Below are 53461 nucleotides of genomic sequence, written 5' to 3' on the forward strand. Positions count from 1 at the left end.
GTCCTAGCGGATCGATCCACTCGACGGGCAGGCTCTCGCTGTTATAGCGTGCCCTCGATACCGAGCCATCAGGGCGCGTAACCGCGCTCAGCAGACCACGCGGATTTGCCGAGCCATCAGCATAGTCGTAACGCGTCACATGCCCGTCGGGCGACATCTCCTCCAACAGCCGGCCCAGCACGTCTATCTTGCGACGAAAGCGTGCACCCGTTGGCAACTCGATGTCAGTCAGCCGCAACCGGGCATCGTAGTCCAGGCGCGTCTCGCGATCACCTTGAACCACTCGCAGCAGTTCGCCATGGGGCCCATAGCGATAGGTCGTTTTGTTGCCGTCCGGCTCGGTACGTGCAATCAACCGATACAGATGGTCGTACTCGAGCTTGATCGTGCCGCCGTTCGGCAAGCGTGCCCCGGTTAGGCGCTGCTCGTCGTCATAGTCGAAGTCAACCGTCCTCCCCGAGCTTTCGACGACCGAAGTCAGTTGGCCTCGATCGTCGTATCGATAGTCCGTCCGTCGGCCAAGCGGATCAATCCGGGCCATCAAACGACCAAGCTCCCATTCGGAGTAAGTGCAATGGCCGAGCGGATCAGTTTCGGCCGTTACAAGACCTTCGTCGTTATAGGCGTAGGTCCATTCGCCGTCGACGTCAATCACGCGTGTACAGTCGGCTTCGTAGATGAATCGGCCCGTGTGATAGCCCTGCCGTGTACCTGTCTCGACTACACGGCCAGCTGTGTCGTACCGATATCGAACATCGGTCTGGTCTGTATCCCGCCATTGGGTCATCCAGCCGTGTTCATCGTACGCGTAGTGGAACTGCCCAAACTGGAAGCTCGCCACATGGGTAAGCATGCCGTTCTGGTAGTCGTAGTCCACAAGCGTTCTGGAACCACCGTCCGCATCATGGAGGACGATCCGTTGCAGCCGCCGGTCGTGCCCGGGATAGGCAACCTCAAGCCGATAGCCGTCGCTATGGGCCATGCCGCTCAAACGGCCCGCAGTATCGTAGGAAAGAACGATCGCGTTGCCGTCGAGGTCCTCGATCCGTTCGAGGCGAGACGAACGCCCGTCGACGAGCGGCGTGAAAATACGCAGTTGCCGCGTATCGCGATCGAAGATGCGCGGTTCGAGCCGGCTTCCGACCAGCCGATAACGCGGTTCGCGCAAGTTGATGCCGTTGAGCGCCATATCCGGCGCGTCAAAACCGATCACAAGGCCAGCGCCGTCGTGGTATCTCACGAAGCGGCCACCATCGAACGTCAATTGCTGCGACCAGTTGTCCGACCAGCGGTGACCGAGCAATCCATGATCGTCCGATCGAGTCCGATAGCGTCGTTTGAACTCGAGGGGCAGGATTCCGGGAATGGCAAGATCAGTACGGATCTCCAGCATTTCTCCGGATACCGGATCAACCGGATCCTTGCACTTCGGTCGATTCTCGTCCTTGATACCCCTTTGTTCCGCAGATCGGGTGGGCTCAGGTCTGAATTTTTCGCGCAGCCCCTTGCCGGCAAACTTTCCCGCCCCGCCGCCTACGAGCCCCCCGAGCAAACCCGCCAGGAACTCCTGAGTCGCCGACAACTCCGGGTTCTTCGGGCCATAATTTCCGGTCGTTTTGTCGATCCAGATGCTGTTGCGCCCCGAATTGACCTTGCCGCTACAGTGAGTCTCGTGGCCGATCCGCACCAGCGGCAGGCCGTTGACGAACACGGTTTTGCTGCCGTCGACGAGTGCCTGCGGCGCGCCGGAATGGTGATCGCATTTCACCAGGTCCGTGACGCGCGCCACTTTCTTACCTTCAAAGTACACATTGCTCGAACCGGTAACGATCTCGCCGCAGTTGGTTCCCATACTTTGGCTGGCCGATGCGAGCGCACTACCCAGCGTCAGGCCGCCCGCCATGCATGCCCCGACGATCAGCGCGCCGGCGAGTCCACCTGTTGCCACGGTCGCCGCCACCGCCACGCCAATCGCAACCCCCACGGCAATGCCGGCGAGAATCCCCATAAAACCCGACGAGTGCGCAATCCGATCGCCAATGCATGCGGGGTGCGGATCGCCTCGGCCGATTGTGAGGCCCAGCACATCGCCAACCTGCGTGAACTCCTTTGACAGCCAGCCGGTCACGCCAACCTTGTCGAGCGCCCAAGCGCCACCGACTGCAATCGCCAACGGAAGCATGACGGTGCCCGCTGCAACCGCGCCCGCACCCAGTGCCGCCCCGCCGGTCGCACCACCTGCCAGCGCCGTACCGGCGGCACCCAGCCCAGCGGCCGTCCCCTCAATGGCGGTCAGGCCCGCATCGGCGCCGAGCATCCCATAATTGAGGTGCTCGTAAAACGGCTGCTCGGCCGCTTTCGCGGCCTCACCGTCCTCCAGCTTGGCGATTTGATCGAGACGTTCCTTTGCGCTGCCGCTCGGCTCGTTGTAATTCGGCGTGTCCGACATTGCCGCCTCAGATCGGATCGCGCAACTGAAGGCTCTGAATCACCGCCCGGATTTGGTCGCGCTGTGTGTCACTCAGCGTACCGGGCGCGGTGAAGGTGAGCATCAGCACAACCTGCCCGTATTCCACCATCGTCAGCCGCTGGTGAATGGGCGCCTGGTTGTTCGCCCAAGTAAACTCGTGCACGTGCGCAGCGCGCCCGGACACGGTGGCGTCTTCATTTGCCACCTCGGCGTAATCTGGAACCTGCTTCGCCACCTTCCGGATTTCGCTTGTCACATATTCGGAGAATTTCATGCCCCACGGCAGCCGCTCGCGCGTGATCACGAAACTCACGCCCTCCGTGCCTGTCGCTGCCGACACAAATACGTTCATCGTTTTGTCCTGCCACTCCACGGGCAGCGCCAACGTGCCTTCCTGCATCTGGTACATGCTTTGTTATCCTTATTGCGGTTAGCCGTTTTTCGGATTGATGTCGGTTCGAGCTGCCTGGATGTTGATGTTGCTGTCATCCAGGTGGATCACCGAATCGCCCTTATAGATATCGATCGAGTCGGCAGTCATGTGGATCCGCGTGCCGCCATCGCCGCCGATCTTGATCCAGAGTTCCTTGGCTTCCAGGGTGTGCACGCCCTGCGGAGTCTGATGCAGCGTATTGCCCTGCACTACAACGTCCGACAGGTTGCCCACTGCGACAGCCGTCGTATGGTTGCCCTTGCCAACCTCGACGGTCCGGTCGCCTTTGAGAACTTGAGTCCACTGCGCATCCTCGACAACGGTATGCATGTCTTTCTGCGCATGCATGTAGAGCATCTGTGCGCCATTGACGTCGCTCATCAGCAACTCGTTCGACCCCTGCCCCTTGTGCGTCTGACTCTTGATCCCCATCGTCTGCCCGGCCGCTCCGTGATACGGATTACCCTGCTCGCCATTGAACACGCGGCCGACGATCACCGGGTTATCCGGATCGCCCTGATTGAACGCCACCAGCACTTCCTGCTTGATCCGCGGAATCGCGGCCGCGCCCCAGCCGTCGCCCGCCCACGGTTGCGACACGCGCACCCACATCGAATCGGAGCCGTCCTTCTTGCCGCGCCGGTCCCACGGGAAATGCACCTTCACCGCGCTGCCGTTCGTATAGATTTCCTCGCCCTTCGGCCCGACGACGATCGCCGACTGCGTGCCGTGAATCACCGGCTTCGGCGTCGCGCGCGGCGCACGGTACGGAATCTTCTTCGGCAGCAGCGAGAAGCTGTTTCGGTACGGCAGCTTCGCGCTGTGCTGCGTATAGTCGTTCACCGCCTCGTGACGCACGTGCAGGATCACGTACTCCTGGTTGTTTTCGAGGACGGGATGATTCGCGACGGTCACGGCGCCCGCCGTGGTCATGCGCCACGCGTAGCCGCCGCCGGTATAGCGATGGGCTTGCGCCTCCTCGGCCTCCATCGCGAAACGGGCGTAGCGGTTGCCGTCGTCGCCGTGGTCGTACAGCGACTGGTGCTCGAACCGCTCGGTCGCATCGAGCCGCGCATGCTTGAGGTTTTGCGGGCCGGCCTCCACCAGCATCAGCGGCGACGACGGATTCTGGTGATTGAAGTCGCGGAACGTGACCTTGCCGACGCCGAAGCGCCGGCCTTCGTGCAACTGGTCGATGCCGCTGTCCTCGCTCGCCTCGGTCGCCGCGAACGGCACGGTGGCGAGCCCGTCGATCGGGCGGAACAGCAGGTTCGTGTCGCCGATCACGAGAAAGTGCTTGTCCTTCTCGTACCGATGCGTCCACACGAGCCCCTCCTGCTCCATCAGCCGCGCGCAGAAGTTGTAGTAGCTCTCCTGGTACATCACGACGTATTCGAGCGGCTTCTGGCTCGTCCGGATGTCGAACGTGAAATCGGAAAAACCGTGTTCCTGGAAAATCTCGGTGAGGATGTCCTGCGCGGTCTTGTTCTGGAAGATCCGGCAGTCGGTCGAGCGCGTGAGGAACCAGAACCACGGCACCGCCGTCAGGTGGTATTGCGTGACGTTCCCGGGGTTGCCGGCGCGGTCGAACGACGCGACGTAGCCGTCGAAATAGCGGTCGTTGTCGCCAGTGCCCGACGCCACGACGCGTTCGAGCGTCGACAGGCGCGCCTGCTGATCGAAGCGGATCTTGACCTGCTGGCCGATCAGGTCCTCTGGGCGCAGGTCGTGGCGGTGCGACAGCAGGTCGAGGTGGATTTCCGGCAAGCGGTTCACGTGCTCGTCGACGACGGCCGCGCTGACCAGCAGCACATCCGGGCCGAGGGGCGTATCGAGCGTGACGTAACGGTTGAGCTGGGTCAGGCGCGCGGGGTTGGCGGCGCCGTTGATCGCTTCGGCGATGGCGCCGGGCGTCTTCTCCATCAGCGAGAAGCCGGTCTGCGCGAGTTGCAGCGCGCGCTGGACGGTGTCGACGTGCCCGGCCAGCCCCGCGAGCGGCCCGAGGCTGCCGGCCACGCTCGACGCCACCGGGCCGGCAAGGCCCCCGAGCGCGCTCAACGAGCCGAGCGCACTACCGCCGAATCCACTGGGAATACCCCCGTTCGGAGCGAAACTCATTCTTGTTCCTTGCGTGTGATCTCAGGTTCCATCGGCCGGCTCGCCGGTCCGCGGCCTCGATAATGTAGGGTAAAACCCGGGCGCTTGAAAGACGTCCGCAAACGTTTTCGTTCGAGCCCTGAAAATCGAGAAACTAGACCGGCGGCTGGGTGCCGGGGCGCGGCGCCCCACGTCGAAGCAGCGCGCCGGTCGCGGCCGAAAACAGCACGACCTGCACGAAGCTGGTGACCGGCACGTATGGTGCGAAAAACCGGTCCATCAGGTGCGCGAAGCCGCTCAGGCTGAACGCGGCGAAACGCTGCTCGTCCACCACCAGCCGCACTTCCAGCCCGTGCACGAACGCCGATGCCGGCTTGCCGGGCAGCCAGCACCGCACGCGCGCCGTCGACCACGACACGAGCGCATCGAAGCGCCTGCCGGCGTCGACGGCGTCCTCCGCCCAGCGCGCGCAAAGCCGCCTGAGCTGGGTCAGGCCACCCTTGTCCAGCCGGATCGCCTGCGGCACGAGGAGCGACAGCAAATCCCACAGCTCGCCATGGCGAAAAGCGGGCGGCTGGCTCCGTGTCGGCCGGTTCAGCAGCGAAATCGTTCCCATCGGGTCGCCGCTGGGCAACGCCAGCTCGCGCTCCCGCATCCCGGACAGATCGCCCTGCGTGCAGGACAGCCGGATCTCCAGCTTGCGATGGCCGGGATCGGCAGGTCGTCCGTCCTGGTCGACCAGTTCCAGCTCGACGCCGCGGAGCGACTCGGCAGTATCGGCCGCGGCTGGCGCCGGAGTCGTCTCCGTCTCCTGGGTTCGGGGATCGGCGGATTCACTCGGTGCCCGCCGTGCCTCGTCGCGCAACACCATCCAGAACAATCCGGGACGCATGCCCGCGCCATGCCGCAGCGACCGGAACGGCGCCAGCATCGACGCGCCCGAGTCGGAAACATGGCGAACGGTGTCGACCGACCAGATGGCCGTACGCGATGCTCCCGCCTGCGCAAGCGCCTTCACTGCGTAATGGGCGCAACCGGCGCGCGTCTCGATCGGCTGGGCGTCGTCGGGAAACAGGTTGATGACCGGCGTACAAAACAGCCGGACGTGGTCGGTCGTAGCAGCAGCCAAGCGCTGGGCGCGATGCGAATCCGGATGAACGCCCGCGATCGCGAGGTGGAGCGCGACGCAACGGCTGCCGCCGGCGCTTCGCTTGAGCGCCCGCATATCCAGGTCGACGAAGTCGAAACGCTCCGGCACCGCGCAATACGCCATCAGCAGGTGAAACGGCCAAAGCGCATCGTCGGGCCGCACGTCGAGCAGCGCATCGGCAGGCTCGAAGCCGACGGCGGTGAACATCGCGTCCGGCAGACGCTTCCAGCGCGTTGCATCGCCTGCTTCGACGAAACTCCGGCCGGCAAGAAGCAACGCGGCATCGGTGAGCGCCGCGACGATTTCCCGCGCGCCGGTGAAATGCACGCGCAATCTGTCCGGCACGATGGCGAACGTCTCATTCGGCGCAGTGAGCTCGAACGTGAAGCTCAGCAAACCCGTCGTTTCCGGCGGCAACGCGACGTCGCGCGGCGCGATCGCCGACGTCGTGTAACGCACCGACGACACCGTCAGCGGCACGATCGCGACGTCGTCCGCGATGCGGAATACTTCCTTGCCGGCCGGTGCGATCAGCCGCTCGCCGCGACGAACGACGCGCGGCGCAGCCGGTTGGCCGCTGCCGTCGCCATGAAATTGCGCAATCGCGCACGATGGAAACGGGCGCAGGAAAGCGCCGTCAAGCGTATCGAGAAAACTGCCGGTGAACGCAGGCACGTCATCTTCGAGACGGATATCGTGACACGCTGCCATCAACGCGAACGATTGCAACAGGCGTTCGACGTGCGGATCGTCCGAATGCTCGCCCGTAATCGCGAGTCGAGCGGCTATTTTGGGGAAGCGTCGAGCAAACGTCTGCATCGAATGACGCAGCAGCGTCATCTCGCGTTCGAAGTGCGGCAGCAGATCCTTGGGTTCGATGGCCATACTCGTTCCGTCCGTCGCTGCATTCGCCTACGACGACGCAGCGTTCATGAAAGCGGAACGATCTTATTCGGGCAACCTGGCTTTTGATTACCTGTGAATTGAATGAAGGCCGGATTGGCGGCGACGAATTCGTCGATGGGCATCCTGCCTTGCGCGAACATCAAGGCTCGCCGCTTGCAAACGGTCATGCGGGCACTTTCGCGCCAATGGTGGCGAACCGTTAAAACGGACAGCACAGCATGCTCGTGGACACGGCGGCCACACGCCACGCGTCGCCTCACCTCGGCGAAACCACGATCGCCGCCCGCCGATTCTGCGCCCGCCCGCTCGGCGTCTTGTTATCTCCTACCGGATCGTGCTTCCCTTTCCCGACGATCGCGATCCGCTTCGCGTCGAGTCCCACGTCGACCAACTCGACGGCAACGACTTCAGCCCGCCGCCTCGACAGTTCGACGTCGTACTTCTCCGTCCCCTCGTTATCCGAATACCCATACACCCGCACCCCGTTGATACCCGCCGATCGCAACGTCCGCCCGATCCGCTCGACGATCCGCCTGACATCCGGCTTGAGGTTGTACCGGTCGAAATCGAACAGGATCGGCCCGGTCGATCCGAACTCGAACCCCTGCCCGGTCTCCTGGAACCCGGCCGACTTCAGCGCCGTGACCTGCGTCTGCGTCAGCCCGCGATGCAGCGGCGGCGTCTGGCAGCCCCCCAGCAGCATGCACAGCAGCAGCGCACTCCCGACGCACATCCGCCCCATGCTCACAGGAAACGAGTGGTTCATTTCGCATCCCCTTCCATCGCGCCCGCTCCGCAAGCGCTTCTTTTAACCGCCGCCGCGGCCTCGTCCGCGGCGCGAGTCGATCGACATCACACCGGCCCTGCAACGCTCTCCGCCAGCTGCCACGATCCCGGCCGCGCGCGCTTGGCGCGGTACATCGCGACATCCGCCGCGCGCAGCAGGCCGCTCGCGTCCGACGCGTGATCGGGATACAGCGCAACGCCGGCACTCATCATGGTGGCCACCACGCGGCCGTCGGACAGCTCGATCGACGGCGCCATGCCGGACAAAATCTCGTCGGCGATCCGGCATACGCTGCCCGCCTCGGGCACCGCCGCCAGCATCACCGCAAATTCGTCGCCGCCCAGGCGCGCGACGAGATCGGTCTCGCGCACCCGCGTGCGCAGCCGCGACGCGATGCCGATCAGCACCGCGTCCCCGGCGTCGTGGCCGAGACCATCGTTGATCTCCTTGAAGCGGTCGCAGTCGAGATAGAGCACGGCGACCCGCTGCCCCGTCAACGTGGCATCGCACAGCGCAAGCGCGAGGCGCGATTCGAACTGCATGCGGTTGGGCAACCCGGTGAGCGCGTCGTGCGTCGCCTTGTGCTCGAGCGACGCGTTCTCGTCGCGCAGCGTGTTCTGCCAGTCTTCGAATTCGTCGAGCAACGCGTTGAAGTCGTCGCCGAGCTGGTTCAGTTCGGCGATCGCCGTCGGCTCGACGCGCCGCGCGAACGCACGCTCGCGCCGCACCGCGTGCGCGACGCCCGCCAGCGCGCGCAGCGGCGAAACGATGTTGCGCAGCAGGCGCTTCGAGCTGACGTACGCGCCGAACACGCTGACGGCGAGGCAGCCGAGAATGCCGCCCACGCCGCCGAGCAGGAAGCCGGAGAACTGGTGCCCACGCCCGCGCACGACGACGTGGCCGACGACGATGCCGTCATGCATCACCGGCGCGGTGACCGGCCCGGGCAGCGCCACATCGGCGACGGCACGCTCGAGCCGAGCGATTCCGTTTCCGGCCGGCAACTGCCACGACGCGAACAGTTGCCCCCTGCTGTCGGTGACGACCATCTGCGCGACGTCCTCGTCGCCGGCGATCATCCCGATCGCCTCGTTCGCCGCGACGCGATCGCCGAACACGAGCGCCGCCTCGACCGTATAACCGAGCGAGCGCGCCAGCAGGTTCAGGTTGTTGCCGGCATACGCACGCAACGCGATCACGGCGACGACGATCAACGACACCGCGGCCATCGTCACGGCGACGAATGCGAGGCGCAGGTGCGCGCGACGCAGCACGCTTTGCAGCGTCGGGCGCGGCGGGCGCGAAGCGGGAACGGGAAGCGCGGACCGTGTCATGGCGTCACCGGCCGTCGTGCGAGATTGAGGACGTTCGGATGCACGCGCACGCCGCTGCGCGCGACCGCATCGAGATTGATGTCGAAGGTGACGCGTTCGCCTTCGACCGTGATGCAGAACATCGCGCCCGCGGTGCAGGACATATCGTGTTCGGCAATGGTCAGCACCGGGCGGCCGGACAGCACGGCCTTCACCCGCGCTCGCTCGTCGCCGCCGAGGATGCCGAGATAGACGACGTCGCACGCCATGCCGAGCGCGGGATCGTCAAAGCGCACGCGCTGCACGTCGAGCACGGTCGAGCCGGCCTGCAGCGTGTCGGTGAGGCCGCCCGCGTAGTCGGGCCTGCCCGTCACGCAGAGATGCAGGCGCACGGGCGTGGTTGGCCAGCGCGTGAAGCTGATGATGCCGAGCACCACCTGACGCACGGCGGAGTCGTGTGACGAAAAGGCGGGACCCGTTGGACTGACCGGCGTGGTGGTAGCCGCAATTTGCACCGCATCGATCGGGGGCTCGTCCATGACGGCAGGCGCGCCGGCGACGACCGGTACAGCGCTCAGAACGCAAACGATTGCGGCAAACGCCTGGCGGAACGTGGCGACTCGGCCCCGCCGGCCGGACGCCTTTCGCGCGGCGATGGCCGCCGCACACGCTGGCGTCGATGCGACTGCGAGACTCGCAGCCGCCGCGCACACACTTGCATCCATGATGGAAACATCTGCCGCAGTCGTTCCCGGCCCTGCCTCCTGCCTGCCATGCGCGTGCAGGCACCGTATCACGCGCACGAGTCTTTCCATCTTAGGTAAAAATTCGGTTCCCGAAGCAGTGGGATACACCCCAGATCATGTCGGAAAGCATGCTGAATCGGTGCCGCGGCGCTCCACTGCGCACCGGCGGCAGCGCCAGCAAATTGATCTGCGGATTGAACCCCGGATCACGGCAAACTTCATACATCCGACCGCCCCGCATTCAAGCGCCTCGTCTGCATCGAACGGCTCGTTCCGCCATGCGCGCACGCTCGACTGCCGTATGGGCCGCGCGGTGGACAATGAATCGATATCGACGAGAATATCCGCTTGTCCCGCGACCATACGTCGGAATGCCGGCATGCCCGAATGCCCGGATCTAGGCCACACACCGGAGCGCCATGAAAGTCGAAAACTCGGAACTCGAAGCATTCGTCGCCGTTGCGGAGCTCGGCACGTTCCACCGTGCGGCCGAAAAGCTGAACCTGACCCAGCCGGGGCTGTCGCGCCGCATCCAGAAACTCGAACAGACGCTCGGCGTCGAGTTGTTCCAGCGCACCACGCGAAGCGTGACGTTGACGGGCGTCGGCCGCCAGTTCCTGCCGATGGCGCGCGAGCAGATCGCGCAGCTCGGGATGATGCTGTCGTCGATCCATGACATCGCGCAAAAACGTTACGGCAAGGTGCGGCTCGCGTCGATCCCGACGATCGTCGCGCAGGCGCTGCCCGACGTGCTGCGTCGCTACGCCGAAAAATATCCGCACGTCGCCGTGCAGATCCTCGACGGCAATCACGATTTCGTGCTGTCGCAGGTGCGCGCGGGCATCGCGGAATTCGGCGTGAGCCTGCATCCCGGCGACGACGACGATCTTCTGTTCGAACCGCTCTTCACCGACCGTTACGTGCTCGCGGCGCACGACGACGATCCGCTGGCTCGCGCGGACGCCGTCACGCTCGGGGAGTTGCGCCATGCGAAGCTGATCATCGGCGGTCGCGACAGCGGCAACCGCCTGCTGCTCGAAATGCTGATGGGACAGGAAGCGGTGCGAACCCGCTGGTTCTACGAAGTCGAGCACATCTCGTGCGTCGCGGCGCTGGTGGCGGCCGGGGTCGGCTGCGCGATCCTGCCCGAAAGCGCGCTGCGTGCATACGGCTCGCCCGCGGTGCGCGCGGTGCCGATCGCGAGCCCGACGATCGAGCGCACGGTCGGCATCGTTCGGCATCGCGCCATCTCGATGTCCAGCTTCGCGGGCGACCTCCATGCGCTGGTGAAGGCGTCGTTCGCGTGACGCCGCGCGCCACGCCGCGGGGCGGCACGGCGGCGCGCGCATTGATGACGGTTTCGCATGAATCGCGAGCCGAACGGCATTGGACACCCGAAAAATGGCTGGGGACGATGGGAGCGAACATGAACGACGGAAACGGGTAGCGCCCCGGATCCGGACGGATTCTGGAGGAACCATCATGCATTTCGACGTGATCCTGCGTCGCGGCGAGTTGATCGACGGCACCGGGGCCGCACGCTTCGAAGCCGATCTCGGCGTGACCGGCGAGCGCATCGCGGCGATCGGCGACCTGGGCGGCGCGACGGCCGCACATACCTTCGATGCGAGCGGCCTCGTCGTCTCGCCGGGCTTCATCGACAGCCACACGCACGACGACGCGTTCGTGCTGACCGATCCCGGCGTCGAGCCGAAGGTCGCGCAAGGCGTCACGACGGTGATCGCCGGCAACTGCGGCATCAGCCTCGCGCCGCTGCTCGCCGAGACGGACGTGCCGCAGCCGCTCGACCTGCTGGGCGCGTGGCAGGCGTTCCGCTTCCCGTCCTTTCGCGCATATCTCGACGCGCTCGACGCCACGCCCGCCGCCGTCAATACGGCGGCCCTGATCGGCCACTCGACGCTGCGCGTGCGGCACATGACCGATCTCGGCCGCGCGGCCAACGCGGCTGAAATCGCGGCGATGGCGGCCGACGTGCAAGAAGCGATGACGGCCGGTGCGTTCGGCGTCTCGTCGGGTACCTTCTACCCGCCCGCGGCAGCCGCGACGACGGACGAACTGATCGACGTGTGCGCACCGTTGCGCGAGACGGGCGGCGTGTTCGCGACGCACCTGCGCGACGAAACCGATGCGATCATCGCATCGCTCGACGAAGCGTTCTCGATCGGGCGCGCGCTCGACGTGCGCGTCGTGCTGTCGCATCACAAGGTGGCCGGCAAGGCCAACCACGGCCGCTCGGTCGAAACGCTCGCGCATATCGACGTGCAGCGCGCGCGCCAACCGCTGTGTCTCGATTGCCATCCGTATCCGGCCACGTCGACGATGCTGCGCGCGGATCGCGTCCATCAGTCGTCCCGCGTGATCCTCGCGTGGTCGAAGCCGCATCCCGAGCTCGCGGGCCGCGACTTCCATGAACTGCTGCCGCTGTTCGGCGATTCCGTCGACGCCGCGATCGACGCGCTGCGCCCCGCCGGCGCGATCTACTTCGTGATGGACGAAACGGATGTCGAGCGCATCATCGGTCACGAACTGACGATGGTCGGCTCCGACGGCCTGCCCAACGACATGCGCCCGCACCCGCGGCTGTGGGGCACGTTTCCGCGCGTGCTCGGCGAATTCTCGCGCAAGCGCGGCCTGTTCCCGCTCGAAACCGCCGTGCGCAAGATGACGGGCCTCACCGCCGAGCAGTTCGGCATCGCAGCGCGCGGACGGCTCGCGATCGGTCATTACGCCGATCTCGTCGTGTTCGACCCCGACCGCGTGATCGACCGCGCGACGTTCGCAAGCCCGACGCTGCGCCCCGAAGGCATCGAGCACGTGTTCGTCAACGGGCGGGCCGTGCTCGAACACGGCCGGCACACCGGCACGCGTCCCGGCCGGGCGCTGCGCCGCGACATCTAGAACCGGCCGATCGACGGCGCGCGCTCGCGTTGTCACGGCAACCGCCCCAGAGTCCACCTGCACGGAGTCACCATGACGAATCCCAACGGCGCCGCCACGCCGCGCGGCATGCAAGCCGGTCGGCCCGCGCATGCGGAAGCCGCCGCCCTCGGCCTCGGCGCCCTGTATGCACGCCTGAGCCGGCGCATCATTCCGCTGATCCTGGTCTGCTATTTCTTCGGCTATCTCGACCGCGTCAACGTCGGCTTTGCGAAGCTTCAGATGGTGACGGACCTGCATCTCACCGACGCCGCATACGGCGTCGGTGCGGGCCTGTTCTTCGTCGGCTACCTGCTGCTGCAGGTGCCGGCCGGCTGGCTCGTGCGGCGGATCGGCGTGAAGCGCTGTCTCGCCGGCTCGATGCTGACGTGGGGCGTCGTGTCGGTCGCCACGCTCGCGACCCGCGACACGGCGAGCTTCTACGCGCTGCGCTTCCTGCTCGGCGTGACCGAAGCGAGCTTCTTTCCGGCCGTGATCGCGTACTTCAGCGTGTGGTTTCCGTCGCACCGGCTCGCGAAGGTCATGGCCTTCCTGTTTCTCGCGATGCCGCTCGGCGTGATCGTCGGCGGGCCGCTGTCCGGCTGGATCATGGACGCCACGCACGGCGGCTTCGGGCTGCGCGGCTGGCAGTGGATGTTCGTGATCGAAGGCCTGCCCGCCATCGTGCTCGGCCTGTACCTGCTCGTGCGCGTGACGGAGCGGATCGACGATGCAACGTGGCTGACCGACGCGGAAAAACGCATGATCCACGCGGAAATGGCGCAGGAAGCGGCCGGCAAGCGCACCCGCCTGGGCGCCGCGCTGCGCGAGCCGACCCTGTGGCTGCTGTTCGCGACGTCGTTCCTCTACAACGTCGGCAACTACGGGCTCGTGTTCTGGATGCCGACGATGATCAAGGCGCTCGGGTCGCTGAGCAACCTCGAAATCGGCCTGGTCAGCGCCATCCCGTACCTGGTCGCGTCGGTCGCGATGGTCGCGAACGCGCAGCATTCGGTGCGAACCGGCGAGCGCCGCTGGCATACGGCGCTGCCGGTCGCGATCGGCGGCATCGCGCTGCTCGCGAGCCTCGGCATGCGCGCGCATCCGGTGCTCGCGGTCGCGTGCCTGACCATCGGCGTGGCCGGCATCATGAGCACGCTCGCGATGTTCTGGAGCCTGCCGTCGCGCATTCTCGCGGGCGAAGCGGCCGCGGGCGGCGCCGGGCTCGTCAACATCGGCGCGGCCGTCGCGGGGTTCGTCGGCCCGACGCTGATGGGCTATGCAACGGGATTGACGGGCAGCACCGAGCTCGGCGTCGCGCTGCTCGCCTTCACGCTGTTCGCTGCCGCCGCGCTGATCCTGTCGATTCCGCGCCGGCTCATGGCGCGCACGTGAGCGCGGCGCCTTCGATGCGCAGTGCGCTGGCATTGGCGGCCAAGGTGCGGGCCGGCCAGGTGAGCGCGGTATCACTCGTGCAAGCCGCGCTCGCCGACATCGCCGCACGCGACGGCTCGATCAACGCCTGCGCAGCCACCTTCGACGAGCGGGCCCGGCGCGATGCGCTGCGCGTCGACCGACTCGTGCGGGACGGACGCGACGCGGGCCCGCTCGCTGGCGTGCCGTTCGTCGTGAAGTGGAACATCGACGTGGCGGATTATGCGACGGTTGCCGGATCACCGGCGCGCGCCGCATTGCCGCCCGCCGTCGCCGATGCGCCGATCGTTGCGCGACTGTGCGCGGCCGGCGCGGTCCCCCTGGGCGCGACGCAGATGGACGAACTCGCGTGCGGCGCCACCGGCGTGAATCCGCACTATGGCGCGGTGCGTCTGCCGGTCGATCCGACGCGCATGACGGGCGGCTCGTCGAGCGGCTCGGCCGCCGCGGTCGCGGCCGGGTACGTGCCGCTCGCGCTAGGCAGCGACACCAACGGCTCGATCCGCGCGCCGGCGGCGCTGTGCGGCGTGTGGGGATTTCGCCCCGGCGACGGGCGGCTTTCGCGGGCCGGCTGCCTGCCGTATGCCGAATCGCTCGATACCGTCGGCGGGTTCGCGAACGATATCGACGATCTCGCGGTGCTGTACGACACGCTGGACGAAGCCGATGCACGGCGCGCGCACCCGCCGCACGATCCGGCCGCCCCGCTTCGCGTCGCCGTACTGACCGGCGATTTCGAAACACATGCCGATGCGGATGCGCAACGCGGCGTCCGGCGCGCGGCGGCCTGCCTGCGGGCGGGCGAATCGGTGTTTGTCGGCAGCGACGAAGTCGCGCGCGTGCGCGAAGCGGCGCTCGTGATCTCGAACGTGGAGCTCGCGCGCGCCCATCGCGGCTTGGTCGACGCCCCGGCGGCGCTCGTCTCCGAACGCCTGCGGTCGCGCCTCGCAGCCGGCCTCGCGACGTCCGACGCCGCGTATCGGCACGCGCTTGCCCACCGTGCCGCCTGGCGTGCGCGCATCGCGGCGCTGTTCGCGCGCTTCGATCTGCTGCTCGCGGCCGCGACGCCTTGCGCGGCGCCGCGCTTCACCGACGCGACCGTCGATGTCAACGGCGTCGCGCTCGAACCCGCGAAGACGCTCGGCCTGCTGACGCAGCCGATCTCGTTCGCCGGGCTGCCGGTGGTCAGCGCGCCGTGCTTCGTATCGGGCGAGCTGCCGGTCGGGGTGCAATTGATCGGTGCGCCCGGTGCTGACGCGGTGTGCTTCGACGCCGCGCGGCAATTCTCGGCCGCGTGGCGCGAGATGCTCCGTTAGCGACGCACCCCTTGGTGCCGTGCGCCGCCGCGAGTATGCTTGTGCGTCGAACACTCTCCAACCCGGGCGCGCACCGTACCGCGGGCAAGCGCCCCGCCAACCGTCACTCACCATCGATGGATTTCGACGTCATCGTTCTCGGCGCCGGCATCGTCGGCGTTTCCGCCGCGCTGCACCTGCAGGATCGCGGCCGCAAGGTCGCCCTCGTCGATCGCGGCGCGCCCGGCGAAGGCACGAGCTTCGGCAATGCCGGGCTGATCGAGCGCTCGTCGGTCGAACCGTATCCGTTCCCGCGCAGCCCGTTCACGCTGATGCGCTATGCGCTGAACCGCTCGACCGACCTCTACTGGCACGGCGCGTCGCTGCCCGCGTTCGCGCCGTGGCTCGCAAGGTTCTGGTGGGAATCGGCGCCGCCGCGCCACGCGGCGGCCTCGCGCGACATGCTGCCGCTGATCGAGCGCTGCATCGTCGAACACGACGCGCTGATCGCGCGCGCCGGCGCCGGCGAACTGATCCGCGCGAGCGGCTGGCTCGAAGCGTTCCGCACGCCGGCCGCATTCGAACGCGGCGTGGCGGAGGCCGGCCTCGCCGCGCGCCGCCACGGGCTCGGCATCACGCCGCTCGACGCGGCCGCGCTGCGCGCGCACGAACCGAGCCTCGCACCGGGCTTCTGCGGCGCGCTGCACTGGCTCGACCCGAAAAGCGTCATCGATCCGGCTGCGCTCGTCAAAGCGTATGCGCACCTGTTCGTGCAGGGCGGCGGCACGCTGCTGACCGGCGACGCCGCGAGCCTCGACGCGCTGTCGCCCGGCTGGCAGGTCCGGACCGACGACGGCCCGGCGGCCGCGCCGGCCGTCGTGGTCGCGCTCGGCCCGTGGTCCGACACGGTGTTCGGCAAGTTCGGCTACAAGATCCCGCTGCGCGAGAAACGCGGCTATCACATGCACTACGCGCCGTCCGCGCGCGGCGTGCCGTCGGCACCGATCGTCGATCGCGAATACGGCTACGTGATCGCGCCGATGCGGCGCGGGCTGCGGCTCACGACCGGCGTCGAGATCGCACGGCGCGGGCTTCCGCCGACGGGCGTGCAGCTCGAACGCGCGGAACGCGTCGCGCGGCCGGTGTTCGGGTTCGGCGAACGGCTCGACCCGCATCCGTGGCTCGGCTTCCGTCCATGCACGCCCGACATGCGCCCGGTGATCGGCCCCGCGCCCGCGCATCGCGGGCTGTGGTTCGCGTTCGGACACAACCATCACGGGCTGACGCTCGGCCCCGTCACCGGCCGCCTGCTGGCCGAGATGATGACCGGCGAAGCGCCGTTCACCGATCCGGCGCCGTATCGCGCGGATCGCTTCTGAACACGCGACGCCGGCCGGCCCGAAGGCAGGACCGGCGTCGCCCCGCCGTCAGCGAAAGCGAAGTTGATCTCGCCCGAGCTGCGAAACGGACGCGCAGCCCATCAGCCGCATGTCCCGTTCGATTTCCGTGCGCATCAGTTGCAGCGCGCGCTCGACGCCGGGCTGCCCGGCGGCGGCGAGCGGAAACAGGTAATAGCGCCCCAGGCCGACCGCCTTCGCACCGAGCGCCAGCGCTTTCAGCACGTGCGAGCCGCGTTGCACGCCGCCGTCCATCATCACGTCGATCCGGTCGCCCACCGCGTCGACCACCTCGGCAAGCTGGTCGAACGCGGCGCGCGAACCGTCGAGCTGCCGTCCGCCGTGGTTCGACAACACGATGCCGGTGCAACCGATATCCGCCGCCCGGCGCGCGTCGTCGACCGACATCACGCCTTTCAGGCAAAACTGCCCGTTCCACTCGCGCACCATCGCGGCCACGTCGTCCCATGACATCGACGGATCCAGCATGTCCGTGAAGTAACGGCTGATCGACATCGCGCCGCCGCCCATGTCGACATGCCGGTCGAGTTGCGGCAAACGGAATCGCTCGTGGGTCAGGTAGTTGACCGCCCAGGCCGGCTTCAACGCGAACTCGGTCATGCCCGCGAGCGTCAGCCGGAACGGAATCGAGAAGCCGGTGCGTTTGTCGCGCTCGCGATTGCCGCCGGTGATGCTGTCCACCGTCAGCATCATCACGTTCACGCCGGCCTCCCGCGAGCGGTTCATCATCTCGCGGTTGAGGCCACGGTCCTTGTGGAAGTAGAACTGGTACACCTGCGGGCCCGAGCTGATCGCGCGGGCTTCCTCGAGGCTCACGGTGCCGAGCGACGACACGCCGAACATCGTGTCGAATTTCGCGGCCGCGGCGGCGACGGCTCGCTCGCCGTCGTGATGAAACAGGCGTTGCAGCGCGGTCGGCGAGCAGTAAACCGGCATGCCGAGCTTTTGCCCCATGACCGTCACCGACAGATCGACGTCGCGCACGCCGCGCAATACGTTCGGCACCAGATCGCAACTTTCGAACGCGCTCGTGTTGCGTCGATAGGTGGTTTCATCGTCGGCCGCGCCGTCGATGTAATTGAAGATCGGCCCCGGCAACCGTCGCCTGGCCAGCTTACGGAAGTCGCGGAAATTGTGGCAATCGTTCACGCGCATTCGTCACACTCCATTCGGCGCGCAAGCGGCATGCCGGCGGCCCGGCGCGCGTCGCTCGCATCGCAGCGTTCGTTCGGTCCCGACGGCCGGTGGCCTCGCGCGATACGGAGGCCGCGCCGGCAACCGGGAGGGCCGCATCGCGTCCGCCGCTGGCGAACATGCGGAAAGTCGACTCGCGCGCTCAATCGAGCGCGCGGCCGAAAATGCGGATCACTTCGTCGAGATGCTCGGCCATTGCACGGCGCGCGGCGTCGGGGTCGCGCGCGCGGATCGCATCGAGGATCGCGCGATGCTCGCGCTCCGACCGGTGCGGCATGTCGTTCGGCATGTACAGCGACTGCAGCCGCTGGAACATCAAGTCGTACTTGTGCGCGAGCAACTGCTTGATCATCAGCGCATACGCGGCGTTGTCGCTCGCCTCCGCGATGCGGATATGGAACAGCCGGTCGCCCGGGTGCGTGAGCGAGCCGCTGCGGTTGTCGTCCTGGTTGCGCAGGAATGCTTCGTGGATGCCTTCGATCTGCGCGTCCGAGCCATGCTTCGCGGCCAGCGAGGCGGCTTCCGGCTCGATCAGCCGGCGCGCCTGCAGCAGCGCGAACGGCGGGATTTCGGTGTCGAGGTCGAGCGCGATGCCGAGCTCCGGATCGATCTCGACGATCGAGAACGGCGCGACCGGCGCGCCGGGTGTCCGCGCAGGTTCGGGCGCGGCGGCCGTTTCGGGATGGCGCACCTTCACGCCATCGCCGACGCGCACGCTGACGAGCCCGTTCACTTCGAGCGCGATCAGCGCCTCACGCACCGACGTGCGCGACACGCCGAACCGTTCGGCGAGTTCGCGCTCGGGCGGCAGATAGCTGCCCGGCGGGAAATCGCCGGACTCGATCATCGCACTGAGCTTGTCGGCGATCTGCTGGTAGAGGCGGCGGTTCTGAATCGGCTGGATGGACATACGTTGACGCTGGTAATCGGTTTCGTTCCGGACGGTCCGATGCATCGCATCGACCGTTCGCGCCTATTTTATATGCCGCGCTTCACATCACCCGGCACCGCGTAGCACCGCGCGGCCGTGCCGCCCCACAACGCGACGCGCTCCGCCGCCGACAACCGCGCTTCGGCCCAGCGTTCGACGAGCGACGCGACCTCGTCATACGACGCCGCGAGCAAGCACACAGGCCAGTCCGACCCGAACATCAGCCGCTGCGGGCCGAACGCGTCGAGCGCCGCATCGAGGCACTGCTCGATATGCCGGATATCCTGCGCGCGCAGGCCGCGCCACCAGTCGGCTTCGGTCACGAGCCCCGACAGCTTGCACGCGACGTGCGGCAGCGCGCCGAGTTCACGCAGCGACGCGCGCCAGCGCGCGAGCGCCGTGTCGTCGCGCTCGAACTCGGCGAGCGCCGGCTTGCCGACGTGGTCGAGCACGAGCCAGTGCGCGTCGTGCCGCGCGCAGAACGCGCGTACGTCCGGCAACTGGCGCTCGAACACGAGCACGTCGTAGACATAGCCGTTCGCCTGCAGCCAAGCAACGCCGCGATTGAAAGCGGGATCGGCGACGAACGCGCCGACGTCGGCTTCGTCCTGCAACTGGTGACGAAAACCGCGTAGCTTCGGGCTACGCCACTCGGCGACACGATCGGCCAGCGCCGGCGCACCGAGATTCTCCCAACCGACCACCGCCGCGATGCGGGCGTCGTCGCGCGCCAGGTCGAGCAGGAACGCCGTCTCGTCGCGCCCGGCGCGCGCCTGCACCGCGATCGATGCGCCGAGCGCCTGCGCATGCATCTGCGGCCACAGCGCATCGGGCAGGTAGTCGCGCGCGAGCACGCCCATCCCGGGGCCGATCCACGGATAGTCGGCCGCGCGATAACGCCAGAAGTGCTGATGCGAATCGATACGCACTGCGCCCATGATGCCCTCGTGTTCGATCACCGCGACGGCGACGGCTGCGGCGCGCATCGCCGCAATCGCCGCCGGCACGCCACGTTCAGTCGTACAACACCGCGGCGATCTTCGGATCGTCGATATTGGTCTTGTCGTACCAGTAGAAACCGGTATCGATCACCTTCGGCAGTTTCTCGCCCTTGATCGCCTTCACGGCCGCCTCGACCGTCTTGTAGCCGATGCCGATCGGGTTCTGCGTGATCGCGCCGGCCATCAGCCCGCTGCGGATCGCGTCCTTCTGCTGCTTGCCGGAATCGTAGCCGACGATCACGACCTTGCGCTTCATCTCGCGCACGCCGTTGACCACGCCGATCGCCGAACCTTCGTTGGTGCCGAACAGCCCCTTGAGCTTCGGATACGCCTGCAGGATCGACTTCGTCACTTCGGTCGACTTCAACTGGTCGCCTTCGCCGTACTGCACGGTCACGACCTGCACCTTCGGGTGCGCCGACTTCATCCGCTCGAGGAAGCCGTCGCGGCGGTCGATGCCGGTGCGGCTCGTCTGGTCGTGCGCGACCACCGCCACCTGCCCTTCGTCGCCGATCAGCGCGGCGAGCTTGTCGGCGGCAAGCGCGGCTGCGGCCTTGTTGTTGGTCGCGGCCGTCGTCACCGGAATGTCGCTGTCCACGCCCGAGTCGAACGCGATCACCGGGATCTTCTCGGCCTGCGCCTTCTTCAGCAGCGGCAGCGCGGCCTTGCTGTCGAGCGCCGCGAAGCCGAGCGCGGCCGGCTTTTTCGCGATCGCGGCCGACAGCATGTCGATCTGCTTGTCGACCATCGCCTCGGTTTCCGGCCCTTCGAACGTCACCTTCACCTTGTAGTCCTTCGCGGCCTGCATCGCGCCCGCTTTCACGGCCTGCCAGAACTGATGCTGGAACCCCTTCGAGATCAGCGGGATGTAGGTTTCCTGCGCGTGCGCGCCGGCCGTGACGCCGACGGCGAACGTCAGCCCGACGATCGCGTTCAACACCTTGCTCCTGATCACTTCGCGTCTCCTTTTTTCGTATCGAATGAAATGCCGGCCGAAACCGGCGGTGAAGCGCATGCCTGCATGTGTCAGCGGCGACGCCGGCGCAGGATGTCCACGTAGACGGCGAGGATGATGATCACGCCCGTCACGACCGTCTGCCACTCCTGCGCGACCGACATGATGCGCAGGCCGTTGGTCAGCACGCTCATGATGAACGCGCCGATGATGGTGCCGACGATGCTGCCCGCGCCGCCCGACAGCGACGTGCCGCCGATCACGACGGCCGCGATCGCATCGAGCTCGTAGCCTTGGCCGAGCGCCGGCTGCGCCGAGTTCAGCCGCGACGCGATCAGCAGCCCGGCGATCCCGCACACCGCGCCGCTGAACGTGTAGACCGCGATCTTCCACGCATCGACGTTCACGCCGGACAACCTGAGCGCCTCCTCGTTGCTGCCGAGCGCGAACGTGTAGCGGCCGAAGATCGTGCGGTTCAGCACGATCGACGCGCCGATCGCGACGAGGAACAGGATCAGCACCGCGTTCGGAATCGGCAGCGCGGGAATCAGGTTGCCGATCAGCGAATCCTGCGCGATCGACGTGAAGCCCGGCGTGTCGTTGAAGTAGATCGGCCGCGTGCCCGAAATCACGAGCGACAGCCCCTTGAGCAGCATCATCATGCCGAGCGTCGCGATGAACGGCGGCACCTTCATCTTCGCGATCACGAAGCCCGACACGCAGCCGGACAGCGCGCCGAACACCAGCGCGGCGAGGATGCCCAGCGGCAGCGGCATCCCCCACTTCGTCAGCACGACGCCGGCCATCACCGCGCAGAACGTCATCAGCGTGCCGACCGACAGGTCGATGCCGGACGTGATGATCACGCACGTGCAGGCGACGGCCAGCACGCCGTTCACGGCGGTCGCCTGCAGGATCGACACGAGGTTGTCGACTTCGAGGAAGTTCGGCGAAGCGAAACTGAAGAACACGATCAGCAGCACGAGGCTCGCGAACGCGAGCAGCTTCTGCCGCGCGGCCGGGTTGAACAAGCGCGCCTTCAGGCTCGATGCGGCGGCCGGCGTGTCGCCGGTGGCAAGGGGCGGAACGGGATGCGTATCGTTGGACATGATCGTTGGGCGTCTGAATCAGGACAGTCAGGACAACACGGTCGACTCGCGCTGCGTCGCGAGCTGCATGATCTTTTCCTGCGTGGCGTCGGCCGCGCGCAATTCGCCGGTCACGCGGCCTTCGCACATCACGAGAATGCGGTGGCTCATGCGCAGCACCTCGGGCAGCTCCGACGAGATCATCACGATCGCCTTGCCGTCGGCGGCGAGCGCATCGAGCAGCTTGTAGATCTCGCTTTTCGCGCCGACGTCGATGCCGCGCGTCGGCTCGTCGAAGAACAGGATGTCGCAGTCGCGCAGCAGCCATTTCGCGATCACGATCTTCTGCTGGTTGCCGCCGGACAGCAGCCGCGCGGGTTGCGCGACCGACGGCGTGCGGATCGCGAGTTGCCGCACGTACGACTGCGCGGCGTCGCGCATTCCGCGTGCGTCGAGGAACAGGCCGCGGCGCACGAAGCGGCGCATGCTCGACAGCGCGATGTTGTTCTGCACGTCCATCCCGACCGCGAGCCCGAAGTGCTTGCGATCCTCGGACAGGTAGCCGATGCCAAATTTCACCGCGTCGGCCGGCGTGCGGATCGTCACGGCCCGGCCGTTCACGCGGATCTCGCCCGCATCGACCGGGTCCGCACCGAACACCGCGCGCGCGACCTCGGTGCGGCCCGCGCCCATCAGCCCGGCGAAGCCGAGGATCTCGCCACGCCGCAGCATGAAGCCGACGTCGCGGATCGCTCGGCCTCGCGACAGGCCGCGCACTTCGAGCGCAATCTCGTTCGCGGACGTATCGGGCGGCGTGCGAGTTTCGGTATCGAGCTGGCGGCCGACCATCATCGAGATGATCGTGTCCATCGACGTATCCGCCATCGGCACGGTCGCGACGTACTTGCCGTCGCGCATCACGGTCACGCGATCGGCGATCTGGCGCAGCTCGTCCATCTTGTGCGAGATGTAGACGATGCCGACGCCGTTCGCGCGCAGGTCTCCGATGATGCGGAACAGTTCGGCGATCTCCGCGTTGTTCAGCGCGGCGGTCGGCTCGTCCATGATCAGCACGCGCGAATCGAACGACAGCGCCTTCGCGATCTCGACCATCTGCTGCTTCGCGACCGTCAGCCGGCCGACCAGCGTGCGCGGATCGAGATCGAGCCGCATCCGCTGGAAGATCGCGGCCGCATCGCGGTTCAACTTGTCTTCGTCGACGAACACGCCGAGGCGGCCGCGCGGCTCGCGGCCGATGAAGATGTTCTGCGCGACGCTCAGGTGGTTCATCAGGTTCAGCTCCTGATGGATGATGCCGATGCCGAGCGCCTGCGCGGCACGCGGATCGGCGATCTCCACCGGGCGGCCGTCCATCCGGATCTCGCCGCCGTCGCGCTGGTAGACGCCCGCGAGAATCTTCATCAGCGTCGACTTGCCGGCGCCGTTCTCGCCCATCAGCGCATGCACTTCGCCGCTGCGCAGGTCGAAGCGGCAATCGTCGAGCGCCTGCACGCCCGGAAAGCGCTTGCCGATGCCGGTCAGCGCGATCAGCGCGGGCGCGGCGCCGGTGTTCGGGTTCAGGTCGGGTTGCATGGCTCGCGGCCCTCAGCTGATCGCACGATCGAGATGCGTATAGCCGCCGTCGACGAACAGCCACTGGCCCGTCGTGTGCGACGCGCGATCCGACAGCAGGAACACGGCCGTGTCGGCGATCTCGTCGGCCGTCGTGAAGCGTTGGCCAAGCGGCACCTTGCCGGCGATTTCATCGATCTTCGCTTGCGGATCGTCGAAGCCGGCGATCCAGTGCTGATAGAGCGGCGTCATCACCTCGGCGGGAATCACCGCGTTCACGCGCACGCCGTCGTTACGCAACGCGACCGCCCATTCGCGCGTCAGCGCGAGCTGCGCGCCCTTCGACGCGCAATAGCCGCTCGTGTTGCCCTGGCCGGTGACGGCCGTCTTCGACGAGACGTTGACGATCGCGCCGCGCGTCGCCTTCAGGTGCGGCACGCAGTAATGCGCCATCACGTAGTAGTGGATCAGGTTGCGCTCGAGCGACGCGACGAACGCGTCGCGCCCGGCGTCGAGCCCGATGCCGTCGTTGATGCCCGCGTTGTTGACGAGGCCGTCGATGCGCCCAAAGCGCGCGAGGGTCTGCGCGACCGCATCGCGGCACTGCGCGTCGTCCTGCAGTTCGACAGTGATGCACGCGGCGCGCGGCTGTTGCTGCGCGAGTGCGCGCCAGAACGCGTCGTCGGGCGCGTGGCGCGCGAACACCACCGGAATCGCGCCTTCGCCGGCCAGCCGCATCGAGATCGCGGCGCCGATGCCCGACGCGCCGCCGGTCACGATCACGACCTTGTCTTGCAGATTCAAATCCACTTCGCGTCTCCGTCGTTCATGTTGTCGCCGCGCGCGGTGCGCACGACGCGCGTGGTACGCCGTCGTGCGTTGCCGTGCGTCAGCCGCGGAACCGGTACTGCTCCAGCGATGCGGGCTTCATCTCGATCGAGAAACCGGGCGCCGTCGGCGGCATGTACGCGGCGCCGCGCACCACGCACGGTTCGACGAAATGCTCGTGCAGGTGATCGACGTACTCGGTCACGCGCCCCTCCTTCGTGCCGGAGATGCACACGTAGTCGATCATCGACAGGTGCTGCACGTATTCGCACAGCCCGACGCCGCCCGCATGCGGGCACACCGGCAGCCCGTACTTCGCGGCCATCAGCATCACCGCGAGAATCTCGTTCACGCCGCCGAGCCGGCACGCGTCGATCTGCACGACGTCGATCGCGCCGCGCGCGATGAACTGCTTGAACAGCACGCGGTTCTGGCACATCTCGCCGGTCGCGACCTGCACCGGCGCGATCGCCTCGCGGATCTTGCGATGCCCTTCGACGTCGTCGGGGCTCGTCGGCTCCTCGATGAACCACGGCCGCGCGAACGCGAGCGCGCGCACCCAGTCGATCGCCTCGCCAACTTCCCATACCTGGTTCGCGTCGATCATCAGCTTGCGGTCGGGGCCGATCACCTCGCGCGCGATCGTCACGCGGCGGATGTCGTCGTCGAGGTTCGCGCCGACTTTCAGCTTCACGTACTCGAAACCTTCTTCGACCGCCTCGCGGCACAGCCGGCGCAGCTTGTCGTCGCTGTAGCCGAGCCAGCCGGCCGACGTCGTGTAGCACGGGTAGCCGTCGCGCTCCAGCGCGGCGATCCGCGCGGCCTTGCCGGGCGCCTGCCGGCGCAGCAGGTCGAGCGCTTCGTCCTGGCTCAGGCAATCGGTCAGGTAACGGAAGTCGATTGCCCGCACCAGTTCCTCCGGGCTCATGTCGGCGACGAGCCGCCACAGCGGCTTGCCGACGGCCTTCGCCCACAGGTCCCACACCGCATTGACGACGGCGCCCGTCGCCAGGTGGATCGCGCCCTTGTCGGGGCCGATCCAGCGCAACTGGCTGTCCGACGTGACGTGCCGCCAGAAGCGGCCCATGTCCTCGCGGATCCAGTCGAGGTCGAGGCCGACGACGAGGTGGCGCATCGCGTCGATCGCCGCGCAGCAGATTTCGTTGCCGCGCCCGATGGTGAACGTGAGCCCGTGACCTTCGAGCCCGTCGCGGTCGGTTTCGAGGATGACGTAGGCCGCCGAATAATCGGGGTCCGGATTCATCGCATCGGAGCCGTCGAGCTGGCGCGAGGTCGGAAAGCGCACGTCGAGGACGCGCATCGATCGAATGATAGGCATGACGAACCGTCCGTTGAAGGGAATCAGGCCTGCACGGTGCGCTGGCGCTGCTCGCCGAGCCCGTCGATGCCGAGCGTGATCACCTGTCCGGCGCGCAGGTAGACGGGCGGCTTCTGCCCGAGGCCGACGCCCGGCGGCGTGCCGGTCGAGATCACGTCGCCCGGCTGCAGGCTCATGAAGCGGCTCAGGTAGCTGATCAGGTGCGGGACGCGGAACACCATCGTCGCGGTCGTGCCGTTCTGGTAGCGGTGGCCGTCCACTTCCAGCCACAGCCGCAGCGCGTGCGGATCGGGCACTTCGTCGGCCGTCACCAGCCACGGGCCGATCGGGCCGAACGTGTCGTTGCCCTTGCCCTTGTCCCACGTGCCGCCGCGCTCGAGCTGGTATTCGCGCTCCGACACGTCGTTCACCACGCAGTAGCCGGCGACGTGCGATAGCGCATCGGCTTCGTCGATATAGCGGCCGCCCTGGCCGATCACCACGCCGAGTTCGACTTCCCAGTCGGTTTTCTCCGAGCCGCGCGGGATCTCGACGTCGTCGTTCGGGCCCGAGATCGCGCTCGTCCACTTGCCGAACACGACGGGCTCCTTCGGCACCTCCATCCCCGATTCGGCCGCGTGATCCGAATAGTTGAGCCCGATGCAGATGAATTTGCCGACGCGGCCGACGCACGCGCCGAGCCGCGGCGTGCCTTCGACGAGCGGCAGCGACGACGGCGGGATGTCGCGCAGCCGCGCGAGCGACGCGGGGGTCAGCGCGTCGCCGGCGATATCGTCGATCACGCCGGACAGGTCGCGAATCTGGCCGTGCGCATCGAGCAGGCCCGGCTTTTCATGGTGTTTGTCGCCAAATCTCAGCAGTTTCATAGCGTTGTCTGAATGCAGAAGGGAAGTGAATGGGAAGGCGCGGTCAGTTCGACCAGCCGCCGTCGATCAGGTGAATCGTGCCGGTGGTGAACGACGCTTCGTCGGACGCCAGGTACAGCGCGAGCGCGGCCACTTCGTCCGCGCTGCCGATGCGGCCGATCGGCTGGCGCGCGACGAACGCCTGACGCACCTCGTCGGCGGACACGTGGCGCGTGCGCGCCTGGTCGGCGATCCGCTGCTCCAGCGACGGCGATTCGATCGTGCCCGGGCAGATCGCGTTGCAGCGGATCCCGCGTTCGACGAAATCGGCAGCCACCGCCTTGGTCAGCCCGATCACGGCCGCCTTGGTGGTGCCGTACACGAAGCGGTTCGGCACGCCCTTCACGCTCGACGCGGCCGACGCCATGTTGACGATCGACGCGCCGCCGGCTTCGAGCATCGCGGGCAGCAGCGCGCGGATCAGCCGGTACATCGACGTGACGTTCAGGTTCAGCGAGAACGCCCACGCGTCTTCGTCGCACTCGAGGATCGAGCCGTGATGCACGTAGCCCGCGCAGTTGAACAGCACGTCGAACGCGCGTTCGCTCGCGGCCAGCGCGGCGATGTCGTTCGCGTCCGTGACGTCGAGCCGCCGCGTGGCCAGCCGGCCGCCCGCGCGCTCGGCGTCGGCTTCGAGCCGCACCAGCGCGGCTTCGTTGATGTCGGTCGCCAGCACGTCGGCGCCCTCGCTCGCGAACCGCAGCGCGGTCGCGCGGCCGATGCCCTGCCCGGCCGCCGTCACTAGCGCGCGTTTGCCCTGCAATCTCATGAGCACGTCTCCCGAAAAGCCGGCCGCCAGTCGGCCGATTGGCACAAAGGACTAAAGGTCCAACCAATCATAGGAAGGGATCGGGCGTTTGTCACGAAATTGGGATTCAGTATTTACCCAGGGCGGGTCAATCCGTGCGGCGCACGCGAATGCGGCGCGCGAGCGGCGTTGAAGTGCTGCTCCGCGATCCGCTCCAACCCAATACCGGCGGGCCTTTCAGCCGATTCTTCAGCAACGTCCGACACGATGGCCGCGCCAAACTGACAAAAAAGTCATGTTCGCGTCAGGGTGCCAACGGGTCGCGCACGCCATCATGGCGTTGCCGGACCGCGCTTCCGGTACATCGCCTCCCCGCCCGCGCCGGATCTCTGCGGGCACCTCCGTCCCCCTGGCGATGTATCCCGTGACTGGGCGAGCAGACACGGTGCGCGGGCCGATTTTCCGCCCCGGGCTTCTTGTCCGGGGCTTTTTGTCTTTGGTTTTCCAAGAAAATAAGCGTGGATTGTTTCTAAATCGGCAAAAGGTAATTCGAGCCGGACAGGATGTTTTTTCCGGTCACAGACGCTTACATTTAGCGCACCACTCATGGAAACCGCTACGGATTCGCCATCGGGTAGTGACATCCACTGCCACGGCCGAAACCGCACGAGCTTTAGGAAACGGCAAAATGAAGGCCTCCCAATCCCTGCCTGCGCTCGATCCCGCCGACGTCCACGTCGAAATCCTCGAACGTTCCGATACGCTGCTCGTCGTCCGCTGGGTCGAACCGGGCCGCTGTCATTACGGGGAGCAGCGCTGGCGCCGCCGCTTCGCGCAGCGCACCGGCACCTGCGCGCTGTCGCGCCAGGTCATCCACCGCGGCGACGAAGTGTTCCGCCCGGCCGAGCGCCCGGCCCCCGCCAACGCCGCCGCCATGATCTCCGCCGCCGAGGTGCTCGCGCTGGCCGGCAGCAGATAAAACCGCCGGCCGTGCGCCCGGGCTTGCGGCGCCACGCCATCCGTCAGCCCTAGAAGCGCCGGTCTAATTCTCCCGCTTGTCTGCTCCGTCCGCCCGCACTATCGTTACACCACTCAATGTAACGATTAAATGCCGCGGCCGACCGGCCGCGCCGATGGAGGCAGACATGCATGCATGGAGCGCGCGCCACGTCCCGGCGCAGGGCGGCAAGGTCGCGGTCGTGACCGGCGCCAACAGCGGCCTGGGCTGGCATCTCGCGGAAACGCTGGCCGCGAAAGGCGCGACGGTCGTGATGGGCTGCCGCGACGCCTCCCGCGGCGCGCAGGCTGCCGACGCGATCCGCCGGCTTCATCCTCATGCACGCGTCGAAGTCGATCCGCTCGACCTCGCCGATCTCGCGTCGATCGCACGCTTCGCGGCCGACGTCGGCGAACGCCACGGCCGCGTCGACATCCTCTGCAACAACGCCGGCGTGATGTTCCTGCCGCTGCGGCACACGCGCGACGGCTTCGAGATGCAGTTCGGCACCAACCACCTCGGCCATTTCGCGCTGACCGGCCATCTGCTGCCGGCGCTGCGCGCCGCGCACCGGCCGCGCGTCGTCACGATGTCGAGCGGCTTCAACCGCGGCGGCCGCATTCGCGTGGACGACCTGCGCGCCGTGCAGCGCTACAACCGTTATCTCGCCTATTGCGACAGCAAGCTCGCGAACCTCGTGTTCGCGATCGAGTTGCAGCGCCGCTTCACGCGCGCGGCGTTCCCCGGCATCAGCGTCGCCGCGCATCCCGGCTATGCGGCGACCAACCTGCAGTTCGCGGGCCCGGCGATGGACCGGTCGCCCGGCCGCGCCGCGCTGATGCGCGTCGCGAACCGTTATCTCGCGCAACCGGCCGACCAGGGCGCGCTGCCCGCGATTCATGCGGCGACGTCGCCCGATCTGGCCGGCGGCGCGTACATCGGTCCGTCCGGCTGGTTTGAATCGCGCGGGCTGCCGGCACCGGCGAGCGTGCCGCGCGCGGCCCGCGGCGTGGCGGCGGCGGCGCTGCTGTGGGAAGCGTCGGAAGCCGCGACGGGCGTGCGCTTCCTCAGCGCCGGCGCGTCCGCCGGACGCGCGCCGGGCCGGCCATTCGATACGGCGGCCGAAGCGCGCTGAGTCGCGCACTGCGCCGATCTCAACATTCCTCATCCTTATTACGTTGACCAAAAGAAAGCCCGTTGAAAGACTGATTCGCCGCAGCACTGTTACCGGCCAGGAAACAATTTATCGTCAAAATCAGCGTTTACCCTCAGCACGCCGGTGACTAAGATTGGGTCAATCGCTCAAGACATGGTGTCGAGAGCGAACTCAATAAAACACCGGAGGTCACCATGAAATCGCTCGTTTCCGCAGTCGTTGCCGCTGCCGCCCTGTCCGCTTCGTTCGGCGCATTCGCTCAAAGCACCGTGACGCGCGCTCAAGTGCGCAACGAACTCGTCCAGCTCGAACACGCCGGCTACAAGCCGGGCGTGTCGAGCCCGTACTACCCGAACGACATCCAGAGCGCCGAAGCGCGCGTTCATGGCGCCGACACCAGCGGCTACGGTGCACAACCGGCTCCGCTCGTCCACTCGGGCGCACCGGCAGCCGCTTCGTCGAACGCACGCGACTCGATCTTCTTCGGCCAGTAAGCCGATGCGCCCCCGGCGGGCGCCGCGCATCGCGCGATGGAGTCACGCACTCCTGACGAGCCCCTTCGCGGGGCTCGTCTGTTTTGTGAAACGCATACCTCCGCCGCCCGGCAGCGGGTGGCTTCGCCCGGACGCCTCGCGTCCGGGTGCTTTTTCCCGGCGAGGTGTGCGCGAACGTGCCGTGTGTGTCGATCAGCGTGCCGCGACCACGGCCAGCGTTGCCCGCGACAGCACGCGCCACCGCGACAGCAATTCGTCGCGATCGACGTAACAGCCCTGCAAGTGCCGGCGGCCCGTCGACGGGTCGAACTCGGTGCGCGCATGCAGCACGCGCCGGTTGTCGAACGCCCACATGTCGCCCGCCCGCAGCCGGCGCTGCACGCGAAAGCGCGGCTCGCGCGCGAGCGCGAGGAACCGCCGGTACGCGCGATAGACGGCCGCGACCGAGCCGGCCGGCGCGTCGAGCGGCCCGCGCAGGAAGTTCGCGACGCGCACTTCCGTCACGTTGCCGCGTGCATCGCGCCCGATCACCGGCGCCGAACAGCGGTAGTCGCTATTCGCGCTCTTGTTCCAGAACTCGAACGGCGTCGAGGCAAGCTGCTCGAAATCATCCGGATGTTCGCGCCGCAGCGCATCCGCGAGCGCGAAGCCGTCGAGGAAGATGCTGTCGCCGCCGGTCGCGTCGTTCGCGAGGCAATGCAGGAACTGCACGCCCGGCTGCAATTCGCGCGTCGGCAGGTCGGTGTGCGGCGGAAGATTCAGCGACGTATACGCATTGCTGTCCGGACGCGGCTTCGATTCGACGTCGAACAGCACACCGAAATTACTTTCTCGGATCAGGCCGACGCGGCGCGCGACCTCGTCGACGCGGCCGCGCTCGGCCGGCACGCCTTCGATCAGCGTGAGCCCCGTGCGCTGCAATGCACCGAGCCATGCGAGCAACGCGCGGTCGTCCTCCATCACGTCGCGCCACGCGAACACGCCGATCGCCGTCGGATCGTCGCCGGTCCATACGTGCCGCCCGTGCGCGGCCACGCGCTCGGCACGCGACGCGTCGTCGTAGGCATGCGCACGCAACCAGCCCGGCGACCACGCGCTGCGGTGTCCGTCGCTCCACTCCACATGCAGCGCGCCGTCGGTTTCGACGTGCACGGTGAGCGCGGACAAATCCTCGCGCGCATCGGCGATCTCGAACACCTGTTCGCGCGTGATCGCATGCACGCACGCGGAACAGGCGCAGTTGTCGCGCAGCCAGTCGAAATGGAACGGCGATCGTCGCGCGTCGCTCCACTCGACCTCCACCGTGCCCTCGCCAATCGTCGCCGCCGCGATCGCCGCGTCGGCCGAAAACGTCCGCCAGTCCTCGATACGGTGTTGCGCTGCCGCCTGCATCGTTGCCTCCCGGAAAACGCCCGCTACGCGTGCGGTGCGAGCAAGAACCTGCCGACCATCCGGTGCATCCGTGCAGCCTGCGGGCTCGTTCCGAGCGCGCGCCAGCAGCCGTGCACCAACCCCTCTCCCATCCAGGCGTGCGCGACGCCGCCCGCCGCGCGAATCCGTTCGACGTACACGCGCGCATCGTCGCGCAGCGGATCGTGTTCCGCGCCGATCGCGAGCACCGGCGGCAAGCCGTCGAAACGCCCGGCTTCGAGCGGCACCGACGCGCGCAACAACGGGTTGCCGTTTCGCAGCACGTCGGACACGTCACCGCCCCAGTACAACGCGCGATAGCGATGCACGTCGTCGAGCGTCAGCATCGGCGCGTGCGCTTCCGTTTCGCGCGCGGGCGGTTGCGGTTCGAAACCGAGCATCGGATAGACGAGCGCGACGCCGTCCACGTTGCGTTCGCCCGCATCGCGCAGCGCGGTCGCCACCGCCGCCGCGAGCGTCCCGCCCGCGCTGTCGCCCGCGAGCGTCAACGGATGCACGCATGGCCCGAACGGCCAGCGTGCGTCGCGCGCGGCACGCGTGATTTCCAGGCAATCCTCGAGCGCGGCCGGCGCGCGGTGTTCGGGCGCCAGCCGATAGTCGACCGCGATCACGTCGAGGCCCGTATCGGCCGCCAGTTGCGCGGTGATCAGCGCATGGCTGTCGAGCGAGCCGACGACGAAACCGCCGCCATGAAAAAACAGCACCGTGCCGCGCGGCGTGCCGTGCGCGGACGCATGGCGGCGCAGCGCAATCGCGTGGCCGGCCGGCGCACGCCACACGGCGTCCTGCTGCACGATGCCTGACGGCAGCACGGCGGGCGTCCATTCGGCCGCGAAGCGGTCGTACAGGCGGCGCTGCTCGTCGGGCGAACGCGACGCCGCATCGGCCGGATACCACCCGTCGACGGTCGCGACGAACGCCGCGATTTCCGGTTCGAGCATCGTGTGCGCTCCGCGGTCGAAGATCGAAAATCGAAGCTCGTGAAGTGAAGCGCGCCGCTAGCGGCGCGGCGGCAACCCGATCACGCGGCCCGCATAAGCAGGCGCCGCGCAATCGCGCTGCAACGCATGCAGTTCGGCCACGCGCGCGGCCACGTCGTCGTCGAACGGCGCCGATTTCGCGCCGTCGCGCGTATCGACGTGCAGCAGCATCTGCTCGCTCGCCGATACCGCGTCGTCGTGCCCGCCGGCGAACAGTTCGAGATACAGGTGCAGCCGCTTCGCGTCGTGCGCGAGCACGCGCGCATCGACGCGCACCGCCGTGCCTTCCTTGATCTCGTGCAGGTAGTTCACGTGCGCTTCGAGCGTGTAGACCGAGCGACCCCGCTCCCGACGCGCGGCGTCGTCGAGACCGATGCGATCCAGCAGCGCATCGGTCGCGAAGCTGAAGATCAGCAGGTAGAACGCATCGCGCAGGTGGCCGTTGTAGTCGACCCATTCGGGCCGCACCACGTCGCGGTAAATCGTCAGCGGGGTCTCGCCCGTCATCGCCTGTCCTTTATTCCTCGAATCGCATCCCGTGCCGCGCCTTCACCGCGGCGATCGATTTCAGCACCTCGGTGATGCACTCGTCGCGATAGCGTTCGAGCTCCTTGATGCTGCGCGTGCCCTGCTGTTCGGTCGTGCCTTCGACGACGCTGTCGATCAGTTCGTCGGTCAACGTCGGCGCGACCAGCTTCGTCCACGGCAGTTCGAGCGCCGGGCCGAATTGCTGCATGAAGTGTCGCATGCCCGCGTCGCCGCCGGCCAGCGTGTAGGTCAGGAACGTACCCATGAACGACCAGCGGATGCCCGCGCCGAAGCGGATCGCATCGTCGATCTCGCCGGTCGTCGCGACGCCTTCGTTGACCAGATGCAGCGCCTCGCGCCACAACGCTTCGAGCAGACGATCGGCGATGAAACCCGGCACTTCCTTGCGCACGTGCAGCGGCCGCATGCCTAGCTTGCGATAGACCTCCATCGCGCCTTCGACCGCTTCCGGCGACGTGCGCGCGCCACCGAGCACTTCGACGAGCGGCAGCAGGTAGACGGGGTTGAACGGATGGCCGACCACGCAGCGCTCCGGATGCGTGGCCCGCGCGTAGAAATCGGTCGGCAGCAGCCCCGACGTCGACGACGCGATGATCGCGTCGGGCTTCGCCGCGCGGCTGATCTGCTCGTGCAGTTCGAGCTTCAGCGCCTCGCGCTCGGGCGCACTTTCCTGGATGAAATCGGCGTCGGCGACACACGCCTCGATCGTCGACACGAACCGCAGCCGCGCGGGATCGGCGCCCGGCGCGAGGCCGACGCGTTCGAGCGCGGGCCATGCGTTCGCGACGTTCGCGCGCAGCCGCGCTTCCGCACCCGGCGCCGGGTCCCACACGACCACGTCGAGACCGTGCGCGAGCGCGCGGGCAATCCATCCGCTGCCGATCACGCCGGTGCCGATGGCGGCAAACGTCTTGATGTCGGTCTTCACAGCCATGTCAACGCATCCTTCAATTCAGGGGAAATCGGTGGGCGGCCGTGCATGGACGCAGGCCGCCATGTCATGTCAGTCAGTCTGGGAAAAACTCACGCGAATTCGGCGAGCGCACGACGTTCGAGCGGACGTTCGCCGCGCGCCGGCAAGCCGAGCTTGCGGCGGCCTTCGGCCGGCGTCAGCACGCGGGCGCCGAGCCGTTCGACGATCTCGCGGGCGCGCTCGACGAGCGTGCCGTTGGTCGCATGCACGCCGCGGTCGAGCCAGATGTTGTCTTCGAGGCCCACGCGCACGTGACCGCCGAGCAGCATCGCCTGCGCGACCATCGGCATCTGCATGCGGCCGATCCCGAAGCCGGCCCAGTGCGCGCCCGGCGGCAGGTTGTCCACCATCGCCTTCATCGTGCCGGTATCGGCCGGCGCGCCCCACGGGATGCCGAGGCACAGCTGGAACAGCGGCGGATCGTCGAGCAGCCCTTCCTTCAGCAACTGCTTCGCGAACCACAGATGGCCCGTATCGAAGATCTCCAGTTCCGGCTTCACGCCGAGTTCCTGGATGCGTTTCGCGCCGGCGCGCAACTGCGCGGGCGTCGACACGTAGATGTAGTCGCCGTCGCCGAAATTCAGCGTGCCGCAGTCGAGCGTGCAGATCTCGGGCAACAACTCCTCGACGTGCGCGAGGCGCGTGAGGCCGCCGACGAGATCCGTACCCTTGCCGAAACGCATTGGGTCCTCGCCCGGGCCGATCTCGAGATCGCCGCCCATGCCGGCCGTCAGGTTGATGATCACGTCGACGTCGGCCGAGCGGATGCGATCGACCACTTCGCGATACAGGTTCGGGTCGCGGCTGCCGCGCCCCGTCCGCGGATCGCGCACGTGGCAGTGGGCGACCGTCGCGCCGGCCTTCGCGGCTTCGATCGCGGCGGCCGCGATCTCCTTCGGCGTGACCGGAATCGCCGGATGCTTGCCGACCGTATCGCCCGCGCCGGTGACGGCGCAGGTGATGATGACTTCGTGATTCATGCTGGATGCCTCGCTCGATTCGGGTTGTGTCGCATTGCTGATCGCGTATGGACGCTGGCCGTTACAGGCCGAGATACGCCTTCACGGCAGGCAGACCGTCCTTGCCGTCGAACGTCTTGACGCCCGCGAGCCAAGGATCGAGCACCTGCGGGTTCTTCTTCAGGTACGCCTTCGCGGCCTCGGCCGGCTTGGTCTTGTTCATCACCGACTGCATCAGCTGGTTCTCGAGCTGCGTCGAGAAGCGCAGGTTCGTCACGAGCTTGCCCGCGTTCGGGCAGCGCGCGATGAAGTCGGGCGCGGTGAGTGTGTACACGCGCGCTTCGCCGTAGTTCGGGCCGAACGCCGCATCGCCGCCGGACAGGTAGTTCATGCTGAGCTGGATGTTCATCGGATGCGGCTCCCAGCCGAGGAACACGACCCACTTCTTCTCGCGAACCGCCCGCTCGACCGTCACCAGCATCCCGGCCTCGCTCGATTCGACGAGCCTGAAGCCGCCGAGCCCGTACTGGTTCGTGTCGATCATCTTCTGGATCGTCGCGTTCGCGCTGCTGCCCGGCTCGATCCCGTAGATCTTGCCGTCGAGTTCGGCGCGGTGTTTCGCGATGTCGTCGAAGGTCTTCAGGCCGGCCTGGTACTCGTAGCTCGGCACCGCGAGCGTCGCCTTCGCGCCGGACAGGTTCGGCGGCTCGACGACGTTGATCGACTTGCTGTCGAGGAACGGTTGCAGCTGCTTCTGCTGCACGGGCCACCAGTAGCCGAGCGACACGTCGAGCTGCTTGCTCTTGAGACCGGCGAACGAAATGGGCACCGACGCGATCGTCGTGGTCGGCTTGTAGCCGAGCGCCTCGAACACGGTCGACGCGAGCGCCGTGGTCGACGTGATGTCGGTCCAGCCGATATCCGCGAAACGCACGGTGCGGCAGGTCGCGGCTTCCGTCTCGGCCCGCGCCGCGTGCGTGAACGCGCCGGTCGCCAGCACGGCCGCGGCGAGCGCGGCGATCTTCGTCGACTTCATGGTTCGGTTCCTCCGGTTGGGCTCGCGGCAGCCGGTGCGCGGAGTGTGCGCCGGCCTGCATCGTGGGAGTAAAAGTAACGAGCCATATTCGCCGCGAGAAGACCGGCGGCGACCTGTTCTTGCCTGTTTGCGACTATGAGTGGAAACCACTATGTTTCGTCTGAGGCTTGACGGACGGGGGTTTGGTGTTTCTCCGAGGATCGGCTGGATTGCCCGGATGCGGCGCGCACCTTTCGTTCCGCCCCGGCCTGGCTGACGGATGTCCGACAGGTCGCCGGATCCCGTGAGCCGGCCCTATGCTGGCAGTCGCCGGGCGATCGCGCGCGGCCCGCCTGTTAACGTGCCGCCTCGTGTGCTGACGTTGCGCGTCGCTGGAACGAATGCAGGCGGACACGGCCGGCCTTCGATGGCCGTCTCCGGTCTTTCCCCAAGGAACACCATGATGCTTGCCGCTTTCTTCGTCGTTGCCCTCGTCGCCATCCTCGTGCCCATGCGCCGCGGCGTGATGCGCGACGCGGATGCGAAACTTCGCGCACGATTCGATGCGGAAGGCCCGCGCGGCGACGCGTCGCGCCGGTTGATGCACGATGCGGGGTACCGCGTCTGAGTATCGACGTCGGGCCGGGGCCGGCCGAACGCGCGGGTCCGGTCGGTAGCGATGCGGCGCGGTCAGCCGGCCGTCACCACTCGAACGAACGCGTCGGCGAGCACCGTCAGCTCGATCGGCAACACCAGCGCGCATACCGATCTCGCGTCCTCGTCCGAAATCGGCACGAACACCACCCCGTCGATGCCGATGCTCGCCATCCGCGCCGGCACGATCGCCACGCCGTGGCCGGCCGCGACGAGATTCAGCATCGACGTCTTCGGCGACACGATCCGCGCGGCCGTCGGCACGAAGCCGCGCTTCAGGCACAGATCGATCACGACGCGCGCGAGGCCGCCCCGCTCCCGATACACGGCCGAGACGAACGGCTCGCGCCGCAACCGCGCTATCGCGACGCGCTTGCGGCCCGCGAGCGGATGATCGGCCGACACCGCCACGCACAGGCGTTCGGCCGCCAGTTCGACGAAACGCACACGTGCATCGCGACGCAGCACCGGCAACCGGACGATCCCGACATCGGCCTGGCCGTTCGCGATGCCCGTCACCTGATCCTCGGACGACGCGCGGTCGAGATCGATGCGCGCGCCCGGACAATCGCGCATGAAACGGTCGAGATCCGGCATCAGGCTGCTGACGGGAACGGTACTGGAATGCAGCAGCCGCAGCACGCCGGCTTCCCCGCGCGACAGCCGAGCGCCTTCGTCGGCGGCGGCCGTCAACGTGGCCGGGATCGACGCCACGCGTTCTCGGTAGAGCGCGCCGGCCGGCGTGAGCCGCACGCCTCTCGGCTCGCGGTCGAACAGCACGAACCCGAGTTCATCCTCGAGCTGGCCGATCTGCCGGCTGAGCGCCGACTGCGCGACATGGAGCGCACCCGCGGCCGGCGTGAAGCCGCCGAGGTCCGCCACGGTCAGGAAATACCGGATTTGCCGAAGTGATGGCATGCCGAAACGAGATGGATGAACGCCGGATTCGATATTTGCGTTATACCGGCGCGCTCCGCAGAATGAAAGCCTCCCGTGCCCGCATTACCGTGGCGGCCCCGCTTTCGGAGCGTTCATCTTCGTGACTACCCTCCTCTCTTATTTGCTGGTCGTGGCGGCCGGCATCAGCGTTGCATTGCAGCAGGTGCTCAACGCGAACCTGCGCGCGCAGATCGGTTCGCCGTGGTGGGCCGGGTCGGTCAGCTACGTCGTCGGCCTGGCCGCGATGCTGGCGGTCGCGCTGCTGTCGCCTCATCCGCGCGTGAGCGGCGCGTTGTCCGGTGCCGGGTCGTGGTTCAGCTGGACGGGCGGATTCTTCGGCGCGGTATTCGTCGGCGTCGCGATCCTGATGGTGCCGCGATTGGGCGCGGCGACGACGCTCGCGCTGAGCGTCGTCGGGCAGATGACCGGCGCGCTCGTGTTCGACCACTTCGGCGTGCTCGGCATCCCGCAGCATTCGGCGAGCGCGATCCGCATGGCCGGGGCGGCGTGCCTCATTGTCGGGGTGGTGCTGATCCGCACGTGACGACGGCGCGCCGGACGGTGCATCGTGCAAAAACGCGCTGAGCGCCGGAAAAAACCGCGATAATCCCGGCTTGAACGTTCGGCGCGCGCGCCGTGCCGCCGTGCCGCCGTGCCGCCGTGCCGCCGTGCCGCCGTGCCGCCGTGCCGCCGTGCCGCCGCGCGGTGCGCGGCGCCCCTGCTTCCACTCCACGCCCCGATGCCCGAGGATTTCCACTTCCTGCTGCTGCCCGGCTTCTCCGCGCTCGGCTTCATGTCCGCGGTCGAGCCGCTGCGCGTCGCGAACCGCTTTCGCACCGAGCTATATCGCTGGCACGTGATCAGCGCGGACGGCGCGCCCGTCGCCGCGAGCAACGGCATTCCGGTCGCCGCCGAAGCCGCGTGCGCGGACGTCCCGCAGGTCGATACGGTGTTCGTCGTCGCGGGCTTCGATCCGCTCGTGTGCTACACGCGCACGCTCGGCGACTGGCTGCGCCGCCAGCACCGGCACGGCGCCACGCTCGGCGGCATCGACACGGGCAGCTTCGTGCTCGCCGAGGCGGGGCTCTTCGACGCATCGCAATCGCTCACGCTGCACTGGGAAGCGCTGGCCGCGTTCCGCGAGCGCTATCCCGGCCTGAACGCAACGCAGGAGCTGTTCGAGATCGACGACCGGCGCATTACGTGCGCGGGCGGCACCGCGTCGATCGACATGATGCTCGACCTGATCGGCCGCCGGCACGGCGCCGATCTCGCGGCGGCGATCTCCGAGCAGTTCGTCGTCAGCCGCATCCGGCAGCGCTCGGACAGCCAGCGGCTCGAGATCGCCGCGCGCTACGGCGTGCACAACCGCAAGCTGATCCAGGTGATCGGCACGATGCAGCGGCACATGGAGAACCCGCTCGGCTCCGACGCGCTCGCGCAGGAGGTGTCGATCACGCGGCGCCAGCTCGAACGGCTGTTCAGCGCGACGCTGAACGACACGCCGACGCGCTTCTACCTGAATCTGCGCCTCGATCGCGCACGCGAACTGCTGCAGCAGACCGACATGAGCATCACGTCGGTGTGCGTCGCGTGCGGCTTCGAATCGCCGTCGCATTTCTCGCGCACCTATCGCGCACGATTCGGGATGAGCCCGCGCAGCGACCGGCGCGCGACGCGCTGATCGTCTCGGCTTTTGATCACAATCCAGCGCGGTATTACGCGTTCCGGCAGCGTTTCCGTCCGTTCGCTGAACAATGTCGGCGACTGCTCGACGAATCGAAGCGGTCGTCGAAAATAATCTGGAATGTCGTTGAAAATATTCTGTAACATACCAAACAAAGTTAGATAGGCAGCCTAACGACACGCACGCGGCATCTCGACACGCGTCGCGCCGGGCAGGCTGCGCACCGATATCAATATCGATCCGAGGGGTATGACATGACGATGCTCGCTTCGCCGTCGCCGCACCTGCCTGCCGTTCGCTTCTCCTCCGCTTCGCCTGCCCGCTTCTTTTCGACCTGACATTTAGGTTTCCTTAGTCAGTCGACACTCCCACACCGCTTTGCCGCACCGGTTCCATCGAACCGGCGCGCGGGCCGTGTCGTGCCTGCTCGCCACGAGCGCGCGGGCGTGTCCAACCGTTGAGATGAGGATCACGTATGCAGACATCACGCAAAGCATTGCCGCTCGCCCTGGGTCTCGTGCTCGGTTTCGGCATCGTCGGCGGCACCCAGGCCGATACGAAAGTGTCGAATCCGCAGGCCGCGAGCCTGCGCGAAAGCCTGACGCGCGGCGTCGCGCCGCCGGCCGCGAAGGCCGACACGGCCGCCGGGCAATTCCGCGCGGACGGCGTCGCCGTCACGCTGTACAACCCGGCGTATCGCGCCAGGAAGGCCGCTGCGACGCCCGCCGCCACCGCGCGCGACTTCGTCGCGTCGCAGGCGGCGCAGCTCGGGCTCGACGCGACCGCGCTCGCAAGCCTCGTCGTCACGTCGGAGCGCAACGACGCCGACTTCACCGTCGTACGCCTGCAGCAGCAAGCCGCCGGGCTGCCCGTGTACGGCAGCGACATCGCGGTGACCGTCGCGAAGGACGGCCGCATCCTGTACGTCGCGAGCAACACGATCAACGGCGTGGTCGCGACGACACGCAAATCGCAGGCCGTCGACCAGCAGCAGGCGCTCGATCGCGCCCGTGCGTATCTCGGCGTGAGCGGCTTCACGCATCTCGACGCGCAGCTCGTCGCGTTCGTCGACAAAGCCGGCACGCACACCGCGTGGAAGGTGCGCGGCCGCCCGCAGGACGGCCCGAAGGGCGACTGGGAACTGCTGATCGATTCGGGCAGCGGCGAAGTGCTGCGCGCCGAGGACAAGGCGTTCTACGCGACCGACGGCACCGGCTTCGTGTTCCGCCCCGATCCGCTGTCGCCGACGAAAAGCAGCTACGGCAGCACCGGCTACAAGGACGGCAACGACGCGGATTCGACGCAGCTCACGGCGGCGCGCGTACGCGTGACGCTGAAGGATCTCGCGCAGTCGGGCACGCGCTACACGCTGACGGGCCCGTATGCGGCATGCGTCGATTTCGATGCGCCGCTCGACAAGGCCTGCCCGTCGCAATCCACGCCCGCGTTCGAATTCACCCGCGGCAACCTGTATTTCGAGGCCGTGAACGTGTACTACCACATCGACACGTTCCTGCGTTACGTGAACCAGACGCTCGGCATCAAGGCGCTGCCGTACCAGTACACGGGCGGCGTCCAATACGACCCGCACGGCGAATCGGGCGACGACAACTCGTCGTATTCGTCGAGCAGCGGCCGGCTGACGTTCGGGCAAGGCGGCGTCGACGACGCGGAAGATGCGGACGTCGTGATCCACGAGCTCGGCCACGGCATCCACGACTGGGTCACCAACGGCGGCCTGTCGCAACAGGAAGGCTTGTCCGAAGGCACCGGCGACTATCTCGCCGCCGCGTACAGCCGCGACTTCAACCAGTGGAGCCCGTCGGACGCGCAGTATCAGTGGGTCTACAACTGGGACGGCCACAACGAGTTCTGGGGCGGCCGCGTGACCAACTGGAACGTCGGCCGCACCTATGCGCAGGCGCGCGGCGCGGAGATCCACACGGCCGGCCAGTACTGGGCGTCGTGCAACCTCGTCGCGCGCGACGCGATCGGCGCGCAGGCGATGGACAAGGCGTTCCTCAAAGGGTTGTCGATGACCAACAGCTCGACCAACCAGAAGGCCGCCGCGCAGGCCGTGCTGACGGCCGCCTCCGCGCTCGGTTACAGCAGCGCGCAGCTCACCGCGATCGGCAACGCGTACAACAAGAGCTGCACGTACGGCGTGACCGTTCCGCAGAAGTCGTAATCCCGCAGCAGGCGGGCGCGCATCGCACGACCTGCGGCGCGCTCCCTTCATCGACATCGCCATCCTCACGAGATCGAACATGCCTACTCTGACACCGACCCGCCTGAGCGCCGCGCTGGGCGGCATGCTGCTGACCGCCGCCGCGCACGCGACACCCGTCTGGATCACGCTCGGCGACACCGCGTTCCGCCAGCTTCAACGCATCGATGCGACCGCAACCGCGCAATACAGCACGACCGTCGACGCCGGCAACGCGGCCGACGGCGCCGCGCGCCGCGAAACCGTTCACGTCGTCGAGATCGACGATGCCCGACTCGGCGAGCTGGCCCACGCCGTCCACCACACGCGCGGCCACGGGCCCGGCTACGTCGTGCACGATTCGTTCGACGACGCGCGGCAGGCGCTGCAACCGCGGCCGGCGACGCTCGCGAAACAGGCCGCCGCCCCCGCGTACACGGTGTCGAACGTGCCGCAGATCGGCACGTGGGTCCAGCAACTGCAGGCCAGCAACATCGTCGGCACGATCACGTCGCTGTCCGGCTTCACGAACCGCTACTACACGACGTCGCACGGCGTCGCCGCGTCCGACTGGCTCGCGCTGCAGTGGAAGCAGCTGGCGGGGTCGCGCGCCGACATCACCGTCGAACAGTTCGCGCACACGGGCTTTCCGCAGAAATCCGTGATCCTGACGATTCGCGGCAGCGATCCGGCCGCGGGCACGGTGGTGCTCGGCGGCCATCTTGATTCGACCGTCGGCCGCACGACGGAAAACACGCGTTCGCCCGGCGCCGACGACGATGCGTCGGGCATCGCCAGCCTGACCGAGGCGCTGCGCGTGCTGCTCGCGAACGACTACCGGCCGAAACGGACCATCAAGTTCGTCGGGTATGCGGCCGAGGAAGCCGGGCTGCTCGGCTCGAAGGCGATCGCGAAGCAGTTCCGCACGCAGAATGCGAACGTGGTCGGCGTGCTGCAGCTCGACATGACGAACTACAAGGGCGATCCGAAGGATATCTACCTGATCACCGACTACACGAACGCGGCGCAGAACACCTACGTGAAGAACCTCGCGGCGACCTACCTGCCGGAGCTCGCGATCGGCACGTCGCAGTGCGGCTATGCGTGCTCGGATCACGCGTCGTGGAATGCGCAGGGGTATCCGGCATCGTTCCCGTTCGAGGCCGACCAGAACGACAGCCCGTACATCCACACGGTGAACGACACGCTGGAGAACTCGGATCGGCAGGCGAACCATGCGCTGAAGTTCGGCAAGCTCGCGCTGGCCTATGCGGTCGATCTCGGCGGCATTGCCGGCGCGACGGTCAAGCGCTGAGCGTGCGTTGCCGAGCGGTTTTCGCGTTCGGCAACGAAACGGGCGACCGCCCACTTGGGGGCGCCCGTTCGAATCCGTCGTCTCCGTCCGGCTAGAATCGACGTTCGACCACTCGCCACGCGCTTGCCCACCATGACCGAACCTACCCGCTCCATCGACGACCTGTCGCCCGCCCGCGTGACGAGCGCCTTCGACCTGCCCGGCCATACGACCGTCCGCTCGCTCGGCGTCGCACAGGGCATCGTCGTGCGCTCGCGCTCGATCGTCGGCTCGTTCGGCGCGTCGCTGCAGACGATCTTCGGCGGCAACATCACGCTCTATACGTCGCTGTGCGAGAAGGCGCGCCAGCAGGCGTTCGACAAGATGCTCGCCGAGGCGCGCACGCTCGGCGCGAACGCGATCGTCGCGATGCGCTACGACTCGACCGAGATCGGCGCGGGCGTGACCGAGGTCATCTGCTACGGCACGGCCGTGCGCGTGACGCAGGATGCATGACGCGTGATACGCGTCACGCGTCGCGTTCGAGCGACTTCATATTCGTAAGCTGCGGAAACAGCCGCATCCACGCGAGCGCGACGGCGATCGTCGCCGCGCCGCCGACGACGATCGCGGCCGGCGCCCCCCACCACGCAGCCGTCACGCCCGATTCGAATTCGCCGAGCTGGTTCGACGTGCCGATGAACAGCGAGTTGACCGCGCTCACGCGGCCGAGCATGTCGTCGGGCGTGCGCAGTTGCACGAGCGACAGGCGCACGACGACGCTGATCACGTCCGACGCACCGAGCGCGGCCAGCGCCACGAGCGACAACGCGAAGTGCCGCGACACCCCGAACACGATCGTCGCGATGCCGAACGCGATCACGCCGCCGAACATCGCGCGGCCCGGCCGGCCCTTCAACGGGAAACGCGTGAGCCACAGCGTGCCCGCGAGCGCGCCGACCGCCGGCGCCGCGCGCAATGCACCGAGCCCCCACGGGCCGACCTGCAGGATGTCGCGCGCGTAGATCGGCAGCAGCGCGGTCGCGCCGCCGAACAGCACCGCGAACAGGTCGAGCGACAACGCGCCGAGAATCGCCGGTTCGCGCCGAATGAACGCGATGCCCGAAAACACCGAGCGCAGCGTGACCGGCTCGCGGGCCGGCGGTGCGGTGCGCAGCGGAATCGTGCCGCTCAGCATCGCCGCGATCGCGAATGCCGCGACGCTCGTGCCGAACGCGACGGGCGCGCCGACACCGTAGAGCAACCCGCCGAACGCCGGCCCGAGGATCTGCGCGGCCTGGTTCGCGGACGTCGACAGCGCGGTCGCGCGCGGCAGGTCGGTGCGCGGCACGACGGCCGGCAGCAACGACGACACCGACGGCGACTCGAACGCGCGAGCGGTGCCGACGATCGCCGCGAGCGCGTAGACGGCCGGCGCGGCCAGCCACCCTTGCACCGCGCCGATCAGAAACACGCCGGCGGCCAATGCCTCGACGCTCTGGCAGATCGTCGCGATGCGCCGGCGGTCGTAGCGGTCGGCCACCTGCCCGACCACGAGCGTCAGCGCGAACATCGGCACGAACTGCGCGAGGCCGACGAGGCCAAGCGCGAATGCGCTGTGCGTGAGCGCGTACACGTACCAGCCGATCGCAACCGACAGGATCTGGAAAGCCAGCGACGACATCACGCGCGTGCCCCAGAAACGCTGGAACGGCGCGTGGCGGAACAGGTTGGCGGGTAACGGGGATACAGGACTGGAATCGGGCACGGGGGTGGTCATCGGTTTCTCGGCGGCTGGCGCTGCGCGCCGCAACCGTTCGGGAAACGACGACACACGCGAGGGCGTGCGCGCGGCAACGGTGCAGGCGCGGCCAAACCGCGATGATATGCCAACCGCGAAAAACCGGCCGGCGGCCCCGTCGAGCCGTCGCATCGCACAAAAAAAAGCGCGAACCGCGGTTCGCGCCAAAGAGAGACCTCGCTGAGGACGTTACTGGACCATCCCACCCGATCAGAACGAATGCCGCATCCCGATCCGCACGTCGGCCTGCGTCTGCGTCGTCGACGGCGTGAAGCTGTAACCGATCACCGCATCGACGCCCTGCGACGCGCGCAGGTAATCGCCGGAGATGTAGATGTCGGTGCGCTTCGACAGCAGGTAGTGCAGGCCGGCCGTGCCTTGGTTCCAGTGGTGGCCTTCGAAGCGCGTGTGCTGGTAGCCCGCGATGAAGCTCAGCGCCGGCGTGAACTGGTACAGGCCGCCGCCTTCGTACACCTGCATGTGCGACGACTGGCCGAAGCCCTTGATCGTCGTGTACGAGTAGTTCGCGTCGAGCGTCAGCTTGCCGATCGTGTAGCTGGTGCCGATGCCGAACGTGCCCTGGCTGTCGACGTCCATCGCTGTGTTCGAGAACAGGTCGGTGCGCGCGCCCGTCGCCGGATCGACCGTGACGGTCTGCTGGCCGAGGAACGTATGCGTGCCGATCATCGCGTACGGGTCGAACGCATAGATGCCGTTCGGGTTGTTCAGGCGCGTGTACGCGGCGCCGATCGAGAAGTCGCCCTTCGTGAAGCTCGCGCCCGCGCTCCATGCGCTGTTGCGATGGAAGTTGCCCGCGACGTTGCCGAACGAATACATCGCGCCGAACTTGAAGCCGCTCAGGTCGTTCGACAGGAACTTCACCGAGTTCGGCAGGCGGTCGCCGTTGAAGCGGTCGAAGTCGCCCTGGTGGATCGCATAGCCGCTGCCCCACGCCGAGATGTTGTAGATCGACACGAGTTCGTTCGTGATGTCGAGCTGGTTGCCGAACGACAGCGTGCCCCAGTCGTTCTGCAGGCCCACATACGCCTGCCGGCCGAATTCCGCGCCGCCGAAGCCGAGTTGCCCATTGCCGAGGTGGAAGCCGCTCTCGAGCGTGAACACGGCCTTCAGGCCGCCGCCCAGGTCTTCGGTGCCCTTGAGGCCGAAGCGGTTTCCGTAGGCGATGCCGTCGTCGAACTTGACCACGTGCGAGCCGCCCGTGTTGTTCACGTACGTGATGCCCGCGTCGAGAATCCCGTACAGCGTCACGCTGCTCTGCGCATGCCCGATGGCGGGAATACAGGCCGCGCATGCAAGCGCGGCGGCTACGGCGACTTTCTTTTGCTTCATTGTCGACCACCCTCCCTGAACCGTTCGATGGAAAGAACCTTGGCCTGACGCGTGCCGCAATACGCCGGCGGATTCGAATTCGGTACGTCCGCTGGCTCCGCTGTTTCGTTTTCCGCAATAACGCAGCCATTGGCGAAAAATACAAACCCATATTTCGCATCACCCGTCTGAAGGCGACACTAAATAGTCACGATGCGACTGATCGGGAAAACACGTAGACAGGCGGCACGGCAAAAGCCGGCCGCCCTGAGGGAGGGGATCAGCGCCCGTCGAGAGCCGCGCGCACGGCCGGCAGGCCCGGTGCGCCGGCCGCCGTCGTCACGCCGTCGAGCCAGCCGGCGACCAACGCCGGCTCGGCCTTCAGCACATGCTGCGCCGCGAGCGCGGGCGACGTCTTGTTGTCGAGCATGTCGGCGATCATCCGGTTCTCGACGTCGACGGAGAACGTCATCTGCCGGAATAGCCGCGCGAGGTTCGTGCACTGGCCGGCGAACCCGGCGCGCGTGACCGTGTTGACCGTCGCACCGCCGTAGTTCGGGCCGAAGTACGCATCGCCGCCCGACAGATACGTCAGATGAAACTTCGTGTTCATCAGATGCGGCTCCCATGCGAGAAACACGATCCAGCGCTTGTCGCGCACCGCGCGCTCGACCTGCGTGAGCATGCCCGTCTCGCTCGATTCGACGAGCGACCAGTTCGCGGCCCCGAGCGCGTGGTCGGACAGCATCCGCTTGATGTTCTGGTTCGCGGGCGCACCCGGCTCGATCCCGTAGATCTTGCCGCCGAAGCGGTCCGCGTAGCGCGCGAGATCGGCGAACGTGTGCACGCCGGCGGCAGCCACGTAGTCGGGCACCGCGAGCGTGAACTTCGCACCGCTCAGGTTCGCGTGCAGCACGTCGATCGATTTTTCGTCGACGAACGGCTTCACGAGCGGCGCCTGCGCGGGCATCCAGTTGCCGAGGAACACGTCGACCTGCCCTTTCTTCAACCCCTGGTACGTGATCGGCACCGACAGGTTCGCCACGTCCTGCCGGTAGCCGAGCGCCTTCAGCACGACGCCCGCCATCGCGTTCGTGGCGTCGATGTCGGTCCAGCCGGGCGCCGCCATCTTCACGTCGCTGCACGTCTGCGGATCGGCGGCATGCGCCGCCGGCGCGGCCGCCACGCACGCGGCGGCGGCGAGTGCCGCGCCGATCCTTCGGATTGCTGCATTGCATTGCCGTTTCATCGCCCGCTTCCTCCGTCGTTCATGAATGTTCGCGCTGCCGGACGTTCAGCGCCCGACGCGCGGAAAACGCGCCATCGCCTCGAGCGTATCGAGTTCGATGTGGTTGCGCATGTAGCGCTGGCTCGCGTCGGTGAACGGCTGCCAGTCCCACGCGTGGATGCGGCCCTGCGTCGTCGCCGCGTAATGGAAGCGCCGGCGCCGCTGGCTCGCGCGCACCTGCCGGTCGAGTTCGGGCAGGTTCCAGCGCTGCGCGGCCTGCGCGCGGAACGCGGCGAGCACGTCGGCGGCTTGCGGCTGCCCGGCCAGGTTCGTCAGCTCGCGCGGGTCGTCCGACAGGTTATAGAGCTGGTCGGGATCGGCCGGGCAATGCACGTATTTCCAGTCGCCGCGCCGGATCATCACGATCGGTGCGAGCGCGCCTTCCGCGAGGTATTCGCCGAGCGCGACGTCGTGCGCGGCCGTGCCGTGCAGGTGCGGCACCAGGCTCGCGCCGTCGATCGGGTCGGGCCAGCCACCGGCCGGCGCGGCGCCGGCCAGATCGACGAGCGTCGGCAGCAGGTCGACGTGCGACACGGGCCCGCGCACGCGCGCGGCGCCGAAACGGCCCGGCGCATGCACGATCAGCGGCACGCGGCAGCCGCCTTCGAAGAACGTCATCTTGTACCAGAGCCCGCGCTCGCCGAGCATGTCGCCGTGGTCGGACGTGACGATCACGATCGTGTCGTCGGCGAACCCGCATTGCTCGAGCGCGGCCAGCACACCGCCGAACTGCGTGTCCACGTACGACGTCGCGCCGTAATACGCGCGGCGGGCGGCGCGGATCTGCGCGTCCGTCGGCGGCGTACGGTCGTTCTCGCAGACGAAGCGCAGCCGCTGCGAATGCGGATCGCTCTCGGCCGCGTCGAGCCGCACGGCCGGCATGTCGATTTCTTCGTCGCTGTACAGATCCCAGTATTCGCGCGTGATCGCATACGGGTCGTGCGGATGGGTCAGCGACACGACCATGCAGAACGGCCGCGCATCGTGCCCGGCCGCGCGTTCGCGCGCGACGTCGTACAGCTTCTGCTTCGCGGCGAACGTCACTTCGTCGTCGAAGTCGAGCTGATTCGTGCGCACGCACGGGCCGGCGTCGAGCACCGAACTCATGTTGTGATACCAGCTCGGCCGCTCGGTCGGGTGGTCCCAGTCGGGCACCCAGCCGAAATCCGCCGGATAGATGTCGGTCGTGAGGCGCTCCTCGAAGCCGTGCAACTGGTCGGGCCCGCAGAAATGCATCTTGCCGGACAGCATCGTCCGGTAGCCGCCTGCGCGCAGGTAGTGCGCGAACGTCAGCGTTTGCGCCGGCAATTCGGCGGCGTTATCGTAGGCGCCGATGCCCGACGGCAGCTTGCCGGTCAGCAGCGAGAAGCGCGACGGCGCGCATAGCGGGCTCGCGCAGTACGCGGCGTCGAACACCACGCCTTCGGCGGCGAGCCGGTCGAGCGTCGGCGTGCGGGCGACGCGGTTGCCGTACGCGGGCAGCGCGAACGGCGTGAGCTGGTCGGCCATCAGGATCAGGATGTTGGGTGTCGGGTTCGTCATCGGCGATCGTGGGGAAAGCGGTGTTCGAATGGAACGGCGCGTCGCTCGGGCAGCGGGCCGTCCGGCGTGACGGAGGCGATCCGCAGAAACCGCCGCGCACCGAGGCCGCGCTGGCTAGAATCGCGGAATGCGTGGCGCATGAAGCGCATCTGCCGCACCGTCCGCTGCACTATCGCCCGCCCGAATTCGTGCGGGTAGGCGTCCGGCCCTTATGGGGCCATTAGAGGGACTTATGTCGAAATCCGAACCGTTACCGTCGATGCAGGCGCTGCGCGCGTTCGAATCGGCCGCCCGGCTCGCGAGCTTCACGGCCGCCGCGCGCGAGCTCGGCTCGACGCAGCCGGCCGTGAGCCAGCAGGTGTTCCAGCTCGAAGCCGAACTCGGCGTGCCGCTGTTCGAACGCAGCCCGCGCGGCGTCACGCTGACGGCCGACGGCCAGTGCCTGTACGAAGCCGTGCGGCTGAGCCTCGACACGCTGCGCGGCGCGACCGCGACGCTGCGCGCGCGCCGCGAGCACGGCGCGCTCACGATCGTCACCGATTTCGGCTTCGCGACCTACTGGCTGATGCCGCGCCTGGCCGGGCTGAAGCACGTGATGCCGGATGTCGACGTGCGCGTCGTCACGTCACAGGATTACGACGCGCAGCGCGACCACGGCGACATCGCGATCCTGTTCGGCGACGGTCACTGGCCGTCGTGCACGGCCGCACGGCTGTTTCCGGAATCCGTCACGCCCGTCTGCTCGCCCGCGTTCCGCGACGCGCACCCGGACGTCGCGCGGGCCGACCACCTGCTCGCGCTGCCGCTGCTGCACGTGCAGCCGACGCGCCCCGAGCGCTGGCTGTCGTGGTCGGGATGGTTCGACGCGCATGGGCTCGAGACGCCGGCCGCCGCCCGCGGCGTGACCTTCAACAGCTATGCGCTCGTGATCCATGCGGCGCTGCTCGGCGAAGGCGTCGCGCTCGGCTGGTCGCCGCTCGTCGACGAACTCGTCGCGTCCGGTCAGCTCGTGAAGCTGGTCGACGCACCCGTCGTCACGTCGCGCGGCTATTTCCTGGTGCGCCCGCCGCAGCGGCCCGAACCGGACGCGACCCACGTGTTCCGGCGCTGGCTGCTCGACGCGTGCGCGGCGGCCTGACGCCACGCGGCCGCCGCCGTTTCCGTTTCCCCTCCCCGCTCCCGGGCCCGCTGGCGCACCGATACCAGCCACACGGCGCGTTGGTTCTATCCGCGCCGAAATCGTCCTGATTTACTTGAGCCTCCCGCCACCCGCGCGGCGCGGCGCTGTCGTGCGCCGCCGCGCGGCCGTGCGCCCCTGCCATCCGAGGAGTCTCATGACCGCCGAGCACCGCCCCGATCAATTCGTCCTGACACTGTCGTGCCCGAGCGCGGCCGGCCAGGTCGCCGCCGTCGTCGGCTTTCTCGATCGCCATCGCTGCTACGTCGATGCGCTGAACGTGTTCGACGACGATCTCAGCAACCGCTTCTTCGTGCGCTGCGTCTTTCATCCGACGGATGAGACGTTGCAGATCGACGCGCTGCGCCAGGAATTCGGGCCGATCGCGGCCGGGCTCGGCGGCCACGACGGCGACATCCAATGGGCGATCCACGACGTCAACGCGCGGCCGAAGGTGCTGATCATGGTGTCGAAGCTCGAGCACTGCCTCGCGGATCTGCTGTTCCGCTGGCGGATGGGCGAGCTGAAGATGGACATCGTCGGCATCGTGTCGAACCACCCCGACTTCGAGCCGCTCGCCGCGCAGCACGGGCTGCCGTTCCGGCACTTCCCGATCACGGCCGACACCAAGGCGCAGCAGGAAGCGCAATGGCTCGACTTCTTCGAATCGAGCGGCGCCGAGCTCGTGATCCTCGCGCGCTACATGCAGGTGCTGTCGCAGGAGACGAGCGCGAAGCTCGCGAACCGCGCGATCAACATCCATCACTCGTTCCTGCCCGGCTTCAAGGGCGCGAAGCCGTATCACCAGGCGCATGCGCGCGGCGTGAAGCTGATCGGCGCGACCGCACACTTCGTCACCGACGATCTCGACGAAGGCCCGATCATCGAGCAGGTCGTCGAACGCGTCGATCATGCGCTGCGACCGGAGCAACTGCTCGCGGTGGGACGCGATGTCGAAAGCCTCACGCTCGCGCGTGCGGTGAAGGCGTTCATCGAGCGGCGGGTGTTTTTGAACGGCGATCGGACGGTGGTGTTTCCGTAAGCGAGCCGCATCCGCGAACGCCGTCTCACCCCGTCACGCGGACGCCGACGGCATGCGCGAGACGGCCCAGCACAGCGCTCCGACGATGATCAGCGCCTTGGCCGCGTAGTGCTGCGGTTCGCGCAGCGCGGCAATCACGTCGCCGCAAGTAATGACGCGCGCCACGCCGGTAAAGGACAGCAGGACGAGCAGGATCGACACCGGTGCGGGCGCGACACGCCGTATCAGCGCGTTGAGCAGGAGTCCGATCATCGGCTGCGTCGCCATCATGATCGATGCGGTCAGCGCGCCTTGGTCGCTTGCGCGTCACTTCACCCAAGCAAAGTAATACGACAACCAGATCGTCAGCCCGGCCCCGATCAGCGCCGCATACGGCATCAGGCTCAGCCACGGCGCGCGCTTCGGCACTTCCAGCTCCATGTCGCGCTGCATCTGCGCGGGGAAACGGCCGCGATCCTGCCAGTAGTGGCGATAAAGGAACACCGGCACGATCAGCAGCATCGCGATCAGCCCGTTGCGCAGCGTGCCTTCGCCTTGCAGGTTCGCGCCCGCGCCGACGTAGACGAGGTTCGCGTAACCGCAGATCGCACCGCCGACGAGCAGCCAGGTCGGGCAGCGGAACGGCCGATCCCAGTTGCCGCGATCCATCCGGTGAATCCAGCCCGACTGAAGATTCAGGAATACGAACAGCATGTAGCAGACGTTCGAGATCGACAGCACCGTCATGTAGTCCGACATCATCAGCAACACGAGGTTGAAACCGAGGTCGGTCCACATCGCGCGCGTGGGCGAGCCGTGCTCGTTCACGTGCGACAGGTACTTCGGCAGCCAGCCGTCGACCGACGCCTGGTACAGCGTGCGCGACGAACCCATCATCGACGTCATCACGATCAGCAGGATCGACAGCATCAGCATCACGACCACCGCATTCGCGACCCACGCGCCGCCGCCGACGATCTTCGCCATCGCGGCCGCGACGCCGGTGCCGTCGCCGATCGCCGGATCGAGCATCGCCTGCGTGCCGAGCGCGCCCTGGAACGCCATCGGCACGAGCGTCATCACGACGAGACACAGCGCACCCGACCAGAAGATCGCCTTCGCGGTATCGCGCCGCGGATCGCGAAATTCGCGCGTATAGCAGACCGCCGTCTCGAAACCGTACGACGCCCAGCCGGCCATGAACATCGCGCCGAGCGCCATCGTCACGCCCTGCCCGTTCCACGAGCCGAAGGTCGCGGCCGTGAGGTTGCCCTGCGCGTCGTGACCGAGCGGCAGCAGCGGGAGCAGGTTCGACATCGGCACGTCGCCGGTGACGAACGGCACGATGCCGACGATCAAGAGCGGCGTGAGCGACGCGATGCCGAGAATGCGCTGCGTACGTGCGGCCTTCGATGCGCCGCTGTGCTGAAGCTTGAACGTGATGAGAAGCAGAATCGTCGCGATGATGAACGTCGCGTTGATCCGCAGGGACAGACCGGGCTTGATGAACCCGAGGTCCGCAATCTTGAGCTGCCAGTGCAGCACCGCCGCATTGGCCGGAAAGAGACTCGTGAGCGCATAGCTCGCCGCGAGGCCGCAGCCGAGCGCAAGCATCGGCGACCACGCGAGCCAGTTGCACCACACGGAAACCGGGGCAATCAGCTTGCTGTAACGGACCCAGCCAATCGCGCCATACACCGACGCGCCGCCCGATTTATGGGGAAATAGCCCGGATATTTCCGCATAAGTCGCGCTTTGAACCAGCCCCATCGTGATCGCGGCGATCCAGATCGCCCACGCGGGCTGGCCGATCGTCGCGCATACGCCGCCGATCGTGAACAGCACGCCTGCCGGCACGCCGCTCGTTACCCAAAAAGCGTCTTTCCAGGTCAGGCCACGATGCAGCGTGTGGCCCGTCGAATCATGTGAGATGGTTGCCTCGACGTCACTGGTGCGATTCGCACGCAGTCCTGCTTGACTCATCCAATTCCTCCTCTCGCTCAGCGTGAGCGCTTTAGCGCTTACTCTGGTCCGATGCAAAGCAGTGGTGATTCTGCACGAGGGCCGTAGTGTAGCAATTTACGGGCTTTTTTGCAGAATCAGCAAAAGAAAACCGGGATATGGCCGCATGGAATCCTGATTATTTCGGATTCCTGCAATCCATTCCCGGCGTATTTTTATGACGACTCGCGCGACGTGACTCGCGCGACGTAGGTCGAGATGCTTACTGCGCGCCTTCCGTCCACGAATTCACGCGGTCGGCATGCGCCGCAATCCACGCATCCGCGGCCGCTTCCGGCTTCGAGCCGTTCTGGATCGCCAGCATCACGCTGTCGATCTCACCCGGCTTCCACTGGAATTTCTTCAGGAACGCGACGACCGGCTTTGCCTTGGTTTCGAGGCCCGGATTCACGACGCTGTC

48 protein-coding genes are annotated in these 53461 nt (G+C 67.3%); 16 read left to right on the forward strand and 32 right to left on the reverse strand.

Translation table 11 applies throughout. The features are described 5' to 3' along the window. From AC3IFE_RS00235 to yfiR, 8 genes are all read right to left on the reverse strand, one after another. Nucleotides 1-2449: DUF6531 domain-containing protein (locus tag AC3IFE_RS00235; protein WP_489189213.1), on the reverse strand; the 2449-nt coding region annotated here is incomplete at its 3' end. 7 nt (nt 2450-2456) lie between these two features. Then, complete coding sequence (locus AC3IFE_RS00240) at nt 2457-2879, reverse strand: DcrB-related protein (protein ID WP_489189214.1); 423 nt, start codon at nt 2877-2879, stop codon at nt 2457-2459. Between the two features lie 21 nt (nt 2880-2900). Beyond that, nucleotides 2901-5021, reverse strand: coding sequence for a type VI secretion system Vgr family protein (locus AC3IFE_RS00245; RefSeq protein ID WP_489189215.1), 2121 nt, complete (start codon nt 5019-5021; stop codon nt 2901-2903). Between the two features lie 133 nt (nt 5022-5154). After that, nucleotides 5155-7035: a type VI secretion system baseplate subunit TssF gene (gene tssF, locus AC3IFE_RS00250; protein ID WP_489189216.1), complete on the reverse strand. Its 1881-nt coding sequence runs from the start codon at nt 7033-7035 to the stop codon at nt 5155-5157. Nucleotides 7036-7079: 44 nt separating this feature from the next. Next, nucleotides 7080-7271: a hypothetical protein gene (locus tag AC3IFE_RS00255; RefSeq protein ID WP_489189217.1), complete on the reverse strand. Its 192-nt coding sequence runs from the start codon at nt 7269-7271 to the stop codon at nt 7080-7082. A gap of 41 nt (nt 7272-7312) precedes the next feature. Then, the gene (yfiB, locus tag AC3IFE_RS00260) at nt 7313-7822 is read right to left on the reverse strand and encodes an outer membrane lipoprotein YfiB (protein WP_301738296.1); all 510 of its coding nucleotides are present in this window, start codon (nt 7820-7822) and stop codon (nt 7313-7315) included. 86 nt (nt 7823-7908) lie between these two features. Then, nucleotides 7909-9177 carry a diguanylate cyclase DgcN/YfiN gene (dgcN, locus tag AC3IFE_RS00265; RefSeq protein ID WP_489189218.1) on the reverse strand — a complete coding sequence of 423 codons (1269 nt, stop codon included), beginning with the start codon at nt 9175-9177 and terminating at the stop codon, nt 7909-7911. Next, nucleotides 9174-9881, reverse strand: coding sequence for a regulatory sequestration protein YfiR (yfiR, locus tag AC3IFE_RS00270; RefSeq protein ID WP_489189244.1), 708 nt, complete (start codon nt 9879-9881; stop codon nt 9174-9176). The genes dgcN and yfiR overlap by 4 nt, the downstream gene beginning before the upstream one ends. Before the next feature lie 440 nt (nt 9882-10321). On the opposite strand from yfiR, the gene AC3IFE_RS00275 reads away from it, so the two are divergent. The 5 genes from AC3IFE_RS00275 (at nt 10322) to AC3IFE_RS00295 (ending at nt 16947) form a co-directional block, all read left to right on the forward strand. Beyond that, on the forward strand, nt 10322-11209 hold the full coding sequence (locus tag AC3IFE_RS00275) for a LysR family transcriptional regulator (RefSeq protein WP_489189219.1): 888 nt from the start codon (nt 10322-10324) through the stop codon (nt 11207-11209). 175 nt (nt 11210-11384) lie between these two features. Next, nucleotides 11385-12821 (forward strand): N-acyl-D-amino-acid deacylase family protein, encoded by a 1437-nt coding sequence (locus AC3IFE_RS00280; protein ID WP_489189220.1) that lies wholly within the window; start codon nt 11385-11387, stop codon nt 12819-12821. A 72-nt stretch (nt 12822-12893) separates the two neighbouring features. Next, entirely contained in the window at nt 12894-14234 is a 1341-nt protein-coding gene (locus tag AC3IFE_RS00285; protein ID WP_489189221.1) for an MFS transporter, read from the forward strand. A gap of 14 nt (nt 14235-14248) precedes the next feature. Then, on the forward strand, nt 14249-15589 hold the full coding sequence (locus AC3IFE_RS00290; RefSeq protein ID WP_489189222.1) for an amidase family protein: 1341 nt from the start codon (nt 14249-14251) through the stop codon (nt 15587-15589). A 116-nt stretch (nt 15590-15705) separates the two neighbouring features. After that, entirely contained in the window at nt 15706-16947 is a 1242-nt protein-coding gene (locus tag AC3IFE_RS00295) for an NAD(P)/FAD-dependent oxidoreductase (protein WP_489189223.1), read from the forward strand. A gap of 48 nt (nt 16948-16995) precedes the next feature. Here the strand turns inward: AC3IFE_RS00295 and AC3IFE_RS00300 are convergent, their stop codons facing one another. The 10 genes from AC3IFE_RS00300 to AC3IFE_RS00345 all read right to left on the reverse strand — a co-directional run bounded on the left by AC3IFE_RS00300 (nt 16996) and on the right by AC3IFE_RS00345 (nt 27568). Beyond that, entirely contained in the window at nt 16996-18141 is a 1146-nt protein-coding gene (locus AC3IFE_RS00300) for an alpha-hydroxy acid oxidase (RefSeq protein WP_489189224.1), read from the reverse strand. Between the two features lie 181 nt (nt 18142-18322). Then, entirely contained in the window at nt 18323-19090 is a 768-nt protein-coding gene (locus AC3IFE_RS00305; RefSeq protein WP_301738304.1) for a FadR/GntR family transcriptional regulator, read from the reverse strand. Nucleotides 19091-19158: 68 nt separating this feature from the next. After that, on the reverse strand, nt 19159-20049 hold the full coding sequence (locus tag AC3IFE_RS00310) for an L-fucono-1,5-lactonase (protein WP_489189245.1): 891 nt from the start codon (nt 20047-20049) through the stop codon (nt 19159-19161). Nucleotides 20050-20125: 76 nt separating this feature from the next. Next, the gene (locus AC3IFE_RS00315) at nt 20126-21067 is read right to left on the reverse strand and encodes an ABC transporter substrate-binding protein (RefSeq protein ID WP_489189225.1); all 942 of its coding nucleotides are present in this window, start codon (nt 21065-21067) and stop codon (nt 20126-20128) included. Between the two features lie 71 nt (nt 21068-21138). After that, nucleotides 21139-22176: an ABC transporter permease gene (locus tag AC3IFE_RS00320; protein WP_489189226.1), complete on the reverse strand. Its 1038-nt coding sequence runs from the start codon at nt 22174-22176 to the stop codon at nt 21139-21141. A 27-nt stretch (nt 22177-22203) separates the two neighbouring features. After that, nucleotides 22204-23748, reverse strand: coding sequence for a sugar ABC transporter ATP-binding protein (locus tag AC3IFE_RS00325; protein WP_489189227.1), 1545 nt, complete (start codon nt 23746-23748; stop codon nt 22204-22206). Nucleotides 23749-23760: 12 nt separating this feature from the next. Then, the gene (locus AC3IFE_RS00330; RefSeq protein WP_489189228.1) at nt 23761-24537 is read right to left on the reverse strand and encodes an SDR family oxidoreductase; all 777 of its coding nucleotides are present in this window, start codon (nt 24535-24537) and stop codon (nt 23761-23763) included. Between the two features lie 79 nt (nt 24538-24616). Then, nucleotides 24617-25894: an L-fuconate dehydratase gene (locus AC3IFE_RS00335; RefSeq protein WP_489189229.1), complete on the reverse strand. Its 1278-nt coding sequence runs from the start codon at nt 25892-25894 to the stop codon at nt 24617-24619. Nucleotides 25895-25917: 23 nt separating this feature from the next. Then, on the reverse strand, nt 25918-26760 hold the full coding sequence (locus tag AC3IFE_RS00340; protein WP_089470377.1) for an ureidoglycolate lyase: 843 nt from the start codon (nt 26758-26760) through the stop codon (nt 25918-25920). Between the two features lie 43 nt (nt 26761-26803). Continuing rightward, nucleotides 26804-27568: an SDR family oxidoreductase gene (locus tag AC3IFE_RS00345; protein WP_089470378.1), complete on the reverse strand. Its 765-nt coding sequence runs from the start codon at nt 27566-27568 to the stop codon at nt 26804-26806. 667 nt (nt 27569-28235) lie between these two features. Between AC3IFE_RS00345 and AC3IFE_RS00350 the strand changes: the two genes are divergently transcribed. From AC3IFE_RS00350 to AC3IFE_RS00360, 3 genes are all read left to right on the forward strand, one after another. Then, the gene (locus AC3IFE_RS00350) at nt 28236-28526 is read left to right on the forward strand and encodes a DUF3331 domain-containing protein (protein WP_011547132.1); all 291 of its coding nucleotides are present in this window, start codon (nt 28236-28238) and stop codon (nt 28524-28526) included. A gap of 166 nt (nt 28527-28692) precedes the next feature. Beyond that, nucleotides 28693-29679: an oxidoreductase gene (locus AC3IFE_RS00355; RefSeq protein ID WP_489189230.1), complete on the forward strand. Its 987-nt coding sequence runs from the start codon at nt 28693-28695 to the stop codon at nt 29677-29679. A 215-nt stretch (nt 29680-29894) separates the two neighbouring features. Continuing rightward, nucleotides 29895-30194, forward strand: coding sequence for a DUF4148 domain-containing protein (locus AC3IFE_RS00360; RefSeq protein ID WP_489189231.1), 300 nt, complete (start codon nt 29895-29897; stop codon nt 30192-30194). 192 nt (nt 30195-30386) lie between these two features. Here the strand turns inward: AC3IFE_RS00360 and AC3IFE_RS00365 are convergent, their stop codons facing one another. From AC3IFE_RS00365 to AC3IFE_RS00390, 6 genes are all read right to left on the reverse strand, one after another. Continuing rightward, nucleotides 30387-31586: a TauD/TfdA family dioxygenase gene (locus AC3IFE_RS00365; RefSeq protein ID WP_489189232.1), complete on the reverse strand. Its 1200-nt coding sequence runs from the start codon at nt 31584-31586 to the stop codon at nt 30387-30389. 23 nt (nt 31587-31609) lie between these two features. Further along, entirely contained in the window at nt 31610-32566 is a 957-nt protein-coding gene (locus AC3IFE_RS00370) for an alpha/beta hydrolase (protein ID WP_489189233.1), read from the reverse strand. A gap of 57 nt (nt 32567-32623) precedes the next feature. Continuing rightward, nucleotides 32624-33112, reverse strand: a complete 489-nt coding sequence (locus AC3IFE_RS00375) for a thioesterase family protein (protein ID WP_489189234.1) — start codon at nt 33110-33112, stop codon at nt 32624-32626. Nucleotides 33113-33122: 10 nt separating this feature from the next. Continuing rightward, a complete protein-coding gene (locus tag AC3IFE_RS00380) occupies nt 33123-34088 on the reverse strand; it encodes an L-carnitine dehydrogenase (RefSeq protein WP_489189235.1) in 966 nt (321 codons plus the stop codon). An 89-nt stretch (nt 34089-34177) separates the two neighbouring features. Continuing rightward, entirely contained in the window at nt 34178-35107 is a 930-nt protein-coding gene (gene cdhC / locus AC3IFE_RS00385) for a 3-dehydrocarnitine:acetyl-CoA trimethylamine transferase CdhC (RefSeq protein ID WP_301738309.1), read from the reverse strand. A 61-nt stretch (nt 35108-35168) separates the two neighbouring features. Beyond that, nucleotides 35169-36122, reverse strand: a complete 954-nt coding sequence (locus AC3IFE_RS00390) for a choline ABC transporter substrate-binding protein (protein WP_301738310.1) — start codon at nt 36120-36122, stop codon at nt 35169-35171. Between the two features lie 406 nt (nt 36123-36528). Between AC3IFE_RS00390 and AC3IFE_RS00395 the strand changes: the two genes are divergently transcribed. After that, the gene (locus AC3IFE_RS00395; protein ID WP_144030165.1) at nt 36529-36729 is read left to right on the forward strand and encodes a hypothetical protein; all 201 of its coding nucleotides are present in this window, start codon (nt 36529-36531) and stop codon (nt 36727-36729) included. Between the two features lie 62 nt (nt 36730-36791). Here the strand turns inward: AC3IFE_RS00395 and AC3IFE_RS00400 are convergent, their stop codons facing one another. Then, complete coding sequence (locus AC3IFE_RS00400) at nt 36792-37673, reverse strand: LysR family transcriptional regulator (RefSeq protein WP_489189236.1); 882 nt, start codon at nt 37671-37673, stop codon at nt 36792-36794. A gap of 121 nt (nt 37674-37794) precedes the next feature. Between AC3IFE_RS00400 and AC3IFE_RS00405 the strand changes: the two genes are divergently transcribed. From AC3IFE_RS00405 to AC3IFE_RS00425, 5 genes are all read left to right on the forward strand, one after another. After that, nucleotides 37795-38238 carry a DMT family transporter gene (locus tag AC3IFE_RS00405; protein ID WP_489189237.1) on the forward strand — a complete coding sequence of 148 codons (444 nt, stop codon included), beginning with the start codon at nt 37795-37797 and terminating at the stop codon, nt 38236-38238. Between the two features lie 195 nt (nt 38239-38433). Beyond that, on the forward strand, nt 38434-39378 hold the full coding sequence (locus tag AC3IFE_RS00410) for a GlxA family transcriptional regulator (protein WP_089436927.1): 945 nt from the start codon (nt 38434-38436) through the stop codon (nt 39376-39378). Between the two features lie 478 nt (nt 39379-39856). After that, nucleotides 39857-41569, forward strand: coding sequence for a M36 family metallopeptidase (locus AC3IFE_RS00415; protein WP_489189238.1), 1713 nt, complete (start codon nt 39857-39859; stop codon nt 41567-41569). Between the two features lie 79 nt (nt 41570-41648). Continuing rightward, nucleotides 41649-42902, forward strand: coding sequence for a M20/M25/M40 family metallo-hydrolase (locus AC3IFE_RS00420; RefSeq protein ID WP_489189239.1), 1254 nt, complete (start codon nt 41649-41651; stop codon nt 42900-42902). Nucleotides 42903-43034: 132 nt separating this feature from the next. Then, the gene (locus tag AC3IFE_RS00425) at nt 43035-43397 is read left to right on the forward strand and encodes a YbjQ family protein (RefSeq protein WP_301738315.1); all 363 of its coding nucleotides are present in this window, start codon (nt 43035-43037) and stop codon (nt 43395-43397) included. A gap of 13 nt (nt 43398-43410) precedes the next feature. On the opposite strand, the gene AC3IFE_RS00430 is transcribed toward AC3IFE_RS00425, so the two are convergent. From AC3IFE_RS00430 to betC, 4 genes are all read right to left on the reverse strand, one after another. After that, complete coding sequence (locus AC3IFE_RS00430) at nt 43411-44661, reverse strand: MFS transporter (RefSeq protein ID WP_089470390.1); 1251 nt, start codon at nt 44659-44661, stop codon at nt 43411-43413. A 231-nt stretch (nt 44662-44892) separates the two neighbouring features. After that, on the reverse strand, nt 44893-46032 hold the full coding sequence (locus AC3IFE_RS00435; RefSeq protein WP_050012308.1) for a porin: 1140 nt from the start codon (nt 46030-46032) through the stop codon (nt 44893-44895). Between the two features lie 259 nt (nt 46033-46291). Beyond that, nucleotides 46292-47260, reverse strand: coding sequence for a choline ABC transporter substrate-binding protein (choX, locus tag AC3IFE_RS00440; protein ID WP_489189240.1), 969 nt, complete (start codon nt 47258-47260; stop codon nt 46292-46294). A 45-nt stretch (nt 47261-47305) separates the two neighbouring features. Next, a complete protein-coding gene (gene betC / locus AC3IFE_RS00445) occupies nt 47306-48841 on the reverse strand; it encodes a choline-sulfatase (RefSeq protein ID WP_489189241.1) in 1536 nt (511 codons plus the stop codon). Between the two features lie 232 nt (nt 48842-49073). On the opposite strand from betC, the gene AC3IFE_RS00450 reads away from it, so the two are divergent. Next, the gene (locus AC3IFE_RS00450) at nt 49074-49979 is read left to right on the forward strand and encodes a choline sulfate utilization transcriptional regulator (RefSeq protein ID WP_089470394.1); all 906 of its coding nucleotides are present in this window, start codon (nt 49074-49076) and stop codon (nt 49977-49979) included. 196 nt (nt 49980-50175) lie between these two features. Next, nucleotides 50176-51060: a formyltetrahydrofolate deformylase gene (gene purU, locus AC3IFE_RS00455; protein ID WP_069617431.1), complete on the forward strand. Its 885-nt coding sequence runs from the start codon at nt 50176-50178 to the stop codon at nt 51058-51060. A gap of 33 nt (nt 51061-51093) precedes the next feature. Here purU and AC3IFE_RS00460 read toward each other — a convergent pair whose 3' ends face one another. From AC3IFE_RS00460 to AC3IFE_RS00470, 3 genes are all read right to left on the reverse strand, one after another. Beyond that, nucleotides 51094-51327 (reverse strand): hypothetical protein, encoded by a 234-nt coding sequence (locus AC3IFE_RS00460; RefSeq protein WP_489189242.1) that lies wholly within the window; start codon nt 51325-51327, stop codon nt 51094-51096. Between the two features lie 39 nt (nt 51328-51366). After that, a complete protein-coding gene (locus AC3IFE_RS00465) occupies nt 51367-53022 on the reverse strand; it encodes a trimethylamine N-oxide permease (protein ID WP_301738320.1) in 1656 nt (551 codons plus the stop codon). Nucleotides 53023-53263: 241 nt separating this feature from the next. After that, on the reverse strand, nt 53264-53461 hold a 198-nt coding region (locus tag AC3IFE_RS00470), incomplete at its 5' end, for a glycine betaine ABC transporter substrate-binding protein (protein ID WP_489189243.1).

This window comes from Burkholderia sp. APQ4-4ca (assembly GCF_057837105.1).

Coding starts and splice junctions, on each gene's coding strand:
- AC3IFE_RS00285 (WP_489189221.1), top strand. CDS start 12,894: ATGACGAATCCCAACGGCGCCGCCACGCCGCGCGGCATGCAAGCCGGT.
- AC3IFE_RS00430 (WP_089470390.1), bottom strand. CDS start 44,661: ATGACCACCCCCGTGCCCGATTCCAGTCCTGTATCCCCGTTACCCGCC.
- AC3IFE_RS00395 (WP_144030165.1), top strand. CDS start 36,529: ATGGCCGTCTCCGGTCTTTCCCCAAGGAACACCATGATGCTTGCCGCT.
- AC3IFE_RS00325 (WP_489189227.1), bottom strand. CDS start 23,748: ATGCAACCCGACCTGAACCCGAACACCGGCGCCGCGCCCGCGCTGATC.
- AC3IFE_RS00435 (WP_050012308.1), bottom strand. CDS start 46,032: ATGAAGCAAAAGAAAGTCGCCGTAGCCGCCGCGCTTGCATGCGCGGCC.
- AC3IFE_RS00370 (WP_489189233.1), bottom strand. CDS start 32,566: ATGCTCGAACCGGAAATCGCGGCGTTCGTCGCGACCGTCGACGGGTGG.
- betC (WP_489189241.1), bottom strand. CDS start 48,841: ATGACGAACCCGACACCCAACATCCTGATCCTGATGGCCGACCAGCTC.
- AC3IFE_RS00390 (WP_301738310.1), bottom strand. CDS start 36,122: ATGAAGTCGACGAAGATCGCCGCGCTCGCCGCGGCCGTGCTGGCGACC.
- cdhC (WP_301738309.1), bottom strand. CDS start 35,107: ATGAATCACGAAGTCATCATCACCTGCGCCGTCACCGGCGCGGGCGAT.
- AC3IFE_RS00465 (WP_301738320.1), bottom strand. CDS start 53,022: ATGAGTCAAGCAGGACTGCGTGCGAATCGCACCAGTGACGTCGAGGCA.
- AC3IFE_RS00240 (WP_489189214.1), bottom strand. CDS start 2,879: ATGTACCAGATGCAGGAAGGCACGTTGGCGCTGCCCGTGGAGTGGCAG.
- AC3IFE_RS00460 (WP_489189242.1), bottom strand. CDS start 51,327: ATGGCGACGCAGCCGATGATCGGACTCCTGCTCAACGCGCTGATACGG.
- AC3IFE_RS00355 (WP_489189230.1), top strand. CDS start 28,693: ATGCATGCATGGAGCGCGCGCCACGTCCCGGCGCAGGGCGGCAAGGTC.
- choX (WP_489189240.1), bottom strand. CDS start 47,260: ATGAAACGGCAATGCAATGCAGCAATCCGAAGGATCGGCGCGGCACTC.
- dgcN (WP_489189218.1), bottom strand. CDS start 9,177: ATGACACGGTCCGCGCTTCCCGTTCCCGCTTCGCGCCCGCCGCGCCCG.
- AC3IFE_RS00335 (WP_489189229.1), bottom strand. CDS start 25,894: ATGCCTATCATTCGATCGATGCGCGTCCTCGACGTGCGCTTTCCGACC.
- AC3IFE_RS00415 (WP_489189238.1), top strand. CDS start 39,857: ATGCAGACATCACGCAAAGCATTGCCGCTCGCCCTGGGTCTCGTGCTC.
- yfiR (WP_489189244.1), bottom strand. CDS start 9,881: ATGGATGCAAGTGTGTGCGCGGCGGCTGCGAGTCTCGCAGTCGCATCG.
- tssF (WP_489189216.1), bottom strand. CDS start 7,035: ATGGCCATCGAACCCAAGGATCTGCTGCCGCACTTCGAACGCGAGATG.
- AC3IFE_RS00375 (WP_489189234.1), bottom strand. CDS start 33,112: ATGACGGGCGAGACCCCGCTGACGATTTACCGCGACGTGGTGCGGCCC.
- AC3IFE_RS00400 (WP_489189236.1), bottom strand. CDS start 37,673: ATGCCATCACTTCGGCAAATCCGGTATTTCCTGACCGTGGCGGACCTC.
- AC3IFE_RS00350 (WP_011547132.1), top strand. CDS start 28,236: ATGAAGGCCTCCCAATCCCTGCCTGCGCTCGATCCCGCCGACGTCCAC.
- AC3IFE_RS00275 (WP_489189219.1), top strand. CDS start 10,322: ATGAAAGTCGAAAACTCGGAACTCGAAGCATTCGTCGCCGTTGCGGAG.
- purU (WP_069617431.1), top strand. CDS start 50,176: ATGACCGCCGAGCACCGCCCCGATCAATTCGTCCTGACACTGTCGTGC.
- AC3IFE_RS00245 (WP_489189215.1), bottom strand. CDS start 5,021: ATGAGTTTCGCTCCGAACGGGGGTATTCCCAGTGGATTCGGCGGTAGT.
- AC3IFE_RS00365 (WP_489189232.1), bottom strand. CDS start 31,586: ATGCAGGCGGCAGCGCAACACCGTATCGAGGACTGGCGGACGTTTTCG.
- AC3IFE_RS00280 (WP_489189220.1), top strand. CDS start 11,385: ATGCATTTCGACGTGATCCTGCGTCGCGGCGAGTTGATCGACGGCACC.
- AC3IFE_RS00345 (WP_089470378.1), bottom strand. CDS start 27,568: ATGAGATTGCAGGGCAAACGCGCGCTAGTGACGGCGGCCGGGCAGGGC.
- AC3IFE_RS00360 (WP_489189231.1), top strand. CDS start 29,895: ATGAAATCGCTCGTTTCCGCAGTCGTTGCCGCTGCCGCCCTGTCCGCT.
- AC3IFE_RS00420 (WP_489189239.1), top strand. CDS start 41,649: ATGCCTACTCTGACACCGACCCGCCTGAGCGCCGCGCTGGGCGGCATG.
- AC3IFE_RS00340 (WP_089470377.1), bottom strand. CDS start 26,760: ATGAAACTGCTGAGATTTGGCGACAAACACCATGAAAAGCCGGGCCTG.
- AC3IFE_RS00290 (WP_489189222.1), top strand. CDS start 14,249: ATGCGCAGTGCGCTGGCATTGGCGGCCAAGGTGCGGGCCGGCCAGGTG.
- AC3IFE_RS00295 (WP_489189223.1), top strand. CDS start 15,706: ATGGATTTCGACGTCATCGTTCTCGGCGCCGGCATCGTCGGCGTTTCC.
- AC3IFE_RS00380 (WP_489189235.1), bottom strand. CDS start 34,088: ATGGCTGTGAAGACCGACATCAAGACGTTTGCCGCCATCGGCACCGGC.
- AC3IFE_RS00300 (WP_489189224.1), bottom strand. CDS start 18,141: ATGCGCGTGAACGATTGCCACAATTTCCGCGACTTCCGTAAGCTGGCC.
- yfiB (WP_301738296.1), bottom strand. CDS start 7,822: ATGAACCACTCGTTTCCTGTGAGCATGGGGCGGATGTGCGTCGGGAGT.
- AC3IFE_RS00410 (WP_089436927.1), top strand. CDS start 38,434: ATGCCCGAGGATTTCCACTTCCTGCTGCTGCCCGGCTTCTCCGCGCTC.
- AC3IFE_RS00310 (WP_489189245.1), bottom strand. CDS start 20,049: ATGGGCGCAGTGCGTATCGATTCGCATCAGCACTTCTGGCGTTATCGC.
- AC3IFE_RS00425 (WP_301738315.1), top strand. CDS start 43,035: ATGACCGAACCTACCCGCTCCATCGACGACCTGTCGCCCGCCCGCGTG.
- AC3IFE_RS00320 (WP_489189226.1), bottom strand. CDS start 22,176: ATGTCCAACGATACGCATCCCGTTCCGCCCCTTGCCACCGGCGACACG.
- AC3IFE_RS00450 (WP_089470394.1), top strand. CDS start 49,074: ATGTCGAAATCCGAACCGTTACCGTCGATGCAGGCGCTGCGCGCGTTC.
- AC3IFE_RS00305 (WP_301738304.1), bottom strand. CDS start 19,090: ATGTCCATCCAGCCGATTCAGAACCGCCGCCTCTACCAGCAGATCGCC.